The following is a 46024-nucleotide window of genomic DNA, read 5'->3' on the forward strand; positions in this document are numbered from 1 at the left end:
GGGACCGGGACAGCAGCGCGCAGCACCGGGGCAGCCCACCCGGCCAGGGGCCGCCGCGGGGCCGCCCAGCCGCCCAGCCGCCACGCCGGGCAGGCGGCCCGGGCACCGGGCAGCCGGCCCGAGGAGGACCGGACGGCCCGCGGGCCGAACACCGACGCGGTGGACCGGCGTCCCGGACCAGGACCACGGCGCGCAGCCTGGGGCAGCCCACCGGGCCGGCGGCGTCCCGGCCGAGCCACGGTCCGTCCGCCGGGCGGACTCCGGACAGGCCGCGGGCCCGGCACCGGTGCGCCGGGCCGGCGTCACGGAGCCGGCACGGCGGCACACAGTGCCGGAGGTGCGCCGGGCCGGCGGTGTCGCGGCAGGGGACGTCGCCGCTACGCATCCGCATCCGGCTCCGATTCCGCGGCCTCCGCGGCCCGGCGGGCCGCTCGCCAGGCGTGGTCCGCTGCCCGCAGGCGGTCCTGCAGCTTGTGGGACGTCTCCTGGGCGGCGCCGAGGCGGTCCTGGGCCGCGCCGAGGTCGAGGGTCAGCTCCTCCACCCGCCGGTGGGCGGCGCGTTCGGCCTCGTCCGCCCGGTCCGCTTCCTCCCGGAGGCGGCTCCATTCCTCCTGCCGCACCCGTTCCTCCTCCCGCAGGCGCTCCAGCCTCTCGCGCCGCTCCTCGCTCCTGCGACGGCGCTCCCGCGCCTCGGCCAGGTCGGTGACGCGCGCCCCGCGCCCCGCGCCGGAAACCACGGCGGGCTGCTCCGCGGCGTCGGGGGCCAGGCCCGGAAAGCCGGTCACCGCGGTCAGCGGCCGGGACAGCCGCCCCGCCGCCCACTCCCGCGCCGCCTCCGCGTCCGCCAGCACGGCGTGCAGGGTTTCCTCGACCTCGCGCTGCACCTCGCCGCCCACCGGGTGTCCGGCCTCGGCCGCGAGGCGGCCCGCTTCGCGGGACAGCGAGGCCACCAGGGTCCGTTGCCGACGGCTCAGCTCGCGCAGCTGCCCGCCGTCGAGCTTCCGGTGGGCCTCGCGCAGCCCCTGCCCGAGGGCGGTCAGCGCGCCCGCCTCGTCCGGCCGCTCCCGGACCAGGAGATTGCTCACCCAGGCCGCCAGCGTGGGCTTGCGCAGCGCCTTGACGCGGCCGGCCAGTTCCCGGTCGCCGGCCCGGCCGGCCTCGGCCGCGAGGCGGTCACGGGCAGCGGTGAACTCCTCCGGCCGCAGCCGGAAGAGCTCCTCGGTCGCGCTGTCCAGGTCCATGGTCTTCCGTCCGGCTCCGCGCCGGCGCGCAGGCGCGTGCCGGGCCTCGGTACCGACGAGTCTCGCGCCTCGGCGCGGCACGCGCACGTCGTCGGTCGCCGCCGGGGCCGCCGGGCCGTGCCCTGGCAGCCCCCGCGGGCACGCGGCACGCTGGACGCTGACCCCGGCAGGAGACGGCACGACCCCGGCAAGCACACCCCCCTCAAGCATTGCGGAGGCAGTCATGCGGGACGTCACGGCGGCAACGCCGCCGACCGACGAGGAGCTGCGGGAGCTGGACGCCCACTGGCGCGCGGCGAACTACCTCGCCGTCGGCCAGATCTACCTGATGGGCAACCCCCTGTTGCGGCAGACCCTGCGCCCCGAGCACATCAAGCCACGTCTGCTGGGCCACTGGGGCACCTCACCCGGGCTCAACCTCGTCCACACCCACCTCAACCGCGTCATCCGGGCCCGTGACCTGGAGGCCCTGTGCGTCTGGGGGCCGGGGCACGGCGGGCCGGCCGTGCTGGCGAACTCGTGGCTGGAGGGCACGTACACCGAGACGTACCCCGACGTCGGCCGTGACGCGGCCGGCATGGAGCGGCTGTTCCGGCAGTTCTCCTTCCCCGGCGGGGTGCCCAGCCACGTCGCCCCCGAGACGCCCGGCTCGATCCACGAGGGCGGGGAGCTCGGCTATTCCCTCTCGCACGCCTACGGTGCCGCCTTCGACAATCCGGGGCTGCTCGTCGCGTGCGTCATCGGCGACGGCGAGGCGGAGACCGGCCCGCTGGCGACGTCCTGGCACTCCAACAAGTTCCTCGACCCGGTCCACGACGGGGCCGTGCTGCCGGTCCTGCACCTGAACGGCTACAAGATCGCCAACCCGGCCGTCCTCGCCCGGCTGCCCGAGGCCGAGCTGGACGAGCTGCTGCGCGGCTACGGTCACGAGCCCCTGCACGTCGGCGGTGACGAGCCGGCGGCCGTCCACCGGGACATGGCCGTCGCCATGGACGCGGCCCTCGACCGGATCGCGGCGATCCAGCGCGCCGCGCGGGAGGAGGGTGCCGCCGAACGGCCGCGCTGGCCGGTGATCGTGCTGCGCACGCCCAAGGGCTGGACGGGCCCCGCCGAGGTGGACGGCCTGCCCGTCGAGGGCACCTGGCGCTCGCACCAGGTGCCGCTGTCCGGCGTCCGCGACACACCGGAGCACCTGCGCCTGCTGGAGGCGTGGCTGCGCTCGTACCGCCCCGAGGAGCTCTTCGACGAGGACGGCGGGCCCCGGCCCGAGGTGCTGGCCTGCGTGCCGGAGGGCACGCGCAGGCTGGGCGCGACGCCGCACGCCAACGGCGGCCTGCTGCTGCGCGGCCTGCCGCTGCCGCCCCTGGAGCGCTTCGCGGTGCCCGTCGACAAGCCGGGGGCGACCCGGCACGAGCCCACCGGGGTGCTGGGCGAGCTGCTCGCCGAGGTGATGGCCGCCACCGCCGCGCGGCGCGACTTCCGTCTCGTGGGCCCCGACGAGACGGCCTCGAACCGGCTGCAGGCCGTCTACCGCGCGAGCGGCAAGGCGTGGCAGGCCACGACCGTCGGCACGGACGAACACCTGGAGCGGCACGGCCGCGTCATGGAGATCCTCTCCGAGCACACCTGCCAGGGCTGGCTGGAGGGCTACCTGCTCACCGGCCGGCACGGGCTGTTCTCCTGCTACGAGGCGTTCGTCCACATCGTCGACTCCATGGTCAACCAGCACGTCAAGTGGCTGCGCGTCAGCCGCCGGCTGCCCTGGCGGCGCCCCATCGCCTCCCTCAACTACCTCCTCACCTCTCATGTGTGGCGCCAGGACCACAACGGCTTCTCCCACCAGGACCCCGGCTTCATCGATCACATCCTCAACAAGAGCCCCGAGGCCGTACGGGTCTACCTGCCGCCGGACGCCAACACGCTGTTGTCGGTCGCTGACCACGTGCTGCGCAGCCGCGACTACGTCAACGTCGTGGTCGCCGGCAAGCAGCCCTGCTTCGACTGGCTGAGCCTGGAACAGGCCCGCGCCCACTGCGCCCGGGGTGCGGGCGTGTGGACCTGGGCGGGCTCCGGCGAGGACGGCGGGGAGCCCGACGTGGTGCTCGCCTGCGCCGGAGACGTGCCGACCCAGGAGGTGCTGGCCGCGGCCCAGCTCGTCCGTCGCCACCTGCCGGAACTGGCCGTGCGCGTGGTCAACGTCGTCGACCTGGCCCGGCTGCTGCCCGCGGGCGAGCACCCGCACGGGATGGCGGACGCCGAGTACGACGCGCTGTTCACCCCCGGCAAACCGGTGATCTTCGCGTACCACGGCTACCCGTGGCTCATCCACCGCCTCGCCTACCGCCGTACCGGCCACGCCCACCTCCACGTCCGCGGCTACAAGGAGATCGGCACCACCACCACGCCGTTCGACATGGTCGTCCGCAACGACCTCGACCGCTATCGCCTCGTCATGGACGTCATCGACCGCGTTCCGCACCTCGCCGTGCGCGCCGCTCCCGTGCGCCAGGCCATGGAGGACGCCCGCGCCCGCCACCACGCCTGGATCCGCGAGCACGGTACGGACCTGCCGGAGGTCGCCGACTGGGCCTGGTCGGCGTGAGCGCGGGGCCCGGGGATCCCGGGGCCCCGGGACGAGAGCCAGGGGTGTGTCCGAGAAGGAGGGCGGCACGATGAGACGGATGCCGGACGGCGGCGAAGCGCGGGCGGCCCGCGGGGCCGGGACGGTCGCCGCGGCACGGGTGGGACTGACGGCACGCGGGGTGATCTACCTCCTCGTCGGTGTGCTCGCCCTGCGCGTCGCGCTCACCGGCGGCGGCGAACAGGCCGACCGCGGCGGTGCGGTGGAAGAGCTGGCCGACAAGCCCCTCGGCGGGGTGCTGGTCTGGGCGGTGGGCATCGGGCTGGCCGGCATGGCGCTGTGGCGGCTGTCGGAGGCGGTCTTCGGCGCGGCGGGCCCCGGGGGCGGGAAGGCGCGCGAGCGGCTCTTCTCGGCCGTGCGCTTCGTCTTCTACTGCGTGGTCGCCGGCACGGTGCTCGCCTTCGCCGCCGGGGAGCGCGAGAGCGGCGCCGGGTCGACGGACGAGCAGTCCCGCGACGTCACCACCCGGATGCTGGGCTGGCCGGGCGGCCAGTGGCTGGTGGCCGCGGCGGGGGTGGCGGTGGCGGTCACCGGTGTCTGGATCGTGGTCAGGGCGGTCATGCGCGCGTACCGCGAGGATCTGAAGTTGGCGGAGATGTCCCCGGCGGTGCGCAGGGCGGTGGATGTCCTGGGGGTCGGGGGCGGGTGCAGCAGGGGGATCGTGTTCGCCGCGGTGGGCGGTTTCGCGGTCCAGGCGGCCGTCGCCTACGACCCGGGCCGGGCCAAGGGCCTCGACGACACCCTGCGGGCCTTCGCGGAAACCCCCGCCGGCCCCTGGCTCCTCGCGGTGGTGGCGGTGGGGCTGGGCATGTTCGGGCTGTTCTCCTTCGCGATGGCGCGCTGGCGGAACGTGTGAGGCGGCCGGCGAGCGGCCCGGGGGCCGGCCGCCGGCTCAGCCCTCGATGCCCGTGGAGGTGTGGGCGGCGCCGACCGGCTTCGACTCCGGTGAGCCCCGCTGGCGCAGGTAGATGGAGAGGACGGCCATGGCGGCGACGGCCAGCAGCTCGGACTGCCAGTTCTGCAGGGTGCGGCTCCAGAATTCGGCGCGGAGCAGGTACTCGCTCCAGGCGACGGGGGCCTGCAACCGGCGCAGTTGCTGTTCGTTGTAGGCGGCCGCGCCCGTGACGGACTGGCTGAACCAGCAGAGCAGGAAGATGACGCCCATGACGAGGCCGAGCGAGTGGGAGTACACCGTCCGGCGCCAGCCGGGGGCCGCGGCCCAGCGCGGGGAGTCGTGCCGGGCGTGTTCGCCGACGAGCTGCTCCCGGTCGGTTTCGGGCCCGGCCTTTCCGGTCTCCTTCGACTCGGGCGAGCCGCGCTGGACCAGCCAGACGGTGACGAAGACGTAGAGGAAGAACTGCAGGAACTCCGACTGCCAGTTCTCGGTGACGTCGACGGCGAAGTCCGACGACGTGAGGTAGGCGGGGAAGTCGACCGGTGCCAGGCCGTCGGTGATGAGGAGGCTGTTGAACTCGGCGCGGCCGGCTGCGGCCTGGCCCGCCACGGCGAGGACGAACGCGGCGCCGAAGGTGAGGGCGAGGCCGTTGTCGTGGACGAAGCGCCGCAGCCCGCCGGTGTGGCGGGGCGCCGTGTCCTCCTGCGCTCCCGCGGGCCGGTTCACCGGTGCATCAGTCCCAGCGCCGTGAAGTACACCAGACCGCCGACGATCAGCACGAGGCACGAGCTGAACATCGCTTTCATGACGGTGTCACCTGCCTTTGACCGTGCATTGGTAGGGCTGCTCGGAGCGCGGCCGGCACCCCGCGGCGGTCACCTTCCAGCCGGCGGGGAAGTGCGCCAGGAAGACGGTGTCGTGGTCGAGGACGGCCCGTGCCTGGTCGCCGTAGACGTCGAGGTGCCGGACGGCGCCGGCCTGCGGGATCTCCTCGTCCTCCATCGCCTGCTCGCAGGAGCTCCGGCCCGACTGCCCCACTTCCTCGCGGGTGGCGGGGGCGAGGGCGGCGCACAGCGGCTCCTTGTGCCCGGTGCGCAGGGCCTGCTCGAAGCCGGTGACCGTCGCGAGGGCGTCGTCGCGCCGTTCGGCGAGGACGCCGCAGGCGGTCGTGGCGGCGAGCAGCACGACGGTGAACAGGGCGCGGGATCCCGTGCGCACCCGTGGGGAGGGTGGGCGGCGCCGCTTCTCACGCAACATCACGCGGGCAACAGTAAGCACCCGTGGCGACATCCGGGACATTTTTCTCGCGACGACACAGGGGCCGTACCCGTGCGGCGGCTCAATTGCGCCTGTGCCGCCCGCCGTCTCCCGCCCATGATGAGACGCGTTTGGCCGCTTGAGGAGCCGAGAGATTCGGGAGGTCCGATGAAGTACCGCTCGATGACCCGCCGCACCGCCCTGAAGTCCGCCGTGGGCACCGCCCTGGCCGCCGGAGGGCTGACGTGGGGCAGCGCGATGCCGGTCGCGGCAGCAACGGGAGGTGGCCGCGCGTTCCGGGACGTCCGTGCCTTCCACGGCACCTGGGAGGGGGTGTGCGACGGCCACAGGGCCCGGCTGCGGATCGTGGTGGCGCAGGAGCCGCCCGGCACGCTGCACACCGTCTACCTCACCTTCACCGACCTCGAACGGGGTGCGACGTACGTCGGAAGCCGCCGGGAGGTCGCCCCGGGCGCGCGGGACATCGGCACGGTCACGCTGTCCGGTGCGGCCGCCCTGACCTGGCCGAGCCTGCTGGTCCACACGTGTGACACCGACGTCCTCTCCGGCATCGGCAGCAGCGGCGGCCGCGGCTACCCGATGGCGTTCCACCGCTCGGCCACGGCTCCCGCCCTCGTCCAGAACCGGCCGTTCCGTGACTTCGAGGACTGGTGCGGGCGGCCCCTGGGCCGGGGGCGCTACCTCGGCAGCCTCGACGGCCGCAGGGCACAACTGGACGTCGACGTCACCCTGGCGGGCAGCGAGCGCCGCATGGTGTTCCACCTGAGCGATCTCGACCGCGGCACCGACTGGTACAGCCAGGTCCTGGAGTCCGAGGTACGGGCGTGGGGTCCCGGGCGGCAGCGCAACCCGCTCGCGGGCGTCCGCATGAGGCCCTACTGGGAGGGGCAGGAGCCCCTGCGCATCGGCTGCCTGTACTGGCACGGCGGGAACGCCGCCTATGTGACGGGCGAGGGTGTCGGGCGGGACGGCCGCTTCGGCATGACGTTCGTCCGCCGGACGCCCCTCAATACCCGGTGAGCACGGAGGGGCCCAGTACGGTACGCCGTACCGCGGACGTGAAGGACGGGTCGGTATGGCGCCGAGCGGAGCACAGCGCGAAGGACGTGACGAATCCCCCGAGGAGCGCGCCGACCGGCTCTGGGGCGAACTGCTCCAGGAGGTGCGGGTGGCGCAGACGGGGGTGCAGATCCTCTTCGGCTTCCTGCTGACCGTCGTCTTCACGCCGCAGTTCGGCTCGCTGGGGACGACCAACAAGTGGATCTACGTGGTCACCGTGCTGCTGGGTGCCGCCACCACCGGCGCCCTGATCGGCCCCGTCTCCTTCCACCGGCTGGTCACCGGCCGGCGGCTGAAGCCGCAGACCGTCACCTGGGCGTCCCGCATGACGCTGCTGGGGGTCGTACTGCTGCTGGCCACCGTCGCGTCGGCCCTCTTCCTGATCCTGCGCATCGCCATGCACAACGCGGCCGTGCCCTGGGTGACGGGCGGGCTCGTGGCCTGGCTGGCGCTGTGCTGGTTCGGCCTGCCGGCCTGGGCCCGCCACCGCTACTCCGGCAAGGACTGACCGCCCGCGGCGGGGCGGGGCCGCCTCACCCCGCCCCGGGGGCCCCGGTCTCCTTGATGTCGGAGATGAGCCCGGTGCCCAGGTCCGACTGCACGCTCAGGTAGGTGTACGTGGGCTTCTTCACGTCGCCCCACGTCAGCCGGACGCGGGTCCAGGTGTGCCCGGCGCCGCTGTTGTCGTAGGTCGCGCGCCAGGCGCGCGGGGTGTTCTGGGCGCGGAACACCCCGTCCACGCCGTGCTGCAGCTCCCAGGACGTCAGGCGTTCGCGGAACTCCTCGGTGAGGAAGTGGGCGCGCAGGGCGTCGGACAGGACGGCGTCGGGCGTGCCCGTACGGGCGTCGACGTACGCGCCGTAGAGGGCGGCCACCCGGTCGGTGGCCGAGGACGGGTCGCCCTCGTGCACCGGTGGTCCGCCGGCGGACTCCTCCGCCGGGCCGCCGGGTGCGTGGGAGGCTGCCGCCAGGGCGACGGCCGGAACGGTCAGCAGGGCCAGCAGGGCAACGGCCGCCCCGGAGCGCCACGTCGTGCGGGTCATGCGCATGGGTTCCCCCCATTCGCCGAGTGTCACCAGGGACACGGACTTCGCAGCTTCACCCTGTAGAGCGCACCAGCGACCGGAAGAGTTCCCTCCGGTTCATCCGCCGCAGCGGCACCCGGTGCCGCCCCTCGCCGGCGCCCGGGCGACGGCAGAAATCCCCCCGGGGTTCCGCTTGTCCACCGGAAAAGCGGTGGAGCACAGCAGGACTAGGTGTTTCCCTGGTTCTTGCGGGAATCCCGGGAACCGGGGAAAGCCTGCCCGGACGGCCGGTCACTTGATGAATTCTTCGACGACCTTCGGCGGCCACATGCCGACCTTGAGCACACCCATCGAGTAGGCCCGGGACACCAGGGCGGCACGATTGGGCACCTTGAGCTTCCGGAGCAGGCCGGTGACGTGGTATTCGACGCCCTGGCGGCTGAGATACAGCCGGGAGGCGAGCGGGACGGTGGAAATGCCGGCGGCTATGCCCTCCAGGATGCGCGCGTCGATGTCGGTGAGGATCTTCTTGCGGCTGGTGACCACGCCGGCCTCCTCGGCGGACGCCTGCCCCGGCGGCATCATCACCAGGATCGCGGCGTCCCCCGGGGTGCCGCCGCGCACGGAGATCGCCGTGAGCGTGCTGGAGAACGCGGAATCCTCCCGGGACTCCTCCTGCCGCAGGGCGACCACGTGGGTGGCGAACCGCTGGCGCCTGCCCTCGACCAAACCGGAGAACTGGCGCAGCAGCGGCTGCTGGACGCTGGGGTGCACCAGCTCCTGGAACCTGCGCCCGCACACGTCCTCGGAGGTGGTCCCGAACTGCCGGAAGAACTCGGGGTTCGCCTGCCGGATCGTCAGAGCGGGGTCGAGATAAGCCATGCACATACCGGGCTGCTCGAACTGCGGACGGACACTGGTCTGGTCATCTGCAAGTACGGAAGTGGCCACGAGACTGCCAACCTTTCGGATCCCACTCAATGTTCGGAACCGCGCGCTAGAAATGCGTCAAAGAATTGCGGTATCCGGGCCTCGATCCCAATGGCCCGGTTTCTGACCAACTGATCGAAACAGTAGGTACTTCCGCTGAGTCAAGTCAACGACATGCCGTCTCGCCACGGTTAAACCTGCGGTTTGCCCTTCCGGATGGTTCGGTTGACCGGTCCGGCGCTTTCGGTACTTCGGTTCGGTCGGAGGTACGGTCCGTTGGTACGGGTCCGAAACGCGTCAGTGGCCCGGCCGGAACGCCCCCGGCCGGGCCACTGGTACGGCGTCGTGCGCCCGCCTCCTACCGGCCGGCGACCTGCAGCAGGTCCCCGTACGCGGGCTCGCGGGAGGCCCGTTCGAGGTCGGAGTGCACCATCATCCGCATCAAGGCGGGGAAGTCCACGGTGGGTTCCCAGCCCAGCCCGGCCCGTGCGCGCCGGCTGTCGGCGCACAGGACCTCCACCTCGGCGGGGCGGACGAGGGCGGGGTCGACGACGACGTGGTCGGTCCAGTCCAGGCCCACGCACGCGAAGGCGCAGCGCACCGCGTCCCGGACGGAGTGCAGCCGGCCGGTCCCCACCACGTGGTCGGTGGGCTCCTCCTGCTGCAGCATCAGGTGCATGGCGCGCACGTAGTCGCCGGCGAAGCCCCAGTCGCGCACGGCGTCCAGGTTTCCGAGGTCGAGCCGCTTCTGGCGGCCGAGCTTGATGCGGGCGGCGGCGAGGGAGATCTTCCGGGTGACGAACTCGGCACCGCGCCGCGGGGACTCGTGGTTGAAGAGCACGCCGGAGACGGCGTACATGCCGAAGGACTCGCGGTAGGTGCGGGTGATGTGGTGCCCGTAGGTCTTCGCCACGCCGTAGGGGCTGCGGGGGTGGAAGCCGGTGGTCTCGCTCTGCGGGGTCTCGGTGGCCTTGCCGAACATCTCGGAGGAGGACGCCTGGTAGAAGCGGATCCGGCCGCCGTCGGCGTGCCGGGAGCCGCTGAGGTCGCTCACCATGCGGATGGCTTCGAGCAGCCGCAGGACGCCGGTGCCGTTGACGTCGGTGACCAGTTCGGGCTGCTGCCACGAGCCGGGCACGGAGGAGAGCGCGCCCAGGTTGTAGACCTCGTCGGGCTGTACGGCGTCCACGGCGGCCAGGAGGCTCGCCTGGTCGGTGAGGTCGCCGTCGACGAAGGAGAGGTCGGGGACGAGGTGGGCCACGCGCGAGGTCCGGGGGTTCGCCCGGCCCCTGAGCAGGCCCCAGACCCGGTATCCCCGTGACAGCAGGTGTTCGGCGAGGTACGAACCGTCCTGCCCGGTGATACCGGTGATCAGCGCGCGCTTGGTCATCCCATCGCCTTCCCGTCCTGTGCTCACGGGCCGGGACCGCCTCCCGCCGTCCGACCGTCGTTGCGAACGCACGCTCGCAGCCGCTCCGGAAGGGTGTCAACGAAATCCCGATGGACTAGGGAATTTGCGGATTACGCCGGAGCCGGTGCGGCGGGCAGGGAGACGACCATCGTCAGCCCGCCGCCGGGGGTGTCCTCCGGGGTGAGGGTGCCGCCCATGGCCTCGGTGAGCCCCCGGGACAGCGCGAGGCCCAGGCCGAGGCCGGTGGTGTTGTCGGTGTCGCCGAGCCGCTGGAAGGGGGCGAAGGCGCGTTCGCGGTCGGCGGGCCGCAGGCCGGGACCCCGGTCGGCCACGCGCAGTTCGACCCGGGAGGCGAGGGCGCTGGCGGCGACGGTGACCGCCCGGCCGGGCGGCGAGTGCCGGGTGGCGTTGGCCACGAGGTTGGCGAGGACGCGTTCCAGCAGGGGCGGGTCGGCCAGCACGCACGGCACGTGCTCGACGTCGTGGACGACGACGCGCCCTGCCGGGGTGTCCGGCAGGCTGTCCAGGGCCTGCGGCAGCACCTCGGCCAGCGCGGTGGGCTGCAGGTGCAGGGTCAGGGCGCCGGCCTGGATGCGGCTCATGTCGAGCAGGTTGTCGACGAGCCGGCTGAGCTTGGCCATCGACTCCTCGGCGGTGGCCAGGAGTTCCTCCTTGTCCTCGGCGGAGAAGTCGACGTCGCGGCTGCGCAGCGAGCTGATGGCGGCCCAGCCGCCGGCGAGCGGGGTGCGCAGGTCGTGGCTGACGGCGGCGAGCAGTGCGGTGCGCATCCGGTCGGCGGCGCGCACCGGTTCGATCTCGGCGGCGGCCTCCGCGAGGCGGGCGCGCTCCACGGCGGCCGTCAGGTGGGCGGCGAAGGCGGTGAGGACGCGGTGCTCGGTGGCGGGCAGGACGCGGCCGCGCAGCACCAGCTCGTCCCCCTCGCCGACGGGCACCCGGGTCTCCGCCCCGTCCTGGCCCGGTGCCGTGCCGGCGGTCGCGCGCCCCGGCTCGCGGCCGCGGGGGCGCAGTTCGGCCGACTCCATGCCGAAGGTCTCCCGGGTGCGCTCCAGCAGCACGGGAACGGCCTGCTCGCCGCGGAGGATGCCGGCGGCCAGGGAGGAGAGGGTCTCGGCCTCGGCGGTGGCGCTCGCGGCGCGGCGGCTCAGCCGCAGGGAGCGGTCCACGATGGCCGCGACGGTGACGGCGACGAGCGCGAAGACGGCGAGGGCGAGGACGTTGTTGGCCTCGGCGATGGTGAAGCGGCCCGCGGGCGGGATGAAGTAGTAGTTGAGCAGGAGCGACGCCGTGAGCGAGGCCAGCAGCGCGGAGGCCACCCCGCCGATGCAGGCGACGCCGACGACGGCCACCAGGAAGAGCAGCGCCTCGCTGGTGAGGTTGAGGCCCAGGGCGTCGGCGACCGGGGGGCGGCGCAGCAGGAGGGTCAGCGCGAGGGGCAGCAGCAGCCCGGCGGCGGGTCCGCCGAGGCGGCGGGCGCGGGAGAGGTCGCGGCCGGGGACGGGCCGGGTGCGGCCGCGGCCCGCGCGTTCGTGGGTGACCAGGTGGACGTCGATGTCACCGGACAGCTCGACGACGGCCTCGCCCACCCCGCGGGCGTCGGCGACGCGCCGGAGCCGGCCGCGGCGGCTGACGCCGACGACGAGCTGGGTGGCGTTCTCGGCGCGGGCGAACGCGAGGAGGGCGTCGGGCACGTGGTCGCCCACCACGGTGTGGTAGCTGCCGCCCAGGCTCTCCACGAGGCGGCGCTGGCCGGCCAGCGCGGCGGGCGAGGCGCCGGCGAGCCCGTCGCTGCGGGCGACGTGCACGGCGAGCAGGTCGCCTCCGGAGGAGCGGGCGGCGATGCGGGCGGCGCGGCGGATCAGGGTCTCGCCCTCGGGGCCGCCGGTGAGGGCGACGACGACGCGTTCGCGGGTCTCCCACACGCCGCCGATGCCGTGCTCGGCGCGGTAGCGCTGCAGGGTCTCGTCCACGCGTTCGGCGAGCCACAGCAGGGCCAGCTCCCGCAGGGCGGTGAGGTTGCCGACGCGGAAGTAGTGCGAGAGGGCCGCGTCGATCTTCTCGGGGGCGTAGACGTTGCCGTGCGCCATGCGGCGGCGCAGCGCCTCGGGGGCCATGTCGACGAGTTCGATCTGGTGGGCGCGGCGGACGACCTCGTCGGGCACGGTCTCGTGCTGCGGCAGTCCGGTGATCTTCTCGACGACGTCGCTGAGGGACTCCAGGTGCTGGATGTTGACGGTGGTGACGACGTCGATGCCGGCGGCGAGGAGGTCTTCCACGTCCTGCCAGCGCCGGGCGTTGCCGGTGCCGGGGGCGTTGGTGTGGGCGAGCTCGTCGACGAGGACCACGTCGGGCCGGCGCCGCAGGACGGCGGCCGTGTCGAGCTCGTGGGACTCGGCGCCGGAGGTGGAGCACCGCAGGCGGGGCAGGACCTCCAGGCCGTCGAGCATCTCCTCGGTGTGCGGGCGGTGGTGGCATTCGGCGAGGCCCACGACGACGTCGGTGCCGCGCAGGGCGCGGCGCCATCCTTCGTCCAGCATGCGGTAGGTCTTGCCGACGCCCGGGGCCGCGCCGAGGTAGACCTTCAGACGGCCGGGCCGGGTGCCCGTGGTGCCGGTCATGGAGTGCTCTCCTTGGTCGGGGTTCCATGACGTATCGTCAGCCCGGACCGGCCGCTGGTGACCGTGCGGAGCCGGACGTTGACACGTTCCTGACTCCGCACGGCCGGATGTCGCCCCTAGCGTCGCGCGTCCACCACGGTGCGCAGCTTTCCGCTGGTGGGGGTGCGGTCGAGGGCGGCGCCGTCCACCGTCTCGACGTCGAGGTCGAGCAGCCCGTCCCCGACGGCCGAGCGCAGTTCCTCGTAGCCCGCGAGGAAGGCCGCGCGCAGCTGCTGCGGGTCCGTGCCGGTGTCCTCGGCGCGGACGGTCAGCCGCTCGCGGACGCTGGAGCGGGTGAGTGCCACCTGCAGTTCGCCGCGGTGGCCGCAGTCCTGCTCGGCGATGGCCACGAAGCGGCGGTAGTTGAGGAAGTAGGAGGCCACCCGCATCACGTCGCCTCCCCTGCCGAGCAGTTCGAAGCGCGGGGACCGGTTGCCGCAGGCGCAGGGGCCGGGCAGGGCGCGGCCGAGGTCGCCGATGACGTAGCGGCCGAGGTTCTGGCCGCGCCGGGCGTGCGTGGTGAAGACCAGCCGGCCCGTCTCGCCGGGTGCGACGGGCCGGTCGGCGTCGGTCTCCAGGATCTCCAGCGTGTGCAGGTCGGCGTGCAGGTGGTGGACGCCGCCGGCGGACTCGGTGCACTGGTAGCCGAGCGGGCCGAGGTCGGTGCTGCCGTAGGTGATGGAGCGGACGACCTCGATGCCGAACGTCTCGGTGAGGGTGCGGCGCTGCTCGTCGGTGAAGTGCTCGCCCCCGTAGAAGATCTTGCGGAGGCCGCCGTACGCGCGCAGCAGGTCCGCCTGGTCGTGGAGGAGCTGCCACAGGTAGGAGGGCATGCCGAAGAGGGTGTCCACCTCGTGGGCGACGATCATCCCGGCCGTGACCCGGTGGTCGGGTCCGGCGGCCATCGGCATCTGGACGCCGCCCAGCCGCTCCAGGATGGAGAAGAAGCTGATGAACCCCCCGTACATGCCGCCGCAGTAGAAGAGGTTGGCGGTGCGGTCGCGGGCCGGGTCGTAGCCGGCGGCGAGGAGGCCGCGGGCGGCGGCGTGCATCTGGGTGTCGTAGTCGTCGTAGCTGAACAGCGACAGGGCGGGGGCGCCCGTGCTGCCGCCGCTGCGGAAGTACAGCTCGGCGTCGCGCGGGTCGACGCCGGCGTTGAGCTCCTGGACGGCGGCCTTGTCCAGCAGCGGGCCGTCGGGCGCCGGGAAGGAGACCGGCCGGGTCAGGTCGTCGAGGCAGGCGGTGGTGGCGAAGCGGTCGTCGGCCTGGACGGCGACGCGGCGGCTGTAGCGCTGCAGGGCGTAGACGCCGTCGTGCGGTTCGCCGCAGTACCCGTCGAGCATGCGGCCGAGCGGGGTGACGCGGGTGGCGCCGGCGGCCAGGACGAGCCGGGACAGCTCCGCGACGTCGGTGCGGCTGCCGGCGATGCCGGCGGTCTGCAGGTAGCGGCGCATGGGGCGCAGGGTGGCCAGTGCGCGCCTCCGGGGCAGGGGCTTGACCCACACGCTGCGGTGCAGGGGGGAGGCGGTGAGCGCGGGCCGGGTGTCGGCCATGACGCGCCAGGAACCGTCGGGGGCCGTGATGACCCGGGTGAGGCCGAGGTGCTGTTCCAGGCGGGCGATGAGCTCGGTGGTGGTGAGCTCGGCCTCCTCGGCCGGGCTCGGCTCCTCCTGACGGACGGCGGGCGGCATCGCGGCCAGGACGCCGGCGAAGCGCTCGGCGAAGGCGAAGACCTCCTTCTCGTCCTCGGTGTCGAGGTAGACGACCTGCGGGCTGGAGCACGCCTGCTGTTCGTGCAGGCAGACGTCCGCGGCCAGGGCGGTCAGGGTCCGCTCGTCGTGCCAGGCGTCCGCGGTCAGATAGGCGAACGAGATCTTGTGGCCCCACTCCACCAGGCGGCAGCCGGGCGGCACGTGGGCGGCCACGCCCTCGACGGCGGCCTCGCCGCCCCACACCGCGACGGCGTCGGCGGGGGCGCACATCAGGCGCAGCCAGTCCTGCCGGGAGGAGGAGAAGCGCAGCACGATGACGCGCTCGGCGATGGCCCCGGTGGGGTCCAGGGCGGCGAGTTCGGCGAGCAGGTGCTGGGCAAGGAGGGTGTCGGCGCTGCTGGTCTTGAGGACGTTGACGTTGCCGGCCAGCAGGCCCTCGACGAGGCTGAGGGGTGCGACGGTGGCGGCGTTGCCGGGGGCGATGTGGGCGACCAGGCCGACCGGTGCCCACGCCTCGTAGACGGTCTCCCGGGCGTCGGGGCGGGTGAGGCGCTGCGGGGTGGCGCCGCCGAGCTCGCGGCGGAGCTTGCGGGTGAGCTCGGGCCGGCCGAGGAAGGCGGCCAGCTCGGTGAGGACGGAGGAGTCCTCGCCGTCGGCCAGGTGCTGCGCCAGGCGGGTGTGGGTGGGGTGGGCCGGGTCGCGCAGGGCGGCCGCGAGCCGCTCGCAGGCGGCCAGGACGGTCTCGGTCTCCAGCGGCTCGGCCAGCGCGGCCTCGACGGTGGCGGGCAGGTCCGCAAGCCGGCGGCCGGCCTCCTCGTCGTCGACGAAGGCGCCCTGCCAGTAGTGGTGGTGCGTCAGCGGTCCGGTCGCGGTCGTCATGACATGCCCTTCATCAGTTCGGCGGCGGCCACCGCGCAGCTCTTGTTGCGGCTCACTCCGGCGCGGCCGCGGTGGGTGAACCAGGGGGTGTCCAGCTCGCAGCCGCACTCCTCGCCCGGGTGCAGGGAGGCGAGGTCGCCCATGACGACGCTCTGCGCCGGCACGGACGTGATGTACGGGGAGACGAGGTGCAGGTAGCCGGTCTCGCCGTACGGCAGCGGCTCCAGGGTGCGGGTGGAGCGGATGAACACCCGGGACCACACGGGGGCGTGCAGGCGGTGGTGGTCGCACTCGATGTAGGGGATGCAGTGCTCGACCGAGCCGAAGGTGTCGCGGATCCGCTCGGAGGGGACGCCCAGTTGCTCGGTGATGCGGCCGTACAGCTCGTCCTTGCCGATCTGCCGGTCCGAGTGGCCCTTCCAGCCGCCGCCGAAGAGGATCAGCGAGCCCTCGGGCAGGGTCAGGGGCGGCATCCCCATCGCGCGCATCCGCTCCAGGGCGAACCACAGGAAGGCGGGGAAGCCCAGGATGCGCACGGGCACGTCGTCCTCGGCGTAGCGGCGCAGGGCGGCGATGGTCCCGAAGGGGTCGAACTCGTGGCCGCTGCCGGTGTGGCGCAGCGCGTACGCGACCTCACGGGCGGGGGCGAAGTCGCAGAGGTAGTTGTCGGTGAAGGAGGTGCCCAGCTTGAGGTCGGGGGCGGGCTCGTAGCTGGAGAGCAGGTAGTTGACCTGCTGGTCGGGCGTGATCCAGCTGTTGCGGTCGAAGATGCGGGCCACCATGCGCTGGGCGGAGCGGATGGTCCAGCTGTCGAAGAACATCTGCGACTTCTGTCCGGTGGTGCCGGAGGAGGTCAGGTGCAGGTGGACGTCGTTGCGGGGTATGGAGAGCACTTCGTGGCGCTTGAAGAAGTTCGCGTGCACCAGGGGCGCGCGGTACTTCTCGTCCTGGCCGGTGTGGGCGTACAGGTCCCGGAAGAAGGGGGAGCGGTCCGCGTGCCAGGCGTGGATCTCGGCCATGGCGGCGGCGAAGAGCTCCTCTTCGGCGGGGCCGCAGGCGTACGGGTCGGTCAGGTCGCACAGTTCCTGCAGCCGGGGCAGGAGCGCCGGGTCGGGAACGTCGATCGGGGCGAGGTGGGGACGGGCGGGGTTCATGAGGCAACCTCGAGTGTGGGCAGGTAGGTCGACGCCCAGGCCGACACGTAGGCGTCCAGGTAGGGCTGGAGCGGTTCGTCGACGACCACGCCGCGGAAGTCGATCTGCTCGGCGGTCCGGGACATCACGACGTAGTCGTGGAAGCCGTCGCCGTCGGTCTCCGGGCGCATCGCCGGGTAGAGGGCGCTGGGGATGAAGCCCTGGGCGAGGAAGGCGGAGAGCATGCCGTGTTCGGCGAGCGGCAGCAGCGCCTCGACGTAGCCGGCGCCGGCCCGGGTGAGGGTCCGGGTGATCGCCTCCAGGCAGTCGGCGGCCACGGCGGGGGTGGGGTGGGCGGCGACCAGGGCGCAGTAGCGTCCGGTGCGGTTGAGGTAGGCGTACACCTCGAAGCGGTCGTCGTCGGCCACCAGCAGGGTGTTGGGGGTGTGCAGCGGGTAGAACCAGCGGTCGGCGTCGGGGAAGCGGTCGTGGAAGCGGCGGCTCACGAAGCCGGGGGCCTCGACCATCTCCAGCGGTGCCGGGTTCGTGCTCGCCGGCGCGGGCCGGGGCGGGGTGACGGCGGTGTCCGCGTAGTCGATGCCCAGGTTGCGCTCGACGGTGCGCAGGAGCGGTGCGAGCGGGGCGGGCACGTCGGGGACGGGGACGCGGCGGCTGAGGACCCCGGTGGAGTGACGCGCGTAGAGTGCGAGGCTTTCCCGGCCGTTGAGGGCCACGGCGTTGGGCAGGACGCCCAGCGGACGGAAACCGTTGCGGGAGACCACGCGCTGCGGTCCGACGCTGACGGTGCGGACGGTGGCGTACACCGAGTCCAGCCGCCCGGTGTCCAGCATCCGTGCGCACAGCTCCTCGGTCAGCGTCCCGGCCAGGCCGGCCGCCCGGTGGTCCGGGTGGACGGCGAGACCCTCCAGCTTGCCGGTGCGGCTGCCGGCCTCGCTGCGGATGGCCGCCGATCCGGCGAGGCCGCCGGTGCGCGGGCAGCGGGCGACGAGCCACAGGGAGTGCGGGTCCGCGATGAGGCGGGACATCTCGGCGGGGTCGGTGCCGAGCGCGACGGGATAGTGCGGGCCGTAGACGGCGTAGTAGAGCTGGCGCAGGTCGGCGATGTCGGCGGGCGTCGCCCGGTCGATGGTGGCGGTCATCTCTCTCCTCCGGCGGCCACGAGCGGGGACGGTTCGGCTTCGGCTGCGGGCGCGGGGGCGTCCGGTGCCGGCTCGCGCAGCAGGGCCAGCGCGCAGGCGGCCGGCAGGAGTCCGGCGGCCTGGATCAGGCAGAGGGTCTGCGCGGAGAGCTGGTCGCCGAGCAGGCCGAACAGCAGGGAGGCGAGCGGGAAGGTGGCACCCAGCACGGCCTGCATGACGGCGAAGAAGCCGGGCTTGTCGGCCGCGGGCACCAGCCGCTGGAACAGGGCCACGAAGCGGACGCCGATGACGCCCACGCACCAGCCGGCCACGACCAGGCAGCCGGCGATGACGAACCGTCCGGCGAAGAGGCCGGGCACGGCGAGCGCCACGGCCATCGCGCCGAGCAACCAGGCCCCGGTGACCGTGGGGCGGCCGGGCACCCGTGCGCCGGTGAAGGAGCCGATCAGCGTGCCGGTGCCCAGCGACGCCTCCAGCAGGGCGACGGTGCCGCCCCCGTCGTGGAGCACCGAGGCGGTGTAGAGCGGGATGACGACGAAGACGGCGGTGGTGAAGAGGTTGGCCGCCGTGAAGCAGATCAGGATGCTGCGGACGAAGGGCAGGTCGGCCAGGATGCCGCGCAGTGTCCGCTGCTGCTCCCCCGCTGCCTGCGCCGCGTCCTCGCCGGGTGCGTCCGCGGCCCGGAAGCGGGCGGTGGCGATGAGTGCGGCGGCGCTCAGGTAGGCGGCCGAGCAGCCGACGGCGAGGCCGGCCACGCCGGCCCGGTCGACGATCAGGGCGCCGAGCAGGGCGCCGCCGAGGCCGGCGAGCGACTGGGTGGACATCTCGAAGCCGGTGGCGGCCTCGATGTCCTCGTCGTCGACGAGTTCCGGCACGGAGGTGGTCAGGCAGGGGTCGAAGAACGCCTGGCAGGTGGCGAGGGCCAGCGTCGCGGCGTAGGCGGCGGCCAGCGGGAGGCCGCTGGTGTACGCCCAGGCGGCGAGCGCCGCGGCGGCCGTGCCCGCCGTGCCGGCCGCGGTGCGCAGCACCGAGCGGTGCGCGAAGCGGGCGACGGTCCGGGCGACGACGGGCGCCAGGGCCACGGCGGGCAGCGTGCTGACCGCCATGAACAGCCCGGAGGCCAGTCCGCGGCCGCCGTCGACGGCGTAGGCGATGAGCCACCAGGACACGCCGACCTGGAACATGCGGACGGCGGCCTGGGTGAGCACCTGGCCGAGCCAGACGGTGCCGAAGGCGCGGTTGCGCAGGACGAGCGGCAGACGGCGGCCCTCGTCCGTGGTGGTGGCGGTCATGCGGTCGGCCTCTCGTCGAGGACCCGGACGAGCTTGCCGGAGCGGGAGTTGACGACCAGGTCGCCGTGGCGCACCCACTCCACGGCCAGGGGGTGGACGTATCCGGCGCGGACGCTGTCGGGGTAGAGCGGCCGGGCGTCGTTCAGCTCGGTGACGACCGCCTTGGCGAGAACCTCCAGCCCGGCCGGGTCGTCGTCGCCGGGGGCGGTGGCCAGGCGCAGCACGAGCTGGTCGCGGCCGTCCCGGCGGCGCACGACGAGCTGGGTGCCCGTGACGCGGCCGTCGGTGTCCGCTTCGGCGACGGCGGCGAGGGCGTCCTGGGAGTACAGCGAGACGGGGCCGACGCGGACGCCCTCCTCGGCACGGCCGAGGATGCGGAAGTGGCCGGCGGCGGGGTCGGTCCACTCGGCGCGGTCGCCCGCAGGGTAGCGGATGACGGGCATGAGGCGGCGGTAGAGCTGGGTCACCAGGACACGGCCGGGGCGGCCGGCCTCGTGGATGGGCTCACCGGTGGTCTCGTCGACGATCTCGACGACGGTGTGCGGGGTGAAGGCGCGGTGCACGCGCGGGTCGGGGCCGGGCACGGGGCGGCCGAGGAGGCCGGCGTCGACGCTGGCGTAGCCGAGGGAGCGCGGTTCGGCGTTGGGGAAGGCGGCGGCGAGCAGCCGTCGCTGGTCGGGGAAGAGCGCCTCGCCGCCGAAGAACAGCAGTTCCACGAAAGGGAGCTGACGGCCCGTCGACACGATGTACTCGGCGAGCCGGCACAGGGTGGTGGGGGTGCCGGCGACGACGTCGGCGCGGAAGTCCTGGAGGGTGGGGACGGTCGTCTCCAGGGGGGCGCCGCCGCCGATGGGCAGCCGTACGTTGTCGACGGGGGCGTGGGCGAGCGCGTCGAGGATGAACAGGAAGCTGGCGTAGAGCTCCCCGGCGTAGAAGAGGTCCGCGACGCGGTGGCCGGGGCGCAGCCCCGCATCGACGAGGCCCTGGCCGAAGGCGGTAACGAACTCCCGCCATTCCTCCCGGGTGTAGCAGGAGAACTTCGGGGCGCCGGTCGTGCCGCCGGTCTTGTAGACGACGGCTTCGCGGAGCGGGCCGGTCAGCACCCTGTTGTCGTGGAGGGTGTTGGCCTTCCAGAAGGCTTCCTGGTCCACGGCGGGGAGGTCGGCGAGGCGGTCCGTGCCCGGTGGCAGGGCCGCGTAGAGGTCGGAGTAAAAGGGAGAGTTATGGCGGGTATAACGCAGGAGGTCCGAGAGCTGATGGACGGACATGCAGCCTTTGCCTAGGGGAATGCGGGACGAGTTCGGGGACGGTGCCGGCGCATGACAACGCACCGCGGGGGAAGGGGAGTTCCGCCGCAGGCGTTGCCGTGCCAAGCGTTCCGCGGGGTGCGTGGGTCTCGCACTCCCGACGTCGCTCCGGCGTCACGGGGGACGCACGGTCACGAGGGAACGCCGTAGAAGATATCGCAAAACCACCCCCTTCCTGACCACATGTCAGGCGGAGGTGGCTAAAAACCTTTGTTTCTTTCGTCCCAGGGGCTTCAGACCGCAAGACCTGCATCCCGCGCGAGCAGCGCGGCCTGCACGCGGTTGTCACATTCCAGCTTGGCGAGGATCCGGCTGACGTACGTTTTCACGGTGGCTTCGCTCATGTGCAGCCGCCGGCCGGCATCGGCATTGGACAGGCCCTCGCCGAGCACCGCCAGGACGTCGCGCTCGCGCTCGCTCAGCAGGGCCACCCGCCGCCGGGCGTCCTCGGCCCGGCCGGTGACGGCTCCGGTCGCCAGCGAGTCGGCGACGTGCCGGGTGGCGCCGGGTGACAGGTAGGCGTCCCCCGCCGCGGCGGCCCGGACGGCGCCGATCAGCTCACCGGGCGCCGAGTCCTTCAGCAGGAAGCCGGCCCCGCCCTGGCGCAGGGCGCGCAGCACGTTCTCGCGCTCGCCGAAGGTGGTGAGGATCAGCGTCCGCACACCGGGCGCGGCCCGGCGCAGATCGCCGAGGGCCGTGAGCCCGTCGAGCACCGGCATCCGGATGTCCAGGAGGGCGACGTCCACGCCGTGTCCCCGCGCCAGCTCGACGGCCTCGCGCCCGTTCGCCGCCTCGGCGACGACCTCGATGTCGTCGGCCGAGGTGAGGATCATCCTGATGCCCGCTCTGATGAGGGGCTCGTCGTCGGCGATGAGGACGCGGATCACCTGGTCTACTCCTGCTGGGGGTCGCTCGGGCGCGCTAGCTCTTGACGTGGAACTCGCGCTTCTCGGACAGTTTCCCGTCCTTGAAGCAGAAGCGGTAAACGGTGTCGGTGGTCAGCCCCCGCGAGGTGTCGGTGGACAGCAGGGACAGACAGCTCGTACCGGCGGGCGCCGCGGGCAGCTTGTCCTTGAGGTCGGAGATGAGGACGGACTTGCCCGAGGGCAGCTTCTCGCGCACCTGCTGCTCGGCTTCGCCGACCGTGACCGACTCGTAGACACTCGGATCGATCATCCCCTTGTCGGCCTCATCGACGATCTTCCCTATGCCGAAGACGGCGGCGACGGCGAGCACCACCAGGATCAGCAGGCCGACCCCGCAGCCCATGAGGCAGCCGTTCCTCTTCTTCGTGCTCATGATGTCCTTGAACTCCTCGCGCGGATCCAGCCGGTCGATGACCGGTCCACCGTCGCCCAGAGCCCCCGCCCCGGTCTGCTGCCGAAAGTCGTCGTCCGCATCGACGAACGTCGCCGTCTTCCCGGCCTCCCTGGCCTCGGCGGAGTCGTACGGCAGCACTCCCGCGAGCCGGAAGCCACCTCCTGCGGCGGGCCCGGTGAACACCATGCCGCCGACGAGCCGGGCCCTCTCCCGCAGTCCGGTCAGGCCCTGCCCGCCGCTGACGGCGTCCCCCTGCGGCAGTGCGCGGCCCGGCGGGACCGGCCCGTTGGCGACCTCCACCAGCAGGGAGTCCGGTTCGTAGCGCAGGTTGACGGCGATGGCCGCGCCCGGGGCGTGCTTGGCCGCGTTGGTCAGCCCCTCCTGAACGATCCGGTACCCGGTGTGGTCGGCGGCCGGGGCCAGGGGGCGCGTCCGGCCGGACTGCTCCAGAGCGACCTGCATGCCCGCGGCCGCGGCCGCGTCGACCAGCTCCTTGACGCGGGACACCACTCGGGAGACGGGCTGCTCCTCCTCCGGGGTGCCGTCCTTGAGGATGCCGACGACCTCGCGCAGCTCCTGCATGGCGGCGACCGATGCCTCCCGCAGCACGCCGACCGCCTCCCGCTGAGGTCCGGTCAGCTCGCGGTCGACCTCCAGCGCGCCGGTCTGCACGGCGATGAGCGCGAGCTGATGGCCCAGGCTGTCGTGCATGTCCTGGGCGATGCGCTGCCGCTCGCGCAGCCGCGCCTGCCCGGCCACCATCTCGCGCTCGCGCAGCAGCTGGGCGTTGCGCTGCTGCAGGGTGTGCAGCAGGGTGCGGCGCTGGGTCCAGTAGCGGCTGGCGAGCCCGGGGACCACCGCGAACACCAGGAACAGCGCCGTACCGAACACCAGGACGAAGACGGCCTGGTCCGGCGCCTTCCAGAGGGCGAGGGCCTCGAACAGGAGGAAGGAGAGGCCGGCGGCCACCAGGGCCCGCAGGACTCCCGGGATCCTGCGCCCGGCCGACCAGCCCGTCACACCCAGCAGGAGCATGCCGGTGGCGGACAGCCCGCCCAGCGCACCCGCCGCGACGAGCGCGCCGGCCGGCAGGGCGCGCCGCACCAGCGACAGCACGGCGGCGGCCAGGCCGGCGCCGATCATCCACGGCCAGCCCCGCCCGGACTCCCCCATCGCGCCGAACAGCCCGAGGAGGAGGGCGAGCGCGCTCTCCCCGGCCACCCGCCGCCGGGACCACTCCTCCGGCGCGGTCCACCGTTCCCACAGGTCCCGCGCCCACAGTGTTGCCTTCACACGGGAACCTTAGGCAGCACCGGCCGCCCGGCACATTCATCGAAGGTCTCGGCGTGGTCCTACGAAAGTAGACCGCCCGCAGCCCACACCGGCCTGCGCCGACCGGCCCGCTAGGTCTGGTCGGCGCCGCAGTGCCGGCAGCGGCGGGCCCGCGCGGGCAGGTCTTCCGACAGACACTCCAGGCACGTCTTGAGCGGCCCCGGCTCGGCGAAGACCACCACGCCGCGGCGGCCCTGCACGTGCTTGTAGGGCACGACGATGAAGAAGTAGACGACGGCCATGAAGATCAGGAAGTAGATGACCGCGGAGAGGAACGCACCGAGGTCGAGGTACGTCGCCTGGTTGCCCGGCCGGCCGAGCTGCCAGCCGAGCCCCATGGAACGCCCGCCCTGGGCACTGGCGATGATGGGATTGATCACGAAATCGGTGAACGCCTTGATCAGGGTGGAGAACGCCAGCGCGATGATCAGACCCACGGCCACGGTGACGATGTCACCGCGCATCACGAAGTTCTTGAATCCCTTGAGCACGCGCTGAACGCTACCGCCCGCACCCCGCCGTCCCCGGGCACGGCACGAGCTCGTGCACCAAGTCGCGCACAAGGTCGTGCACAGGATCGTGCACGGCTCGCATCGGGTCGTGCACGGCTCACATCGAGGGATGGGCCTCCACGTGGGTGACCTCTTCGATGTCGTGCCCGGCCTTCTGCAGCAGTTGCCGCGAGAGCTCGTTCAGCGCCCGCGCCGCCGCCAGCTCCTCGCCGACCCGAAGCTGCTCGGGGTCGTCCGGGTGCCGGGTGGCGTGGCCGCGTGCCCTCAGTTCCGTACCGTCCTGGAGCCTGAGCAGTGCGGCCGCACGCGTCCGCTTCTCGACCTCTTCGAATTCGACCTCGACGTGCCAGCCGACGATCGTCTGCATGACGTCCACCTCCTCCACTACCCCTCCAGCGTGCACCCGGTCACCCGATCGCGCATGTGCTTGTCCCGGGACAACACAGCTAGGGCCTGTCCGGGGCCGGAGCGGCCCCGAATTCGCGCACCGCGTCCTCGACGATCGTCTGCAGCCGCGCGTGGTGGGCGCCGCGCCAGTAGACCCGCCCGCACGCCAGGCACTGGGCGAAGACGTCGTAGGTGCGGCGCGTGCCGTGCTCCAGGTGCTCGCGGACCGCGTCCTTGTCGGCGTCCTGCAGCGGGCCGTTGCAGGCGGTGCAGCGCGTCCACGGCGCCAGCCGCGGCATGAAGCGGCCGAGCACGTCGCGCAGCTGGTCGTCGGGCCGGTCGCTGTAGACGTACGCACCCGCCCACAGCTCCCGGCGCCGCAGCAGCCCCCGGTCCCGGGACAGCAGGACGCGCTGCTCGGCCGCGGACACGGCGGCCAGCGCCGGGTCGCCGATGTCCGCGCTCTCGTACGCCGCGTCGACCCCGAGCAGCCGCAGCCGCCGGGCGAGCGTGCCCAGGTGCACGTCGAGCAGGAACCGCAGGGGTGCGCCCGGCACCTCCTGGGGGCGGGTGACCGCCTCGACCGACACGGCCTCCCCCGGCCCCGGGACGTGGGAGGCCGGCACCTCCCGTCCGTCGACGAGCAGCCGGCCGACCTCGGTGAGCGGGACGCCGAGGGACTCGACCACGTGCCCCAGGGTGGAGACGCCGTCGGTGATCACGGGCGTACCCGGTCGACGACGGTCGGCGGGAAGGAAAAGGCGCAGCTCAGGGGCAAAGTCAAAGGGGATCTCAGGTCCGTTCACGCAGCACAGCATGCCATTGCGCCACGCCGGGGTGCCCGGGGTTTTCCGGCCCGGCGGCGCAGCGGCCTCACCCCGCCGCAGCCGGACCGCCGGTGGTGGTCGCCTCCCAGGCGCTCACCTGTTCGTGGTCCTCCCGCCGCTCCTGGCGGTAGCGGCCCGCGGAGACGCCGTAGGCGCGCTTGAAGGCGTGGGCGAAGGCGAACTGCGAGGTGTAGCCGATGCGCTGGGCGACGGCCGAGAGCGGCGCGTCGGACTCCCGCAGCAGCCGGGCGGCCAGCGTCAGCCGCCACCAGGTGAGGTACGTCAGGGGCGGTCTGCCGACCAGGGCGGCGAACCGGCGGGCGAACGCCGCCCGGGACAGGCCCGCCCGGCCGGCGAGTCCGGCCACCGTCCACGGCTGCGCCGGGTCGGCGTGCAGGGCGCGCAGCGCGATGCCTATGGCCGGGTCGGCCAGCGCCCGGCACCAGCCGGTGTCCGCCTGCTGCGCCGTCCGTTCCTCGTACCAGGCGCGCATCAGGTAGACGAGCATCAGCTCCAGGAGCGCCGGCAAGGTCGCGTCCGTTCCGGGCCCCGGACGCTGGAGTTCGTCGCCGAGGAGGACGACGGTGGCGGCCAGCGCGGCGTGCCGGCCGGGACGCGTGGGCAGCCGGATGACCTCGGGGTAGTCCTCCAGCAGCGGGTGGGCGCGGGACCGGTCGAGCCGGTAGGCGCCGCAGAGCAGGACGGTGGGTTCGGGGGAATCGCCGGTGATGACGTGGGCGGTGCCGTGCGGCAGGAACACCGCGTCGCCCTCGGCGAGGTCCACCGGCTCCCCGGCGCCCTGACGCGGGATCAGCCGGCAGTTCCCGCGCAGCACGACGTGGAAGCCGACGCCGGCGTAGGGCGCGATGTCCGTCCGCCACGTTCCGCGCCGTTCGGACAGCGCCGAGTACGGGCGGCCGGTGCGCAGGGCGGCCATGGTGTCGCTGAGCACGTCCATGGGCCCGAGTATGCAGCCCGGACACCCCGGGCCCGCGACCGCCCCCGGCCACCCCGGGCTCCCCCGGCTTCCGCCGGGCGAGACGATGGCGCATAGAGCGGCGACGGACACGCATTGGACGTCTCGCCGGTGCCGCATAGCGTCGAGGACATGCAGACGATCACTTTGGGCGACGTGGACATCACCCGCGTCGTGGAATGGCACGCACCGGTCGCCCCCACCACCGACATCTTCCCCGCGAGCACGCCCCGGATGTGGCAGGACAACGCGTCCTGGCTCGCCCCGGACTTCTGGGATCCGCAGACGGACGACCTGATGGCCAACGTGCAGACGTGGGTGCTGCACAGCGGGGGCCGGACGATCCTCGTCGACACGGGTCTGGGCAATGACAAGGAACGGCCGCACATGCCCGCGTGGTCCGGGCTGCGGACGGACTTCCTGGGCCGGCTGCTCGCCGCCGGGGTCCGCCCGGAGGACGTGGACGTCGTGGTGAACACCCATGTGCACGCCGACCACGTGGGCTGGAACACCCGTCTGGTGAACGGCGAGTGGGTCCCCACCTTCCCCAACGCCACCTACCTCATCGCCAGGGCCGACTTCGACTACTGGAACCCGGACGGCAACCACCGCAGGCGCGGTGCGCTCGGCGGCGTGGGCATCGATCTCGCGGGCGGCACCATGTTCGAGGACAGCGTCGCGCCGGTGCACCGGGCCGGTCAGGCGGTGCTGTGGGAGGAGGGGTACCGCATCGACGAGCACCTGTCCCTGGAACCGGCCCCCGGGCACACACCGGGCTCGTCGGTCCTGCGGCTGGAGTCCGGCACGGACCGTGCGCTGTTCATCGGGGACCTGGTGCACAGCCCGCTGCAGATCGCCCACCCGGAGTGCGACACGTGCCTGAGCGAGGACCAGGTGGCCGCCACCCGCTCCCGGCTGCGGATCCTGGAGCAGGCCGCCGACACCCGGGCGCTGGTCTTCCCGGCGCACCTGCCGGGCCACGGCGGCGCCGAAGTCCACCGCGACGGCGGCGGGTTCGCCGTCACCCGGTGGGCGGCGTTCGACCGGACCCGCTGAGCCGCCGGCAGAACAGGTGCGTACGGCCTGATGGCCCGCCCGCGTCACCGCACGCTCCGGTGTCCCGGGCTGCTCCATGCGGGCGGTCATCGGGCACGAACGGTGAACCCGTGGCCGGGTCACGGCATGCATCAGGCACTCCGACGCCCGTCGCCCTCAGGAGAAAGCCGGAACCCGCCATGCTGGTCACCCAACTCGCCCTGGTCTCCGAGACGAGCCAGATCACGCCCTCCCAGCTCACCCGCGTCGCCGCGGCCCTGCAGAAGCAGGCCATCCGCGACTTCGGCCCAATCTGGAACCTCCCCGCCTCGGTCGACGCCTTCGACAAGCTGGAGGACGTCCCCGTCGGCTACTGGCCCATGATCGTCAAGGACGACATCGGGATGGAGGGCGCGGCAGGCGTCCACCTGGACGACAACGGACAGCCGTTCTCCCTCATCGAGTACAGCGACAGCTGGTCGCTGACCGCCAGCCACGAGATGCTGGAGATGCTCGGCGACCCCGGGGGCAACCGGCTGGTGGCGGGCCAGTCGCCGAAGCCGGGGCAGGGGGTGGTGGAGTTCCTGGTCGAGGTCGCCGACCCGCCGGAGGCACCCGAGTACGGCTACACGATCAACGGGCTGCTGATGTCGGACTTCTTCACGCCGCACTTCTACGACCCCGTCGTCGCGCCCGGCGTCCGCTACAGCTTCGGCGGCAATCTGCCCGGCCCCCGGCAGATCCTGCCCGGCGGCTACATCAGCTGGCACGACCCGGTCACGGACCACTGGTGGCAGCAGATCTGGTTCGGCACCGACAAGCCGCGGTTCCGGGACCTGGGCAAGCTCACCGCCCGGGCGGGCAGCCTGCGCTCGGCGATCGACGCCCGCACCAGGACGGCGCAGCGCATCGCCGCGAGCGGCCCGGTCTCGGAGCGCTTCTCGGCGGCCCGGAGCCTGACGGCACGCGTGAAGGAGTCCACCGGCTCGCGGGCCTCGGCCTGGCGCACGCAGATCCAGGCGCTGCAGTCGGGCGGCAGCACGGAGGGCACGTGGGAGGGCGGGGCGCAGGACAATGACTGAGGGAGGGCCGGCACGCCGCACGGTCCGTCCGGCCGCCCGAGGAGGTTCTGCGATGGGCGAGAACGCGAAGGACACCGGCAGGCGCACGGCACGCGCCCGTCAGCTGCACCGGCTGATCGACCGCCTCAAGGCCGGAGAGCCGCCCGCCGGGACCGGGGCGGACGCCCCGGCCCGCGGCGGCACGGGCGGGGACCGCGCTCCGAACCTGCGGGAGGCCGTCCACCGGCGGATGCGGGAGCTGGACGAGGCCGAGCGCAGGGACCGGCACGGAGAGGAGTGAGCCGCGCGGCCGGCGGCCGGCCCCCGCCGGGCCGGCCGCCGGTGCCGCACGCGCTCGGATCGTTGCGGTCAGATCGTCGCGGCGTCGATGACGAAGCGGTAGCGGACGTCGCTGGCCAGCACGCGCTCGTACGCCTCGTTGATCCGGTCGGCGCGGATGAGCTCGATGTCGGAGACGATGCCGTGCTCGGCGCAGAAGTCCAGCATCTCCTGGGTCTCGGGGAGGCCGCCGATCATCGACCCGGAGAAGGACTTGCGGCCTTGCACCAGGGCGAAGGGCGAGACGGCCAGCTTGTTCTCGGGGGCGCCCAGCTGGACGAGGGTGCCGCCGGTCTTCAGCAGACCGATGTAGGCGTCGAGGTCCAGGTCGGCGGAGACGGTGTTGAGGATCAGGTCGAAGGTGCCCGCCAGCGCCTCGAAGGTGGCCGGGTCGGAGGTCGCGTGGTAGTGATCCGCGCCCAGCCGCAGGCCGTCGTCCTTCTTGCGCAGGGACTGGCTGAGGACGGTGACCTCGGCGCCCATCGCGTGCGCGAGCTTCACGCCCATGTGGCCGAGGCCGCCCAGGCCGACGACGGCGACCTTCTTGCCGGGACCGGCCTGCCAGCGGGCGAGCGGCGAGTACAGCGTGATGCCGGCGCACAGCAGGGGGGCGGCGGCGTCCAGCGGAAGGCTCTCCGGGATGCTCAGGGCGTAGTTCTCGTCGACGACCAGGTGCGTGGAGTAGCCGCCCTGGGTGAACTCCCCGTCGCGGCCGGTGGCGGCGTAGGTGCCGACCGAGCCGAGCTCGCCGGTGCAGTGCTGCTGCAGGCCGGCCCGGCAGTTGTCGCACTCGCGGCAGGAGTCGACGAAGCAGCCGACGCCGACGCGGTCGCCGGGGGCGTAGCGGGTGACGCCGGACCCGACCTCGGAGACGACACCGGCGATCTCGTGGCCGGGGACGATCGGGAAGGTCTCGTGACCCCACTCGCCGCGCACGGTGTGCAGGTCGGAGTGGCAGATGCCGGCGTACTTGATGTCGATGAGGATGTCGTGCGCGCCCAGCTCACGGCGCGTGATGGTGGTCCGCTCCAGCGGGGCCTTCGGCGCGGGTGCCGCGTATGCGTGGACAGTCTTGTGCGTCATGGCATCGATCATGCGTGCGGCCGGTGGTGCTAGCCAGATCCCGGCTGAGCCCACGCTTGGTGGTCCTACCACTGGCAGGACCACCCTGGCCGGCAGGCGGGCCCGCATACTGGTGGTCATGGATCAGCGCACCGAACTGAGCGAGTTCCTCCGCTCCCGCCGCGCCCGGCTACGGCCCGAGGACGTGGGGCTGTCCGCGCACGGCGGGCGGCGCCGGGTGCCGGGCCTGCGCCGCGAGGAGCTGTCGCAGCTCGCCGGTGTGAGCGTCGCGTACTACACCCGGCTCGAACAGGGCCGGGGGCAGAACGTGTCCGCGGCCGTGCTCGACGCGATAGCGGGCGCGCTGCGGCTGAACCGGGCCGAGCGCGATCACCTGAACCGGCTGGCCAGGCCGGCCGCCCGGCCGTCGCGCGCGGGGGCGGGCCGCCCGCAGCGGGTGCGTCCGGCGGTGCAGCAGCTCATCGACACCATGGACAGCGTCCCGGCGTACGTCGTCGGGCGGCGGCTGGACATCATCGCCTGGAACCGCTTCGCGTGCGCCCTGCTCGGCGACTTCTCCTCCCTGCCCGCCCACCAGTGCAACCTGGCCTGGCAGATCTTCCTGGAGCCGGCCGCGCGCGAGCTGTACGTGGAGTGGGAGAACAAGGCGGCCGACATCGTGGCCCTGTTGCGGCTGGATGCCGGCCGCTACCCGGACGACCCGAAGCTGGCGGCGCTGGTGGGGGAGCTGTCCGTCAAGTCCCCGGAGTTCCGGGCGCTGTGGGCGGCGCACAACGTGCAGGACAAGGGCTTCGGGGTGAAGCGGCTGCAGCATCCCGTGGTGGGTGCGCTGACGCTGTCGTACGAGACGCTGGTGCTGCCGGCCGACCCGGAGCAGCAGCTGATCACGTACCACGCCGAGCCCGGTTCGCCGTCCGCGGAGTCGCTGCGGCTGCTGGCCAGCTGGACTCTGGCGGAGGCCGGGGGCGCGGAACCCTCGGTGCCGGCACCGCACCCCCGGTCGTAGGGCCGCCCGTCAGGGCAGCTGGGCCCCCACCGCCCGGAGGGCGGCGGGCACCGGCTGGAAGAAGGTCTCGCCGCCGGAGGAGCAGTCGCCGCTGCCGCCGGAGGTGAGGCCGAGCGCGGTGTCGCCGTCGAAGAGCGCGCCGCCGCTGTCGCCCGGCTCGGCGCAGACGGTCGTCCCGATCAGGCCGTCGACCTGCCCCTCCTGGTAGTTGACGGTGACGTCGAGGGCGGTGACCTCGCCGCCGTGGACCTGGGTGGTGCTTCCGCTGCGCTGTACTTGTTCGCCGACGGTCGCCTCGCCGGCCCGGGCGATGTCCTGCCGGCTGCCGTCGTAGAGGTCGACGGCGCTGGGGTGGTCGGTGCCGGTGGTGTACTTCACGAGGGCGTAGTCGTTGCCGGGGAAGGACGCCTTCTCGTTCGTGCCGATGCGGGAGCCGCCCTGCGAGGCGGACCAGGTGGAGGAGGCGTTGCCGCAGTGCCCGGCGGTCAGGAAGTAGGGCTTGCCGCCCTTGGTCACGTTGAACCCCAGCGAGCAGCGCACTCCGCTGCCCCAGATGGCGTCGCCGCCCGCGATGAGCGGCCTGATCTTCCCGGGCGTCCGCTTGATGACGGCTTTGCCGCCGAGGGCGGCGACGGTCTTCTCGACGGTGGCCAGCCGTTCGCCCCTGACGGTGCTGTCGACGGTCACGACGACCTTGTTGGTGCGCGGGTCGGTCGCCCAGGCGGTGCCGGGGACGGCGGCGCGGGCGGCGAGTTCCGCTCTGGCGGAGGCGAGCTCGGCCGCGGAGTGCTCGACGAGGGCCGGCTGGGCGCCGGCGGCCCGTACGGCGGTGGCGGCCGTGGCGTCGAGGACGTTGACGACGAGCTTCTTCGCGGCCGCGTCGTAGTACGCCCCGGCGCTGTCCACGCCGAGCGCGGTGATCTTCTGGGCGAGGGAGCCCGCTGCGGCGGCGGAGAGTCCGGCGGCGTGGGGGGTGGGGGCCGCCGTGGCGTTCTGCAGGGTGAGGGAGGCCGTGGTCAGGGCCACGGCGCCGGCGACGGCCAGGGTGGTGCGCCGCCGGGGTATGCGTGAGTGGTTCAACTCGTCGACCTCCTGTGAGGGGGGTGTGCCCGCCGCACGAGTCACGGCCGGGCCCGGAGGGTTGAGGTTCGGATCGGCAGGGGGCGCCATCGCCCCGACGGAGCGACCATCACGTCGCGTCCATGCCAAGAGTTGCCGATCCAGCGTCCGTCCGGACAAGGCGGCGCACAAGAAGACATCCGGTCGCACACAATCACTCAGAACGGTGCGCGAAATGACCTGCACCGACGTGTTTATGACGGAGCGTCAGAGCTCAACGGCATGAACACGCGTGACGTCCGGGCGTGGCCCGCCGGACGTGCGGCGCACGATGAGCGATCCCCCCTGTCCGGTATTCGCCGTTCCGCCACCCACGGCCCGGACGCGCCCCCCTCCTCGCTTGCAGAATTGTTCAACAATCCATACGCTGCCGGGTATTGCGCGTCTCTGTCACCACCCTCGCCTTCGCTTTCGCCTTCGAGAGGTGTTCATGGAAACGACCACGCACCAGCACGGGCCCCACTCCGCCGTCACCCCCGCCGAGGCACGGGCGGCCTTCCGGGCGGGCCGTGCGGAGCCCACCGCCGGCTGGGCCGACGGCCGTACCCAGGCCAACCTGATCGCCGTGCCCGCCGACTGGGCCTACGACGTCCTGCTGTTCGCCCAGCGCAACCCCCAGCCCTGCCCCGTCCTCGACGTCACCGAGCCGGGCGTGTCCACCACGCCGCTCGCCCCCGGCGCCGACCTCCGCACCGACCTCCCCCGCTACCGTGTGTGGCGCGAGGGCCGGCTCGTGGCGGAGCCCAAGGACGTCACCCGGCTGTGGCGCGACGACCTGGTGGCCTTCCTCATCGGCTGCAGCTTCACCTTCGAGGGGGCGCTGCGCGAGGCCGGCGTCCCACTGCGCCACGTCGAGCAGCGCCGCAACGTCTCCATGTACGTCACCGACCGCGCCTGCCGCCCGGCCTGCCGGCTGCACGGCCCGCTGGTCGTCTCCATGCGGCCCGTCCCCGCGGACTACGTCCACACGGCACGGAGGCTGACCTCGCGCATGCCCGCCGTCCACGGTGCACCCGTGCACGCCGGGGACCCGGGGGCGCTGGGCATCACCGACCTGGCCCGGCCCGACTTCGGCGACCCGGTGGCGCTGCACCCCGGTGACGTGCCGGTGTTCTGGGCCTGCGGCGTGACGCCGCAGGCCGCACTGATGGCGTCGGCCCCGCCCTTCGCCATCACCCACGCCCCGGGCCACATGTTCATCACCGACGCCCTGGACGCGGCGTACCGGCTGCTGTGACGGGCGCGGCGGACGGGGCCGTTCAGGAGCAGCTGCTACTGGAGCACGAACTGCCGGAGGAACAGCTTGAGCTGCTGGAACAGCTCGAACAACTGGAGGAGGACGAGGAGGAGCAGCCGGAGTTCGCGTCGCCCGGACCGCCGGTGTCCGCCGCGGCGCAGCCGACATCGCACGACGCGCCGACGACGGCCACGGCGGAGGACGTCGAGGAACCGGACGAGTACGAGGAACCGCTCCGGTGGCGGGTGGCGGTGCGGGTCGGGCGTCTGGTGCGGGACGCCTTCTCGAACTCCTTGCGCAGCGCCGTGTCGGTCAGGGCCGCGGGCCCCCGGACGGCGAGGACGCCGGCGGCTCCCGCGGGGTGGGCCGCGGGGTCGCGCTCGGCCCAGGGACGAAACGTCTCCAGGTCCCACGCGAGCTTCTCGCCCTGATCGGTGCGCGGGATCTTCGCCTTGCGGGGCCGGCACACCACCTGGACCACGATCCCGGCCGCGGCCACGGCCAGCGTGGCCAGCCCCGCCGCGCGCCGGGCGTCGGCCAGCAGCACGAGGGCGAAGGCCGCCCCGGTGACCAGGCCGGCCATCTGTACGCCGGCGACGCGGGGCCACAGGCGGCGCGCCGCGGGCGGGAGGAGCAGCCCCTGCTCGACCAGTGAGCCGTCGACGGTGGTCAGGGCCGGGTCCCGGCGGACCTCCCTGCGCAGGGCGCGCAGGGAATTGCCCGTCCAGGAGGCGCAGTGCCTGAGCAGCGCGCGCTCCACGGCGGTGCGGGCGACGGGCTCGACGACGGTCACCCTGCCCTGCTGCACGGTGATGCGCCCGTCGGCGTGCATCGCGGTGATGACGGTGTCGACGACGCGTCCGGCGCCGCCGCGCAGGTACGCCACCCGGAGCAGGTCGGAGGGGGTGTCGCCCACGGGGAGCGCCGGCCGGCCGCGCGCCTGGAGCCGCAGGCGGACCAGCCAGGCGGACGGGACGAGGACGCACAGCGGCGCCGCTATGAGGAAGAAGATCATCGGGATGCCTTTCGGTCGGCACGCTGGCGCGCCGGGCGTCCGGGGCGCAGGGTCGCGGCGAGGCGGCGGAAGGGGCCCTCGGCGGGTGCGTCACGGCCGGTGCGTTCCGCCACCCAGTCCGCCAGCTGCTGCCGGTGGTGGGGCGCGGCATCCGTGTGGAGCAGGTTGCGGGCGAAGTCGAGGGCGTCCCGCTGGTAGCCCTCGGTCATGGGGCGGCCCCGGGCGTAGCCCAGGAAGAGGCGCCGGAAGTCGGACCCGAGGATGTCGCCCAGGTCGGGCGCCACCTTGGCGACGATGCCGGCGCGCTTGGCGAGCAGGGCGCGGCGCTGCACCTCCAGCCGCTCCCGGTCGAAGCCGTCCGGGGGTGGGCCGTCCGCGACGAGGGTGGCGAGGAGGGCGAGCTGCGCCTGTGCGAGGCGCCTGCGGGCCTCGTCGGTGGTGCCGTCGGGGGCGGGGCGCGCGACGGGGAGGGAAGCGGTGTCGTCAGCCACGGCTGCGGGCCCCCGCCCCTACCACGGCGCGGACGGCGTCGAGCTCGGCCGCCAGTCCGTCCGCCGTCGGGAAGTGGTCGTCGCGTTCGAGGAGGACGCCCGGTGGGTCGACGCGGTCGCACAGGGCGGCGAGGACGTCCAGGACGGGCCGGGTCACCGGGTGGGCGTGGCTGTCGTGCCACAGGCCGTCCCGTTCGAAACCGCCCGCGACGTGGACGTAGGCGATGGCCTCGACGGGCAGTTCGGCCAGGGCCTCGGCCGGGTCCTCGCCGCGGTTGACGTGGTTGGTGTGCAGGTTGGCGACGTCCACGAGGAGCCGCACGCCGGTTCGTTCGACCAGTTCGGCGAGGAACTGCCCTTCGGTGAGCTCGTCGCCGGGCCAGGTGAGGAACGCCGCGACGTTCTCCAGGGCGAGCGGGACGGGCAGGGCCGCCTGGGCCATGCGGACGTTCTCGCAGAGGACGTCGAGGCTGTCGCGGGTCCGGGGCACCGGCAGCAGGTGCCCGGCCTCCGTCCGGGGGGAGCGGGTCAGTGCTCCCCCGGCCCGGACGAAGGCGATGTGCTCGGTGACGAGCGGGGCCTGAAGGGCGTCGGCCAGGTCGGCGAGGGCCATCAGGCGGTGCAGGTCGGGCCGGTCGGCGCCCCCGAGGCCGAGCGAGACCCCGTGCGGGACGACGGTCGTGCCGCGTGCGCGCAGGCGCTGCAGTGCGTCGGGAAGGTGGCCGGGGCAGAGGTTCTCCGCCACGACCTCGACCCAGTCGACGCCGGGCAGCCGCGCTATGTCGTCGGCGATCTCCGGTCGCCAGCCGATGCCCGTGCCCAAGGAAAGGCTCATGATCACACCCCCGTGTGTCCCCCACTGCGCCGGAGTCGGCGCGTATACGAAGGTCATTCCCCCCGCACACCTTATAAACCATTGATCGGTAAGGCTGTGCGGGGCGGGAGTGATCCGGCGCGCGGGCCGGGCGTCAGACGGCGGGCGAGGTCGCGCCCTCCAGCAGGTCCGCGTGGTGGCGGCGGGCGACGCCGGGGTGGGCGCGGAGCCAGCCCTTGATCTCGTTGCGGCCGTACTCGGCGAAGAGCGGGTTGGCCGCGTCCTGCGTGATGCCCGGGGCCTTGTCGGCGTGCGGGAAGGGCAGGGGCTCGATGCGGGCGTCCAGGCGCGGGTTGTAGAAGAACGGGACGGAGTAGCGCTCGCGGTTTCCGGGCGGGCTGACCACCCGGTGGTTGGTGGCCTTGAGGTAGCCGTTGGTGGCGACTTCGAGCAGCTCGCCGAGGTTGATCACGAACGCGCCCGGCAGCGGCGGCACGTCGATGAACTCACCGTCGCTCTCGACCTGCAGGCCCCCGACCGTGTCCTGCAACAGCAGGGTCAGGAAGCCGTAGTCCTTGTGGGCGCCCACGCCCTGGGCGGCCCCGTCGGGGGCGCTGCCGGGGTAGCGGACGAGCTTGAGGTGCAGGTGGGGACGGTCGGCGAACGCCTTGTCGTAGAAGTCCTCGGGGGCGCCGATCGCGGCGAGCAGCTCGTGGAGCAGCCGCTCGGCCACCGAGCTCAGCCGGTCGACCCAGTGCAGGGCGGCGGTGCGCAGCTCCGGGAGGGCGGCGGGCCACTGGTTGGGGCCCTCCAGCCACCAGTAGCCGGGCTCGTCCGGGCCGGGCACGCGGGCGGCGCGCTCGGCGCCGATGTCGAGCTGGTCGCGCCAGTCCTGGCTGCCGCCGGTGCGCTCGTCGCCGATGCGCGTGTAGCCGCGGAAGTGGGGGGAGTTGAGGTTGCTGATCGCCAGCCGGTCCGCCTCGGGAAGGGCGAAGAAGGCGCGCATCGTGCGCATCAGCTCATCGGTCTCGGCGGGGGTGATGCCGTGGCCGGTCAGGTGGAAGAAACCGACGTCGCGGGCGGCGGAGTGCAGCGTCTCGTGGAGGCGGGCGCGCGCCTCGGGGCCGGCGGAGGCGGCGGAGAGATCGATGACGGGAAGCTCGTTGATCATGAGATGTCCACAGCGTGAGGGGCCCGGTAATCGCCCGGCGGTGGCCGGACGGCCCACGGGTGCGCCGCAGGGTATGCGGGCAGAGCGGGGCCGGGCAGCGGCTAGGGAGGAGAAGCGGAAAAGCTCGAAGAAGACGGACGCGGCCGCGGTCCCGGGGACCGGCGGGGCACAGGCGTCGAGGTCAGCCAAAGCTGCGACAGGACATGCTCGTGACGCGGACGAAGTCCACGTGGCGGCGTTTGACGAGCATGTTCACACCCCAGAGGGTATACGCCCCGGCGACGATCCCACCGCCCCGACGGCAGTGGCACGCGTCACACGCCGTTCACATTCGGCGCTTGTCGACCACCAGCGTCCGCTCGTAGTGCTTCATCTCCTCGACGTCACCGGCGTAGGGCCGGATCTCGGCGAGGAAGGGCGGGAAGTGCGGGCCGTGGCGGAAGCCCTGCTCGTGGTCGTGGACCGAGGACCACTCGATGCGCAGCACGTAGCGCTCGGGCTCCTCGACGCCGCGCGACAGCTCGTAGGCCAGGCACTGGGGAGCGGCGTACAGGTGGCTGGCCGCCGCCGCGTACGCCTTCTCGAAGGCGGTGCGGCGGTCGGGTTCGGCGATGCGGTAGCGGATGTATTCAACGGTCACGCAGCCACTCCATCCATCGATCCCGTCGATTCACCGGACACTCAAAAGCCCGCCCGGACGCAACGTGTGGGGGCGCTGTCCGAGCGGGCCGACGGCTGAGAAACCCGCCGTGCGGCGCACGCTACCAGCCGGGGCGGCGCGGGCGGCGAAGCCATCGGTCAATTGGGCGCGCCACCTTCGGAAGACGCCCATGAATACGGAGTTGGCCACTGCTGTTCTCAAATGACCCACTGGCGCGAATGAGTGAAAGTCCGGAACTTCTTGAATAAACGGCAGTTACTCAGTTCGCTTCCCGGTGGGAATCATCGACCGATCGAAAGGGCATAGACGTGCTCAACAAGGTACTCGCCACGGTCGCCGTTACGGCTTCCGCGGTCGGCGCCATGGCCTCCCCCGCCATGGCCATCGGCAACGACCAGGATGTCGCGAACGCCAACGGTGCGAAGACCGGCTACGGCAACACCAAGACCGGGGGCGTGGAGAGCCCGCAGATGAGCCTCATCCAGGGCACGCTCAACAAGCCGTGCATCGGCATCGGCAAGCTCGGCATCCAGTCCGTCCTCGCGCTGATCAACATCGGCGTCCAGGACGTCCCGATCCTCACGTCGCAGCAGCAGCAGCAGTGCACCGACAACTCCGTGATCAACGACGGCGACGACCCGCTGTCGCACCTGCTCGACGAGATCCCGATCATTTCGGGCAACGGCTCGGGCAACAGCTCGGCCCACGAGGAGCACACGGAGTACTCGGAGCACTCCGAGGGCCATCACGGGGACGACCACCACGGTCACTGACGTTCGCCGTGATTCCACGGAATCCCTCTGCTCCGGGTGTACGGGCCCCGGGGCGGGGGGATTCTTGTATCTCCGGGCGGCGACACGAACGAACTGCCCACCGTGATCCGGATAATCAGCTTGCCCGGCAATTCATTGCGGCGGGCCGCGGGCCCGCCCCCGATCATGGGAGGCCACGCACTCGTGCTCGTACCGACCGCTCCGGCCCTGGCCGTCAACGTCTTGGACGCCTCGTCGCTGCTCGCGGCCTTCGGTGCGCTCGGCATCGCCGTCGTGCTGTTCGCCGAGACCGGCCTGCTCGTCGGCTTCTTCCTGCCCGGCGATTCCCTGCTGTTCACGGCCGGCCTGTTCAGCAGGGCGGGCGCGCACACGGGCCCGCACCTCGACCTCGCCCAGGTGCTGGCCGCCTCCGCGGTGGGCGCACTGGCCGGCGCGCAGTGCGGCTACGTCCTCGGGCGGCGCGGCGGCCGGGCCCTGCTGGCGCGTTCGCGCAACAAGCGGCTGCACGAAGGCGCCGCGCGGGCCGAGGAGTTGCTCGACCGGTACGGGCACGCGCGCGCCATCGTGCTCGCCCGCTTCGTACCGGTGGTCCGCACCGTGCTCAATCCCCTCGCCGGTGCGCTGGGCGTCGCGCCGCGCACCTTCGCCGTGTGGCAGGTGGCCGGCGGCCTGGTGTGGACGCTGGGGCTGGTCCTGGCCGGCTACGCCCTGGGGTCCGCCGTGCCGAACGTCGACCGCTACCTGCTGCCGATCGTGGGGCTCGTCGTCGCCCTGTCGTTGCTGCCGCTCGCCCTGGAGCTGCTGCGCGGGCGGCGCCGGGCCGCGGCGGAGGCCGGGGCGACCGCCGGCACGGACGGAGGGCCGCGATGAACGGCATACCCCTGGTGCACGTCCCCGGCTTCTCCCGCCCCGCCGGACTCCCCGGCCTTCCCGGGCTCTCCGGGCTTCCCGCCTTCGACGGGTCCGGCATCGACGGCGGCCTCTACACGGACATCACGCGCGACGCGCAGCACGCCCCCTGGCTGCTGAACGATACGGTCTCCACGTGGTCGGCCTTCGGCCTGGGGCTGTTCGCCGTGCTGATGCTCGCCGCCTGGTGGCAGGCGCGGCGCTCGGACTCCCCGATGATGGCCCGCGCGCTGGCCACGCCCCTGGTCGTGGCGGTCGTGTACGGAGTGGACATGATGCTGAAGGCGCTGGTGCGCGAGGAGCGGCCCTGCCGCTCGATACCGGGCAGTTTCACCCTGGAGTCGTGCCCGGTGCACGGCGACTGGTCCTTTCCCAGCAACCACGCGGTGATCGCCTTCGCGGCGGCCACCGCCCTGTGGCTCGTCGAGCGGCGGCTGGGCGCCGTGGCCGTGCTGGCCGCGGTGGCCATGGCCGCCTCGCGGGTGTGGATCGGCGTGCACTACCCCCATGACGTCGCGGGCGGCGCGCTGCTGGGCATCGCGCTGGCGCTGCCGCTGACCGTGTTCGCGACCCGGGGCACGCCCTGGGTCGAGCGGGCCCGCAAGGGCCGGCTCCGGCCGCTGCTGCTGACCCCCGCGTGAGCGGCCCCCGGCCCTCCCGGCGGGCCTGGATGATCGCCGCCCCGGCGGCGCTGGCGCTCGCGGTGCTCACGGCCCTGGTCGTGGCCGCCCGCGGCGTGCCCTTCGCGATGGACGCGGCGGTGCACGACGCGGCGCTGGAGCACCGCACCGCCGGCACGCTGGACGCCGCGAAGCTCCTGACGGACACGGGCACGGGCGTCGTGCCGTACACCGTGGCGGCGGTGGCGGGCTGGATCGCCTGCCGCCGGGCGCAGGCCGTCGTGGCCTCGGTGGCGGTGCTGGCGCTGGGCCAGCTGGTCCGGGTGACCCTGCGCTACGCCGTCGGCCGCCCCCGGCCGCCGCTCGCCGACCGGGTCACCGATTCCTCGGGGCCCGCCTTCCCCTCCGGGCACGCCACCACCAGCGCGTTGGCGGCCGGGCTGCTCGCCTGGGCCCTGCTGCGCGTGGCGCCGCCCCTCGCGGGGCGGCTGGCCGCCGCCTGCTGCGCCCTGTGGGCGGCCGGAGTGGCGGCCACCCGCATCGTCCTGGGCGTGCACTGGCCCACGGACATCGTCGGGGGCTGGCTTCTGGCGACGTGCTGGCTGGTGCTGACGCTGCCCGTGCTCGGCGCCTTCACCGACCGGCCGGCGGGCAGACCCCCCGACCGGGTGACGGGCCGCGGGGCAGGGCGCGGCACCGGCGCAGGGCAGCGCAAAGGCCCGGCGGAACGGAGCGACGCGCACTCCGCGGCCGACGGTCCGTGAGCCGCCCGGCGGGCCGGGCCGCCGGGCAACTCCGGCCGGACAGAGGGGTGGTACCCGAGGAGGGTGCCACCCCTCTCGCGTACCCGCTCTCACCCACCACCCCCAATCGGGGATTGTTCCCCACTTCTGCTACCGTTCCCGGCAGGTCAAGTGGGGAACAATCCCCAGTTGAGTCCCTGCGGCCGATGCCGCACGGAGAAGGGATCGCCCATGTCCACCGCACCCGCCCTCGAAGACCTGACTCCCCCCGGCGCGGACTTCGCCACCGACCCGCACTCCCTTTACGCACACCTGCGCGAGCAGGGACCCGTCCACCGGATCCGCACCCCCGACGACCGTGACGCCTGGCTGATCGTGGGCCACGCGGAGGCCCGGGCGGCCCTGACCGACCCGCGGCTGAGCAACGACCTCCGCAACTCCGCCGGCTGGGACGGCGACGGCGGCTACGCGATCGGGCTCAACATGCTGCAGACCGACCCGCCGGACCACACCCGGCTGCGCCGGCTGGTCGCCAAGGAGTTCAGCCCCCAGCGCATCGCCTCGATGCGCCCCCGCATCGAGCGCATCGCCGACGAACTGCTCGACGCCCTGCTGCCCGCTGGCCGCGCCGACCTCGTCGAGGACTACGCGCTGCCCCTCCCCCTGACCGTCATCTGCGAGCTGCTCGGCGTTCCCGCCGCCGACCGGGCCGCCTTCCGCGACTGGTCGGACGAGATGGTCCAGCCCTCCAGCCCCGAGGCCGCGGCAGCGGCGGCCGAGGCCATGACCGGCTACCTCGGCGCGCTCGTCGAGGCCAAGCGCAACGCCCCCGAGGAGGACCTCCTCAGTGCCCTCGCCCGCAGCGGCGACGACGACGTGCTCTCCCCCGCCGAACTGCTGGGCATGGCCTTCGTCCTGCTCGTCGCCGGGCACGAGACGACCGTCAACCTGATCTCCAGCGGTGCCCACGCCCTGCTGCGCCATCCCGACCAGCTCGCCGCGCTGCGGGCCGACTGGTCCCTGCTCGACGGCGCGGTCGAGGAAGTGCTGCGCTACGACTGCCCGGTCGAGCGGGCCGCCTACCGCTACACCACCGCGCCCGTGGACTTCGGCGGCACGACCGTGCCCGCCCGGGAAGCGGTGATCGTCGTCCTCGCCGCGGCGGCCCGCGACCCGCGGCAGTTCGCCGATCCCGACACCTTCGACATCCGCCGTGACGCGCGCGGCCACCTCGCCTTCGGGCACGGCGTCCACCACTGCATCGGGGCCCCGCTCGCCCGGATGGAGGCGTCCATCGCCCTCAAGGCACTCCTGCAGCGCTGCCCCGACCTGGCGTTCGACTGCGATCCCGGGCGTCTGACCTGGCGGCCGAGCCTCGCGCTGCGCGGTCTGCTCGCCCTGCCGGTGAGGTACACGGCAACGGGCGTCTGATGGGCTACGTTGCGGAGGTATGACGGTATCCCGACGGGTTCTGCTGGCCACCGGCGCCGCCGGTGCACTGTGGCCGGGCGGTCCGGCGGCGGCCGCCGTACCGCGGCGGGCCCCCGCCGCCCGCGTGCGCACGGGCTTCGAGCGGCTCGCCGCAGACGGCTACCGGCTGCTGGACGGGCAGCGGGTGGGCGTCATCACCAACCAGAGCGGCATCACCGCCGACGCGCGGGGCGTCGTCGACGTCCTGCACGCCGACCGCCGCGTACGGGTGACCGCCGTCTTCGGCGCGGAGCACGGCTACCGCGGCACGCCCCAGGCCGGGCTGTCCGAGGGCGACTCCACGGATCCCTCGACCGGGCTGCCCGTCCTCGACACGTACCGCAAGAGCGGGAAGGCCCTCGCCGAGGTGTTCGACCGGGCCGGCGTGGACACGCTCGTCTACGACAGCCAGGACGCCGGAGCCCGCTTCTACACCTGCATCTGGACGCTCTACGACTGCATGGTGGCGGCCGCCGTGACCGGCAAGCGCTTCGTTGTCCTCGACCGTCCGAACCCGGCCTCCGGACGGGACGCCCACGGGCCGGTGCTCGACCCCGCGTACGCCACGTTCATCGGCCGGGCCCCCATCGCCCAGGCGCACGGCATGACCGTCGCCGAGCTGGCCCTGCTCTACAACGGGGAGTTCCTGCGGGCCGCCGCCGGCCGGACGGTGGACCTGAGCGTGGTGGAGATGACCGGCTGGCGGCGCGCCGACTTCTTCGACGCCACGGGCCTGCCGTGGGTGCCGCCCAGCCCCAACATGGCCACGCCCGACACCGCGCTGGTCTACTCCGGCACGGGCCTGTTCGAGGGCACGACCATGTCGGAGGGGCGCGGCACGGTGCGGCCGTTCGAGATGCTCGGCGCCGTGGGCCTCGACGGCCGCTGGGCGAGGGCGGCGGAGGCCGTCGGGCTGCCGGGGGTGCACTTCCGCGAGGCGTACTACGCACCGACCTTCGGGGCGTTCCAGGGGAAGACGGTGGGCGGCCTGCAGATCCACGTCCACGACCGCGCGGCCTACGACCCGGTGCGTACGGCCGTGGCGCTGCTGGTGACCGCGAAGCGGACGTGGCGCGGGTTCGCGTGGCGCCCGGACCGTTTCATCGACAAGCTCTCCGGGTCGCCCCGGCTGCGCACCATGATCGACGAGGGGGCGGACACGGACGCCGTGACCGGCGCCTGGCAGAAGGAGCTGGCGGCGTTCCGGGCCGTCCGGAAGAAGTACCTGCGCTACCGCTGACCGGCGCTCAGCAGTCGAGCGGGTAGGGGACCTGGTCGCCCACCGGTCCGTTGTTGCGGCAGACGCCGTAGCCCTGGCTCTGCAGGTCGCTGATGATGCCGGGCAGCGCCTCGGGGAAGTTGCTGAAGAGGTGGCCGAGGATCACGCCGTTGTGCTTCTCCTCCTGGGTGGCGTTCCGCACGCTGGCCCGGATGTCCTCGACGCTGCGCGGCTGGCCGTCGACCTTCTCCCAGTCGTGGGTGTCGACGGTCCAGTTGCAGACGCGGTAGCCCAGCTCGGCGGCGGCCTCGCGCTCGCGTTCGTCGGCGGCGCCGTAGGGCGGGCGCAGCATGTTGCCGCCCACCCCCAGCCGGATCTCGTCCGTGAGGACGTCGTCGTCGAGGGCGGTGAGCTTACGGTGGGTGTAGGAGTGGTTGCCCACCCAGTGGCCCTGCTGCCGCAGGGTCGCGGTGATCTGGGGGTACTGCGCGGCGAACTTGCCGATGAGGAAGAACGCCGCCCGCACGCCCTGCGCCTGGAGCTGGGCGCCGATGCGCACGGACCGCTGGGGGTCGTTGTACGGCCAGTCGTCCAGCGTGAGCAGGACCCGCCCGGAGGTGTTGCCGCAGCGCTCGCGGTCGTACACGCCCTCGGCCTCCGGCGTCCGGGGGCGGGGGGCCGCGCCGGCGCCGTCGCCGTCGCGCGGCATTCCGTCGGTGCCGCCGCCTCCGCCGCTGCCGGCCTTGCCCGCCGGGGTCTCGACCCGTTTGGCGGCGGCCTGGCCGGGGCAGCTCGGGTTGACCGCATTGCCCAGGGGGCCGCATTCCGTCGTGTCGTCGTTCACCGCGTTCGCCATGAACGCCGAGCACGCCATCAGCACCGAGACGGTCAGAACGGTCTTCAGCGGAGCCCGTCGGCGGCGCCGGTGGCGCCCGCGGCCACGCCGGAAGACGTCACGGTTTCCGGACATCCACGACTCCTCACGGGTGACGGACCGTGAGCAGTGCACGGCCCGTCACCTCAGCCCGGCGGAGACGCCGGTTCGATGATCTTGACACCCACCCTCGGGGCATGTGACGGCTCCCGCAACCGCGCGGCACGCCGTGATTCGCCCGCCCGGGTGGCGCGGGAGGGGGCGCGAACACCCCCTCCGCCGCGTCAGTTCCGGGCTGCGGGGAGGTAGGCCAGTCCGTGGGCCCCCGCTTCCCCCGCCCGGTCGACGGTGAGGGTGGTGAGCACCTCCAGGCGTTCCAGGTCGACCACGGTCACCGTGCTGGACAGGACGTTCGACACGTAACCCACACTGCCGTCAGGCGAAGAGGTGATCGTCAGCGGGAAGTGCCCGACCTCGACCTGCCCCACCACGTCGAAGGTGTCCGGGGCGAAGACGGTCAGTACCCCGTCGGTCTGGGCGCCGAGCGCGCTGCCGGCGCCCTGTGCCATGCGCAGCTCCCCCGCCAGTACGGCGCCGGTCGCCGTCGTGTGCACGGGGAAGACCACGCCCTCGGTGAACAGGGTCCGCACGATCTCGCCGGTGGCCACGTCGATCACCCGCAGTCCGGGCGGGGCGGCGGGGCGGGGCCCGAAGTCGCCCTTGGGGGCGGCGACGTAGACGTAGCGGCCGTCGGGCGAGACGTCGAGCCCCTCGCTGCCGGGCACCTCGATCATGCCGGCGAGCTCGTCGCGTTCCAGGTCGAGGACGGTCACGAACGGCGCCTCCTTGTTGGTGGAGTAGCCCCGGCGCCCGTCGGGGGTGATCTCGAACCAGTGCGGGCCGTCCGCCATCACCGGGATCCTGCCGATCCGCTCGCGGGTCCTCGCGTCGTAGATGATCACCCCGCCGGGGGTGTCGCCGTTGGCCTCGACGCTGACGTACAGCCGGGCGCGGGCGCGGTCCAGGGTGATGCCGTGGGGCGCGTGGTCGGGCGCGGTGTCGAGCGTGTCCACGATCGTGAGGGTGTCGGCGTCGATGACGGTGATCTGCCGGGCGCGGCCCTGGTGTGCGTGGTAGTAGCCGGAGACGTAGGTGCTGACGCAGTACAGCAGGCGGTGGTCGGGGTCGAAGCACAGCTCGTGGGGCTCGGCGGGCACGTCGAGGACGTGCAGCCGCTCGTACGTGGCGGCGTCGAAGAAGGTGACGGACGGGCCGCTCTGGCTGACGACGGCCAGGACGTCGCGGTCCGGGGAGGGCGTGTAAGGGGCGGGTGCGTCAAAGGTGTTCATGCCGTTCATCCTTGACGGAGACGGCCGTTGACTCCAGTGCAATGTCGTCAACCGAGCTGTGCACCAGATGCAATGATGGGGGGTCAGTTCCCCTGCTCGTCGGGGAAGATGCGGGTGACGATCCTGCCGTCGGCCGTCACGTAGCCGTGCAGCATGCCTTCGCTGCTGTGCGGGGCGGCGTAGGTGCCCCGGGAGTCCAGCGCGATGACCCCGCCCGTGCCGCCGAGCTCCGGCAGCCGCCGGACCACGACCTCGTGGGCGGCCGCGGCGACGTCCATGCCGCCGAATTCCACGAGGTGGGAGAGCGTGGCGGCCGCCGCGCCGCGGAGGAACACCTCGCCCTGGCCGGTGGCGCTCGCGGCGACGTTGCCGTCCTTGGCGTAGGTGCCGGCGCCCACGACGGGCGAGTCGCCGACGCGGCCGGCCATCTTGTTCGTCATGCCGCCGGTCGAGGTGGCCGCGGCCAGGCCGCGGCGGCGGTCGAGGGCGACCGCCCCGACCGTTCCGGTCGTGCTCGCGGCGGGGGTGCCCGCGGCGGTGCGCGTCTGTTTGGCCTTCATGAGCTCGTCCCAGCGCTTCTGTGTCCAGAAGTAGTCCTGGGTGACGGGCGTCAGGCCGTTGCGGGCGGCGAAGGCGTCGGCGGCCTCGCCGGCGAGCAGGACGTGCCGGGTGCGTTCCATCACGAGGCGGGCGGCCGAGACGGGGTTGCGCACGTGGCGCACTCCGGCGACCGCACCGGCCGCCAGGTCGGAGCCGCGCATGACGGACGCGTCGAGCTCGTGGCCGGCGTCCTCGGTGAAGACGGCGCCCTTGCCCGCGTTGAACAGGGCGTTGTCCTCCAGCACCCGCACGGCCGCCTCGACGGCGGCCACGCTGTCGCCGCCCCGGCGCAGCACCCGGTGCCCGGCGCGCAGCGCCTCGGCGAGCCCGTCGCGGTAGGCCCTCTCGGTGCGGGCGTCGGTGGTCTCGCGGCGCAGTGCGGTGCCCGCGCCGCCGTGCACGGCGAGGACGACGTCCCGGGCCTCGGGCCGGGGCGCGCCGCC

At 73.3% G+C, this 46024-nt stretch carries 40 protein-coding genes and 2 pseudogenes; 15 read left to right on the top strand and 27 right to left on the bottom strand.

Annotated features, from left to right (window positions below; all coding sequences use genetic code 11):
• Window positions 1-377 precede the first annotated feature (377 nt).
• Entirely contained in the window at window positions 378-1241 is an 864-nt protein-coding gene (locus LE181_RS20385; protein WP_225662755.1) for a hypothetical protein, read from the bottom strand.
• 223 nt (window positions 1242-1464) lie between these two features.
• Here LE181_RS20385 and LE181_RS20390 point away from each other — a divergent pair, with 223 nt between their 5' ends.
• Together LE181_RS20390 and LE181_RS20395 are read left to right on the top strand one after the other, a co-directional pair.
• Window positions 1465-3843 (top strand): phosphoketolase family protein, encoded by a 2379-nt coding sequence (locus LE181_RS20390; RefSeq protein ID WP_225662756.1) that lies wholly within the window; start codon window positions 1465-1467, stop codon window positions 3841-3843.
• A 70-nt stretch (window positions 3844-3913) separates the two neighbouring features.
• On the top strand, window positions 3914-4738 hold the full coding sequence (locus LE181_RS20395; RefSeq protein WP_372458428.1) for a DUF1206 domain-containing protein: 825 nt from the start codon (window positions 3914-3916) through the stop codon (window positions 4736-4738).
• A 36-nt stretch (window positions 4739-4774) separates the two neighbouring features.
• Here LE181_RS20395 and LE181_RS20400 read toward each other — a convergent pair whose 3' ends face one another.
• Together LE181_RS20400 and LE181_RS20405 are read right to left on the bottom strand one after the other, a co-directional pair.
• The gene (locus tag LE181_RS20400; protein ID WP_225662793.1) at window positions 4775-5449 is read right to left on the bottom strand and encodes a DUF6766 family protein; all 675 of its coding nucleotides are present in this window, start codon (window positions 5447-5449) and stop codon (window positions 4775-4777) included.
• 141 nt (window positions 5450-5590) lie between these two features.
• Complete coding sequence (locus LE181_RS20405) at window positions 5591-5995, bottom strand: hypothetical protein (protein ID WP_225662757.1); 405 nt, start codon at window positions 5993-5995, stop codon at window positions 5591-5593.
• Window positions 5996-6202: 207 nt separating this feature from the next.
• On the opposite strand from LE181_RS20405, the gene LE181_RS20410 reads away from it, so the two are divergent.
• Both LE181_RS20410 and LE181_RS20415 read left to right on the top strand, forming a co-directional pair.
• Complete coding sequence (locus tag LE181_RS20410) at window positions 6203-7075, top strand: hypothetical protein (protein ID WP_225662758.1); 873 nt, start codon at window positions 6203-6205, stop codon at window positions 7073-7075.
• A gap of 55 nt (window positions 7076-7130) precedes the next feature.
• The gene (locus LE181_RS20415) at window positions 7131-7622 is read left to right on the top strand and encodes a DUF6328 family protein (RefSeq protein WP_225662759.1); all 492 of its coding nucleotides are present in this window, start codon (window positions 7131-7133) and stop codon (window positions 7620-7622) included.
• 25 nt (window positions 7623-7647) lie between these two features.
• On the opposite strand, the gene LE181_RS20420 is transcribed toward LE181_RS20415, so the two are convergent.
• The 15 genes from LE181_RS20420 to LE181_RS20490 form a co-directional block, all read right to left on the bottom strand.
• Window positions 7648-8157 (bottom strand): hypothetical protein, encoded by a 510-nt coding sequence (locus tag LE181_RS20420; RefSeq protein WP_225662760.1) that lies wholly within the window; start codon window positions 8155-8157, stop codon window positions 7648-7650.
• 273 nt (window positions 8158-8430) lie between these two features.
• Window positions 8431-9144 (bottom strand): PAS domain-containing protein, encoded by a 714-nt coding sequence (locus tag LE181_RS20425; RefSeq protein WP_372458430.1) that lies wholly within the window; start codon window positions 9142-9144, stop codon window positions 8431-8433.
• A 283-nt stretch (window positions 9145-9427) separates the two neighbouring features.
• Window positions 9428-10459 (bottom strand): GDP-mannose 4,6-dehydratase, encoded by a 1032-nt coding sequence (locus LE181_RS20430; protein ID WP_225662762.1) that lies wholly within the window; start codon window positions 10457-10459, stop codon window positions 9428-9430.
• A 131-nt stretch (window positions 10460-10590) separates the two neighbouring features.
• The gene (locus tag LE181_RS20435; protein WP_225662763.1) at window positions 10591-13116 is read right to left on the bottom strand and encodes a sensor histidine kinase; all 2526 of its coding nucleotides are present in this window, start codon (window positions 13114-13116) and stop codon (window positions 10591-10593) included.
• A gap of 116 nt (window positions 13117-13232) precedes the next feature.
• A complete protein-coding gene (locus tag LE181_RS20440; protein ID WP_225662764.1) occupies window positions 13233-15746 on the bottom strand; it encodes an acyl-CoA reductase in 2514 nt (837 codons plus the stop codon).
• Window positions 15743-16900, bottom strand: a complete 1158-nt coding sequence (locus LE181_RS20445) for a LuxE/PaaK family acyltransferase (protein ID WP_225662765.1) — start codon at window positions 16898-16900, stop codon at window positions 15743-15745. The genes LE181_RS20440 and LE181_RS20445 overlap by 4 nt, the downstream gene beginning before the upstream one ends.
• Window positions 16897-18039 carry a GNAT family N-acetyltransferase gene (locus LE181_RS20450; protein WP_225662766.1) on the bottom strand — a complete coding sequence of 381 codons (1143 nt, stop codon included), beginning with the start codon at window positions 18037-18039 and terminating at the stop codon, window positions 16897-16899. The genes LE181_RS20445 and LE181_RS20450 overlap by 4 nt, the downstream gene beginning before the upstream one ends.
• Window positions 18036-19331, bottom strand: a complete 1296-nt coding sequence (locus tag LE181_RS20455) for an MFS transporter (protein WP_225662767.1) — start codon at window positions 19329-19331, stop codon at window positions 18036-18038. Before LE181_RS20455 ends, LE181_RS20450 begins: the two co-directional genes overlap by 4 nt.
• Entirely contained in the window at window positions 19328-20599 is a 1272-nt protein-coding gene (locus LE181_RS20460; protein WP_225662768.1) for a phenylacetate--CoA ligase family protein, read from the bottom strand. Before LE181_RS20460 ends, LE181_RS20455 begins: the two co-directional genes overlap by 4 nt.
• 272 nt (window positions 20600-20871) lie before the next feature.
• Window positions 20872-21525 (bottom strand): response regulator transcription factor, encoded by a 654-nt coding sequence (locus LE181_RS20465; RefSeq protein WP_225662769.1) that lies wholly within the window; start codon window positions 21523-21525, stop codon window positions 20872-20874.
• 34 nt (window positions 21526-21559) lie between these two features.
• Window positions 21560-23251, bottom strand: coding sequence for a sensor histidine kinase (locus LE181_RS20470; RefSeq protein ID WP_225662770.1), 1692 nt, complete (start codon window positions 23249-23251; stop codon window positions 21560-21562).
• A gap of 110 nt (window positions 23252-23361) precedes the next feature.
• Window positions 23362-23781, bottom strand: coding sequence for a large conductance mechanosensitive channel protein MscL (locus LE181_RS20475; RefSeq protein ID WP_225662771.1), 420 nt, complete (start codon window positions 23779-23781; stop codon window positions 23362-23364).
• Between the two features lie 118 nt (window positions 23782-23899).
• A complete protein-coding gene (locus tag LE181_RS20480; RefSeq protein ID WP_190107821.1) occupies window positions 23900-24169 on the bottom strand; it encodes a DUF1876 domain-containing protein in 270 nt (89 codons plus the stop codon).
• 79 nt (window positions 24170-24248) lie between these two features.
• Window positions 24249-24995, bottom strand: a complete 747-nt coding sequence (locus LE181_RS20485; RefSeq protein WP_225662772.1) for a Mut7-C RNAse domain-containing protein — start codon at window positions 24993-24995, stop codon at window positions 24249-24251.
• A 67-nt stretch (window positions 24996-25062) separates the two neighbouring features.
• The gene (locus LE181_RS20490; RefSeq protein ID WP_225662773.1) at window positions 25063-25974 is read right to left on the bottom strand and encodes an AraC family transcriptional regulator; all 912 of its coding nucleotides are present in this window, start codon (window positions 25972-25974) and stop codon (window positions 25063-25065) included.
• A gap of 150 nt (window positions 25975-26124) precedes the next feature.
• On the opposite strand from LE181_RS20490, the gene LE181_RS20495 reads away from it, so the two are divergent.
• From LE181_RS20495 to LE181_RS20505, 3 genes are all read left to right on the top strand, one after another.
• On the top strand, window positions 26125-27048 hold the full coding sequence (locus tag LE181_RS20495) for an MBL fold metallo-hydrolase (protein ID WP_225662774.1): 924 nt from the start codon (window positions 26125-26127) through the stop codon (window positions 27046-27048).
• A 179-nt stretch (window positions 27049-27227) separates the two neighbouring features.
• The gene (locus LE181_RS20500) at window positions 27228-28109 is read left to right on the top strand and encodes a hypothetical protein (RefSeq protein ID WP_225662775.1); all 882 of its coding nucleotides are present in this window, start codon (window positions 27228-27230) and stop codon (window positions 28107-28109) included.
• 52 nt (window positions 28110-28161) lie between these two features.
• A complete protein-coding gene (locus LE181_RS20505) occupies window positions 28162-28389 on the top strand; it encodes a hypothetical protein (protein ID WP_225662776.1) in 228 nt (75 codons plus the stop codon).
• 68 nt (window positions 28390-28457) lie between these two features.
• On the opposite strand, the gene LE181_RS20510 is transcribed toward LE181_RS20505, so the two are convergent.
• The gene (locus tag LE181_RS20510) at window positions 28458-29510 is read right to left on the bottom strand and encodes an NAD(P)-dependent alcohol dehydrogenase (RefSeq protein WP_225662777.1); all 1053 of its coding nucleotides are present in this window, start codon (window positions 29508-29510) and stop codon (window positions 28458-28460) included.
• 118 nt (window positions 29511-29628) lie between these two features.
• Between LE181_RS20510 and LE181_RS20515 the strand changes: the two genes are divergently transcribed.
• Window positions 29629-30516, top strand: coding sequence for a helix-turn-helix transcriptional regulator (locus LE181_RS20515; protein WP_225662778.1), 888 nt, complete (start codon window positions 29629-29631; stop codon window positions 30514-30516).
• 9 nt (window positions 30517-30525) lie between these two features.
• Here the strand turns inward: LE181_RS20515 and LE181_RS20520 are convergent, their stop codons facing one another.
• The gene (locus tag LE181_RS20520) at window positions 30526-31596 is read right to left on the bottom strand and encodes a S1 family peptidase (protein ID WP_225662779.1); all 1071 of its coding nucleotides are present in this window, start codon (window positions 31594-31596) and stop codon (window positions 30526-30528) included.
• Between the two features lie 469 nt (window positions 31597-32065).
• Here LE181_RS20520 and LE181_RS20525 point away from each other — a divergent pair, with 469 nt between their 5' ends.
• A complete protein-coding gene (locus LE181_RS20525; protein WP_225662780.1) occupies window positions 32066-32872 on the top strand; it encodes a putative hydro-lyase in 807 nt (268 codons plus the stop codon).
• Window positions 32873-32894: 22 nt separating this feature from the next.
• On the opposite strand, the gene LE181_RS20530 is transcribed toward LE181_RS20525, so the two are convergent.
• From LE181_RS20530 to LE181_RS20545, 4 genes and pseudogenes are all read right to left on the bottom strand, one after another.
• Entirely contained in the window at window positions 32895-33887 is a 993-nt protein-coding gene (locus LE181_RS20530) for a TIGR04222 domain-containing membrane protein (protein ID WP_225662781.1), read from the bottom strand.
• Window positions 33884-35213: pseudogene (locus tag LE181_RS20535) on the bottom strand (MbnB/TglH/ChrH family RiPP precursor modification enzyme). The gene LE181_RS20530 and the pseudogene LE181_RS20535 overlap by 4 nt, the downstream one beginning before the upstream one ends.
• A 133-nt stretch (window positions 35214-35346) precedes the next feature.
• Window positions 35347-36363 carry an isopenicillin N synthase family dioxygenase gene (locus tag LE181_RS20540; protein WP_225662782.1) on the bottom strand — a complete coding sequence of 339 codons (1017 nt, stop codon included), beginning with the start codon at window positions 36361-36363 and terminating at the stop codon, window positions 35347-35349.
• Window positions 36364-36688: 325 nt separating this feature from the next.
• Window positions 36689-37003: a putative quinol monooxygenase gene (locus LE181_RS20545; RefSeq protein ID WP_225662783.1), complete on the bottom strand. Its 315-nt coding sequence runs from the start codon at window positions 37001-37003 to the stop codon at window positions 36689-36691.
• A gap of 329 nt (window positions 37004-37332) precedes the next feature.
• Between LE181_RS20545 and LE181_RS20550 the strand changes: the two are divergent.
• From LE181_RS20550 to LE181_RS20575, 6 genes and pseudogenes are all read left to right on the top strand, one after another.
• Window positions 37333-37722 (top strand): annotated as a pseudogene (locus LE181_RS20550) (rodlin); the annotation flags it as partial.
• Window positions 37723-37980: 258 nt separating this feature from the next.
• Window positions 37981-38667 carry a DedA family protein gene (locus LE181_RS20555; protein ID WP_225662784.1) on the top strand — a complete coding sequence of 229 codons (687 nt, stop codon included), beginning with the start codon at window positions 37981-37983 and terminating at the stop codon, window positions 38665-38667.
• Window positions 38664-39347 carry a phosphatase PAP2 family protein gene (locus LE181_RS20560; RefSeq protein ID WP_225662785.1) on the top strand — a complete coding sequence of 228 codons (684 nt, stop codon included), beginning with the start codon at window positions 38664-38666 and terminating at the stop codon, window positions 39345-39347. Before LE181_RS20555 ends, LE181_RS20560 begins: the two co-directional genes overlap by 4 nt.
• A complete protein-coding gene (locus LE181_RS20565) occupies window positions 39344-40090 on the top strand; it encodes a phosphatase PAP2 family protein (RefSeq protein ID WP_225662786.1) in 747 nt (248 codons plus the stop codon). Before LE181_RS20560 ends, LE181_RS20565 begins: the two co-directional genes overlap by 4 nt.
• 210 nt (window positions 40091-40300) lie before the next feature.
• The gene (locus LE181_RS20570) at window positions 40301-41500 is read left to right on the top strand and encodes a cytochrome P450 family protein (RefSeq protein ID WP_225662787.1); all 1200 of its coding nucleotides are present in this window, start codon (window positions 40301-40303) and stop codon (window positions 41498-41500) included.
• Window positions 41501-41519: 19 nt separating this feature from the next.
• Window positions 41520-42779 carry an exo-beta-N-acetylmuramidase NamZ family protein gene (locus LE181_RS20575; protein WP_225662788.1) on the top strand — a complete coding sequence of 420 codons (1260 nt, stop codon included), beginning with the start codon at window positions 41520-41522 and terminating at the stop codon, window positions 42777-42779.
• A gap of 7 nt (window positions 42780-42786) precedes the next feature.
• On the opposite strand, the gene LE181_RS20580 is transcribed toward LE181_RS20575, so the two are convergent.
• The 3 genes from LE181_RS20580 to LE181_RS20590 form a co-directional block, all read right to left on the bottom strand.
• Complete coding sequence (locus LE181_RS20580) at window positions 42787-43728, bottom strand: polysaccharide deacetylase family protein (protein WP_225662789.1); 942 nt, start codon at window positions 43726-43728, stop codon at window positions 42787-42789.
• A 188-nt stretch (window positions 43729-43916) separates the two neighbouring features.
• Window positions 43917-44981 (bottom strand): YncE family protein, encoded by a 1065-nt coding sequence (locus LE181_RS20585; RefSeq protein WP_225662790.1) that lies wholly within the window; start codon window positions 44979-44981, stop codon window positions 43917-43919.
• Between the two features lie 83 nt (window positions 44982-45064).
• Window positions 45065-46024, bottom strand: a 960-nt coding sequence (locus LE181_RS20590) for an isoaspartyl peptidase/L-asparaginase family protein (protein ID WP_225662791.1), incomplete at its 5' end; no start/stop codon positions are given.

Origin of the sequence: Streptomyces sichuanensis, assembly GCF_020328095.1 — a bacterium.
Lineage (GTDB): Bacteria > Actinomycetota > Actinomycetes > Streptomycetales > Streptomycetaceae > Streptomyces > Streptomyces cinnamoneus.

What these genes read in the sequence shown, in the direction of transcription:
- LE181_RS20385 (WP_225662755.1), bottom strand. Translation starts at nt 1,241, where the DNA reads ATGGACCTGGACAGCGCGACCGAGGAGCTCTTCCGGCTGCGGCCGGAG.
- LE181_RS20390 (WP_225662756.1), top strand. Translation starts at nt 1,465, where the DNA reads ATGCGGGACGTCACGGCGGCAACGCCGCCGACCGACGAGGAGCTGCGG.
- LE181_RS20395 (WP_372458428.1), top strand. Translation starts at nt 3,914, where the DNA reads ATGAGACGGATGCCGGACGGCGGCGAAGCGCGGGCGGCCCGCGGGGCC.
- LE181_RS20410 (WP_225662758.1), top strand. Translation starts at nt 6,203, where the DNA reads ATGAAGTACCGCTCGATGACCCGCCGCACCGCCCTGAAGTCCGCCGTG.
- LE181_RS20415 (WP_225662759.1), top strand. Translation starts at nt 7,131, where the DNA reads ATGGCGCCGAGCGGAGCACAGCGCGAAGGACGTGACGAATCCCCCGAG.
- LE181_RS20420 (WP_225662760.1), bottom strand. Translation starts at nt 8,157, where the DNA reads ATGACCCGCACGACGTGGCGCTCCGGGGCGGCCGTTGCCCTGCTGGCC.
- LE181_RS20430 (WP_225662762.1), bottom strand. Translation starts at nt 10,459, where the DNA reads ATGACCAAGCGCGCGCTGATCACCGGTATCACCGGGCAGGACGGTTCG.
- LE181_RS20435 (WP_225662763.1), bottom strand. Translation starts at nt 13,116, where the DNA reads ATGACCGGCACCACGGGCACCCGGCCCGGCCGTCTGAAGGTCTACCTC.
- LE181_RS20440 (WP_225662764.1), bottom strand. Translation starts at nt 15,746, where the DNA reads ATGACGACCGCGACCGGACCGCTGACGCACCACCACTACTGGCAGGGC.
- LE181_RS20445 (WP_225662765.1), bottom strand. Translation starts at nt 16,900, where the DNA reads ATGAACCCCGCCCGTCCCCACCTCGCCCCGATCGACGTTCCCGACCCG.
- LE181_RS20450 (WP_225662766.1), bottom strand. Translation starts at nt 18,039, where the DNA reads ATGACCGCCACCATCGACCGGGCGACGCCCGCCGACATCGCCGACCTG.
- LE181_RS20455 (WP_225662767.1), bottom strand. Translation starts at nt 19,331, where the DNA reads ATGACCGCCACCACCACGGACGAGGGCCGCCGTCTGCCGCTCGTCCTG.
- LE181_RS20460 (WP_225662768.1), bottom strand. Translation starts at nt 20,599, where the DNA reads ATGTCCGTCCATCAGCTCTCGGACCTCCTGCGTTATACCCGCCATAAC.
- LE181_RS20480 (WP_190107821.1), bottom strand. Translation starts at nt 24,169, where the DNA reads ATGCAGACGATCGTCGGCTGGCACGTCGAGGTCGAATTCGAAGAGGTC.
- LE181_RS20490 (WP_225662773.1), bottom strand. Translation starts at nt 25,974, where the DNA reads ATGGACGTGCTCAGCGACACCATGGCCGCCCTGCGCACCGGCCGCCCG.
- LE181_RS20495 (WP_225662774.1), top strand. Translation starts at nt 26,125, where the DNA reads ATGCAGACGATCACTTTGGGCGACGTGGACATCACCCGCGTCGTGGAA.
- LE181_RS20500 (WP_225662775.1), top strand. Translation starts at nt 27,228, where the DNA reads ATGCTGGTCACCCAACTCGCCCTGGTCTCCGAGACGAGCCAGATCACG.
- LE181_RS20505 (WP_225662776.1), top strand. Translation starts at nt 28,162, where the DNA reads ATGGGCGAGAACGCGAAGGACACCGGCAGGCGCACGGCACGCGCCCGT.
- LE181_RS20510 (WP_225662777.1), bottom strand. Translation starts at nt 29,510, where the DNA reads ATGACGCACAAGACTGTCCACGCATACGCGGCACCCGCGCCGAAGGCC.
- LE181_RS20515 (WP_225662778.1), top strand. Translation starts at nt 29,629, where the DNA reads ATGGATCAGCGCACCGAACTGAGCGAGTTCCTCCGCTCCCGCCGCGCC.
- LE181_RS20525 (WP_225662780.1), top strand. Translation starts at nt 32,066, where the DNA reads ATGGAAACGACCACGCACCAGCACGGGCCCCACTCCGCCGTCACCCCC.
- LE181_RS20530 (WP_225662781.1), bottom strand. Translation starts at nt 33,887, where the DNA reads ATGATCTTCTTCCTCATAGCGGCGCCGCTGTGCGTCCTCGTCCCGTCC.
- LE181_RS20540 (WP_225662782.1), bottom strand. Translation starts at nt 36,363, where the DNA reads ATGATCAACGAGCTTCCCGTCATCGATCTCTCCGCCGCCTCCGCCGGC.
- LE181_RS20560 (WP_225662785.1), top strand. Translation starts at nt 38,664, where the DNA reads ATGAACGGCATACCCCTGGTGCACGTCCCCGGCTTCTCCCGCCCCGCC.
- LE181_RS20570 (WP_225662787.1), top strand. Translation starts at nt 40,301, where the DNA reads ATGTCCACCGCACCCGCCCTCGAAGACCTGACTCCCCCCGGCGCGGAC.
- LE181_RS20575 (WP_225662788.1), top strand. Translation starts at nt 41,520, where the DNA reads ATGACGGTATCCCGACGGGTTCTGCTGGCCACCGGCGCCGCCGGTGCA.
- LE181_RS20580 (WP_225662789.1), bottom strand. Translation starts at nt 43,728, where the DNA reads ATGTCCGGAAACCGTGACGTCTTCCGGCGTGGCCGCGGGCGCCACCGG.
- LE181_RS20585 (WP_225662790.1), bottom strand. Translation starts at nt 44,981, where the DNA reads ATGAACACCTTTGACGCACCCGCCCCTTACACGCCCTCCCCGGACCGC.